We start from the raw sequence: 57,671 nt of genomic DNA on the forward strand, positions 1-57,671 counted from the left end.
CTTGGTTTTCTCGCTACAGAGAGTTCCGTGCAGATAAAGGCGGAGCTGATTTAGCTGGGCGTGAAAAAATGATCGCTGCTCTTGAGTCACTTCAAAGAGCGTACCCTCAGCTAGCTGCTGAAGGAAATAACGGCGATGGAAAAGCTGACCCGAACTTCAGGTCAATGCAGATTTCAAGCAAAGCAGGGGTCATGGCACTGTTTTCAACTCACCCGCCATTAGAAGTGAGAATCGAAGCTTTAAGAAGAGGATCTGTTTAATCTAATTTTAATGGGAGTCGTGAGAGAGTTTTTTGGTAATCGCTAATTAACTCTTTCATGACTTCTTCCACACTAGGAATGTCTTTAATCAAACTGACAATCTGGCCTATCTCTAATTCTCCGGACGAAAGATCACCATCGAGCATTCCCATTTTTGCGCGGTACTTCCCCAGGTGTTCGTTGAGTTTATTTTTTAACTCATCTCCGGTGAATGTTTCTTCAATGGTTTTAATTTCATTAGAAAATTGATTCTGCAAAAGCCTGACAGGAACAGTTTTTCTCATCATGATTTGAGTCGAATGGGGAAGAGCTTCGAGTGCGAGTTTTTTAAAATTTTCATGTGCGCTTGATTCACGGGTCATGAGAAAACGCGTGCCCAGCTGAACCCCCTCGGCCCCTAAGGCCATGGCGGCGGCGATAGAGCTCCCAGAAGCGATTCCTCCTGCGGCGATTAATGGCAGGGAGATCTTTTCCCTGACTTGCGGGATAAGAGTCATCGTGGTTATTTCCTCGCGACCGTTATGCCCTCCGGCCTCAAATCCTTCGGCCACAATGGCATCCACTCCGGCCTCGGCACACTTAAGAGCAAGTTCAGGTGAGCTGGTCACATGAGTGACGATCGCGCCTTTTTGTTTTAAATAAGCAGTGAATTTTTTCGGCGACCCGGCCGATGTAAAAAATATTTTTACTCCCAGATCAAGAGCGCAGTCGATTTGTTCCTGAGCTTTTTCGTACAAGAGTGGAACGTTCACGCCAAAAGGTTTATTCGTGAGCCCCTGGGCCTTTAAAATGTGTTGTTTAAGTAGATCAGGCTTCATAGAGCCTGCACCGATTAAGCCTAGTCCTCCGGCGTTTGAGACGCTTGCTGCGAGCTTTCCGCCCGAAACCCAGACCATTCCGCCCTGGATGATAGGATATTGGATACCAAAGAGGTCAGTGATTCTATTTTTCATAAGAAAATAGTAACTGATTAAACTTTTTTAGGAAAATACAATCTGACGATCATTCCAGTCTGGTCCATACGGCGGGCCCATTCAACTTTTCCATGAAGGTTCTTCATGTTTCGAATCATGATTTCTTTACCAATGCCGTGGGGGATAATAGAAACATCATTAACTGTTGTGTACTCGTCCTGCTGCTGTTTGCCAGTTCCATTGTCAACGATCTCATAAATACAGTGAGTGCCATTATCCAGAAGCCTAATGATGATTTTTGTTGATTGGGCCTTAACAGAGTTATCAAGAGCGTTTTCGATGACCTGAAATACTTGCTGGATATTGAGTTCGATGTGGAAGAAGTCTTGAGGTTTGTAGTCGCGGGTTTCGTTTTTAATTTGCACTGGAAAAAGAAGCTGAGCCGTTTCTGTCAGGAGGTCCATCTGTCGGACGAGCTCCTGTGGAGTGTACATGATGGGAGGATACTCATTTGTGCGCTGGAGTTCTCTGTAGGCATCGTTAATTAGCTCTGAAATCCTCACGAGATTGGTTCTGATAGGGAAAAATTCTTCTTCACCATACTTCTTAGATAAAAGCGCTGTATGAACTGAAATCAATGTCAGTTTATTTCTTATATCGTGCAGATAAGTCAGCATGTACTTTGTATTCTCCGTGGGTGTTTATACTATAAACGTAGTATTCCTCTAGGAATGTGTCAAGAGAGGGAGAGTCCTTGCCTAGCTTGAAAACTATTTAGCCCTTTTTTCGGGCCTTAATGAGGTATTTTGTTGCCGCCATAACGTTGCAATCGTCTTGCATTTCGTTCAAGTAAGTCTGGCTAAAGTTTAAGTATTTATTTTCGTCAGGAAAATATTTAGATAAATGGCCCTTACCTTGCTCAAGCCGCATGCGGTTATTTTCTCTTTCTAGTTCCAATCGTTCACCCTTGAAAAAAAAAGTTTCCGCATTCCAATCTACATCCTGAAAGCCATTTTGCTTTAAAAACTGTGGTAGCTTGCGGGCTATTTCAAAATCCTGAGGAAGTTTAGATTTTAGATTTTTGAGCTCCTGATTAAAGGAATCATTTTTAGTATAGAAATTGAAAAAGATATCATCGAAGTTAATGATATAGATTAATCCATTCGGTTTAAGAATACGATTTAGCTCTTTAATAATGTTAATAGGGTTAGGTATATGCTCGTAAATGTAACGGCATATGATGATATCGTATGTATTACTTGCAAAGTCTGTTTTCTCCAGGGAGTAATTATAAAAAAGAACTTCATTTATAGAGGAGAATCTCTCCTGTGCCTGTTTAATTCTATCTTCTGAAAAATCGACTCCGTGAATTGATTTCATTCCCATTGAAAGAAGTTTTTCAACAACATTTCCATTTCCACAACCAGCATCGAGAATAAGTTTGTCAGAGTTCCACTGAAAATGGGCAAGTTCTTTGTCTAAATCATAGACATCAATTTTATTTTGAAAGTCTAACCTCATGTTTTCGTCAGCATGATCAATAAGATAATTTTTCATTATTGTTTCCCATTATAATAGTCGGACGCATTAGTTATGCATTATATGCCAGTCGGAATTTATTGTCAGGAGGTATTATTGTTCCATAATAAAAAAAAGTTCAGGGTTGTAGTGATAGATTACCCGATTTTTGCCTTGGATGATTCTTTTTGTTCAAATCTTTTAGGTAAGGCCTTAAAGATGAAATTTGATGGTTATGAAGCGGCCTATGGAAATAATATTCTGCCAATGGATAAGGCCGATTTTTTTGGAACACATATTCTTTTTTGTGAAGAGACAGTTAATGAATTAATCCCAATTTTTGCTTATAAGGCGACACCTTTGGATAGGTGCATAGATAATTGTTTTGAATTTCCAGGACTCACCTTAATGAAAGCGGATGGAGATCCAGGATGTGTTGATGAAATTAATCGAATCATTGCAGAAGTCAATGCACCTGAGCTTATTTCTTTTGATTCATCATGGGCGCAAAACCTGGATTACAGGCAGGATCCTGAACTCAAAGAATGGCTCAAAGAAATTATGATGATGGTGATTGTAAAGCATCATGAAGAATTCAATATTCCCCATATGATTACGTGTGGAGTGGTGAAAGTTAAAACAGACCAGTTCTTTTTAAAAATTGGTCTTAATAAATTGACAGAGAAAGCGCATTTTTATCAAAAAAATTTAAAAGGAGCTGAAGCCGTCATTTTTTATAATAATAAATTCTCATTGATTGCCAACCAAATGGCCTTCAAGCATGCTGGATTGTGGAAAAACAAATTACTGATAGATGGTCTTGGAATCAGAGAGCTTAGAGCGAGACGCGCGGCCTAAAGATTTAAACGGAGTCATGTCCATTAGGTAGCGATTTGTTGAGTCTCCATTTTGAAGAGAAGCAATTTGAGTGATAGGAGAGTTAAGGCCGTACTTATAGTAAGTCATGCTGGAAATAACACCCATTCTGGTCAGACATACTTCACGGCTGCCGAATTCAGTTAAGTTAATCTTCATTTCTTCAAGAACATGTTTTCTTGGAATTGCATCAATAATGACGTGATTGCCAACAATGTTATCAATTTTATAATGATAATTTTTGTCAAATAAGTGAGTGCATTCTTCAAAAAATGTACTCACGACATCTTCGATTGTTTTTGGTGCAGTCAGTTTATTTTTTAAGAAATCGCCCTTAACGACAAAAGGAGTCTGTTGGCCCATGGCCTTGTATTCTTTCTCTGAAAATTTGTAAGTGTTATTTAAATAACTAACAATGTCTGAGATTAAGTTCACGTTCACTTTCTGTTCAGACCCGTTAAAGATGTCATCAGTAAGGTTGAACTTTCGAATTAAGTTAACTTTGGCGCGAAATCCTCTAACCAATTCAAGGTAACTAATAATATTTTTGATTGGTTGAAGTTCACTATAAGTAGCATAGGTGTATCGCTCAGGCAGAAGAGTCTGCCCTGTGGCCGATTCGATTTTAATTCTAAATTCTTGTTTTAGCAGGTCTTCGAAGTGAAAATTCATCTTCTCTGCAAATTCAAAAACACAGTCTAAGGGAAGAAAAAAAGCACCTTGTCTATGTTTTACATAGTCCTCATATGAAAGCCCTAAAGTTTCAGCAAACTTCTGGTCACTCAGAAGAAGGCTATCTTTGATCTTTTCTAGATTGCTCCAGAAAATTTGGTTTTCATTAAGCATAGAGTACTTGCCATCTCTGGTCTTTTTTCACCTCCGTGATTTGCGGAGCTGAAACTTTCATATTCTTTGTCGCTTTCATGATGTGGTACGGGTACAGGAAGTTGTAGTTCATGACCAGTTCCGACTTCTCAAGCGATTTTACGTGTGGAAGGTTTTTCTTTTTTAGGTTGATGAAGTACTCACCCTTGTTTCCGAATTCGTATTCAAGGATGTTGTCGTTGTCATCGTTAATGATAGAGAAAATGCCATCAGATGAGTCAACGGCCATAAGATCTTTCATTTGTCTTCCAAGCGCGTGCTCAAAGTTCAGGTCTAGAAGAGCTACTGACTTAGCGTTGATTTTATTTTCTTCAAGGAAAGAGAAGAAGGTATCAGCAAACTCAGTTGTCAGCGGGTGGTTTAAAATGAAGAAGATCTCTTTTGAGATTTTGTTGTCTTTTAAAAACGACTCAAATGATTTGCTGTGTTTTATCATCAGGAAGTCATAAAGAGGGCGAATCTTTCTCACATTGAAGATGTAGTTATTTTTTGAGAAGTCAAAACCAGGGGCCAGTGATGAACCTTCAGTTTTTAGCTTTTGGAAAGCGGCCTCATCGAATTCCACTCCACTGTATGTGAAGCAGTATGGGTCCTGGATGTTGAATGCTCTTAGGAATCTAAACCAAAGGCCAAGTTCCGGGCTCATAGCTGCGGCTTCAATTTTAGAAATCGTTCCTTGAGTAACGCCTAGGATAGCTGAAAATTCTGTCTGCTGAAGACGGTGGAATTTTCTTGTTGATTTAAAAAGGGCTGCGATGCTGTAGTTTGATTCTTTACTTACCATAACTGACTCTCGTGTTGTTTAGTGTGCACATTATTTAAAATATATTTCTTTTCAAAAACGTTTTTAGCAAAATCCGAAAGCATTTTATTAAACACTACACCTCTTTCAATCTGAGGTGAATGGCCCGCATCGATTACTTTTATCTGAGTGTTTGTTAACTCACTAGAAAACTCGCGTCGGATATAATCATTATTAATCAGGCTTTCTTTACTTGCCACTAAAAACATGACATCGCCATAAAAAGAATTGATCAGGTTTATTTCGTCTTCGTGGATGTTAGATATGACGTCAGCCAAAATACCAGTGCGAAAACGTGGATCACTCTTTAAAAAATCTTCTGTCGCCAAAGTTTTTTGAGCGCCGGTATAGTTCAATTCCGTCATTAAAAGTTCGATTTCCGCTGCAGTTGGATTCTCAAGATTAAGAGCTACACCCTTAGTATTGCCTGTAAAAGCACTAACATCAAAAGGTTTTTTCAGTGGAGGTGTACCAAAAAGAAAAAGTCCGTCAGGGTTAAAATTTTTTAATACGTTAATTGCTACGTGGCCGCCTAAGGAGTGCCCTATAAGTATAATATTGCTTAGTCTTAGGGCCTGGATAAATTCTGAGATGATTATTCCAAACTGTCTTAAACTGTAGGTTCCTTCTTTTGACGACTCTCCATGACCTGGAAGGTCTACAAAGATAAGACGAAAATTCTTCAGTTCGTCCGAATCCATTTGATTAGAAAAGGATCTGAGACTGTGCGAGTTCCCGTGAATAAAAAGAAGAGTTCGCTCCTGCGATTCATTTTTTTCAACGTAATGAATAGACTGTCCATAGGCCGTAAATTTCTTCATAAGGAATCGTCCCGTATTGGGCGTGATTGCCCTAGGTTATTATTCCTTTGTGAATCAGTTTAGGGAAGTCTTTTGTAATTATTTCTTCTTTTTTAAGGTGCGCTCAAGGGCCTTAATGATAATGGCCACATCGGGGCTTGGGTAACGCCTGAATAACTCTTCCGTGATTGGTTTAGGTTCCCCGCCGTTTTCCTTAAAGCGCATCAGCTCCAAAACGAAATGGTGGGCAACAATAAATACTTTTGAGAGGTCAGGGAGCTTCTCAATGGCGTTAGAGAAGCCTTTTCCATTGAAGGCCCCATGGTGGTGACGGATGATCTCATCGGCCCCAACGGGGGCTTCAGGGTGATTTTTAATCAATTGGGCCGCTTCGTTGGCGTGGTTAAAGACCAGGTCCCAGTCAGATTCATTCAAATGGGCCTTTTCCAGTTCCTCAAATGAATTAATATTGGCCAGGTTATCGCGGTCGGTCAGCATAATGTCATGGAAGAAAGAGGCAAAAGCGATCTTCTCGTTTGAGTTGTTGTCGTTGAGTTTTAGGTTCTTAATCACTTCACAGGCCACAACTGAAGTCATGTGGCTTCGTTGGTAAAGGAGTCCTGTTTTAGAGTTGATAACTTTATGAAGCAGGTTAGACATCTCTGGCGACTTTTCAAAGTTCTTCACCATGTTTTCAATGATGGTGTCAGTCAGCTGAATTGTCTCGCTGTTAAAGCCCAGTTTCATAATCTCTTTAGTGGCAATATCGTAAGACTCTCCCATGATCTGGATCTTTTGAGTTTCATCCAGATGAGGGGAATCTATCTTGTCTACCAGGCGGTTAGAGAGAAAAATGGCGAAGTTTTTATGGTGGTCCTTAGGAACGTGGAAGAATTCCAGTCCTTGCTCCAGATAGCGTTGAATAGAGTCTTTTGAAAACGTGTCGCCATTATGGATTCTTTTGACGTACTGGAATTCCGTCGGCGATTTTTTAATGCGGATAAAAACGTCACAGTTGACTGTGTCCAGGTTTAAAAAGTAACGAACCGGAATAGCAACGTAATCAGGAACAACTTTTTTGGCCAGGACTTCTTCACTGATTCCCAAAATCTTGGCCGAAGTCTGGATGACTTTTTCCCAGTCTTTATCGCTGGCAATGGCAATAGTGTGGTCGGTGCTTTTTTTCACTGCTCCACCTAAAGTCATAAGTCCGATTTCTAAATTGTTTTCGATAAGGTAGTCGTTGATGATATTGGCCGTGTCTTCACCTTCAATTTGTGAGTTGGTGATGATCAGGTCAATACTTGGCAGGATGGCCAGAAGGCTTAAAGTCTCCTGAGCATTCTTTCGGTGAATGAGATCCACTCCCAGATACGTTGTCAGGTTGACTGAAAGAAGATCGTTCATCGTTTTGTTGCTTTCGATTAAAATAACCTGGGCCATAAACATCCTTAAAAAATAACTGAGTTCTCTCTTTTATTTTAACTTAGATGTCTCTTAATTCAAGTGCTTTGGACCGGGAGAGTTCTGCCGAGAGGAGCGGGTCAGTCGTGCCAATGAGGCGCGCCTTGGTCATGGTCTTTTTTTGACCGAAGCCCTTTGCATTCTCAATTTGCCAGCCAGTGGCCAGGAGGGTCTTTCTGATACTGACGGAAGAGCTATAAGTGGAAAGGTAGACTTCCGGGTGTGACATTTTCTTTAGGTCCTTAAACCATTCTACGGTCCAGAGAGTTGGGTTTTTCTTAGGGGAAAAAGCATCCTGAAAGATCGCCGTCATCATAGGGAGTTTGCCCATTTTATAGGCATGGGGAAGAGTTTTTCGGCCATCACCAATATAGACGGTTACTGATAAATAGAGCTCAGGCGCAATGGAGACGCGGGTCTGGTAAGTGTTTTCATACTTAGTAAAGTTGAGTTCTGGAAAGTTTGTTTGGGCCGACCAGAGAAAAAGGTCTTCATCAAGTTCCATCGACGTGTAAGAAAAGTCCTTAAGATTTATTGAGGGGATTTCTTTGGCCGTGGCAATCAGCGCTTTTAAACCCAGCCCAATTCCGAAACCGACATCGAGGACGTGAACGTTTTTGTTTTGAGTTATTTGCTCGGGTATAAAACATCCAGAAATATAATTGTAGAGAGTTTCGTTGTAGGCACCTGAAAGATTGTGGCAAGCCTCATCGAAATATTCAGAGTAAACTGTCAGAGTATTATCCTCAGTCTCAATGATTTTGTAGTTTCCTAATTTTCCCTTAAAGTCCATGAGCATCCATTAATTAATTGTCAAAAATGTCGATAGATATCTTATGAGGAAGTCTATGATCAATCGACAGCTTTACTTATTTTCTACGCTCGCACTTATCCTGTCTGGATGTGGTGGCGGGCAAGCGGGAAGAACCCCGGCTTCGACGTTTTCATCGTCGGCAGAAATGGTTAGTGTCGCCGATTTGACCACAGATCAGAGGGCAATCGCAACAAGAATCTGTTATGCCTATCAATCAAAAAGTGCTAATTTCCGCTCGTCTCTTTATTCAGGTGGGACTTTTAATTTTAGTGTGGACTATAAAGACTGTTCACAGACCAGAAAGACTTATGCCGTCAATGGCATTTTGCAAGATAGTGGTTCAGGGTTAATTTATAAGTCATCAACGACTCAGGTCTTTGAACCAAATATCCAAACCAATAATTCAGGATTCCTGGCCCGTCTTTGCACTAAAATTCAAAACAATCAATCTATCAGCAATACCGCGACAGAAGGAACCGATCAGGTTCAGATCAACTTCTTTAAAGACACGATGGATGGGTACACGATCAAGTATTTTTCTCTGGATAAAGGTAAGATGGCACAAGTGGGTGCAGAGACTTTTAAAGTCAGGACCCAGTTTAACATTCAGCCAGGGCAAATCCTGGGAATGGATGAAGTCTACGCCGGCTACGAGGCCTGTTCAGGCACCGATAAAGCGGCCGAGCTCTTTCAGTATTTCACTGGTTTTAAGAAGTAATTAATTCTTTTTTTGCTGCTGCTCTTGCAACTTGTTGTTGTATTTGATGAAGCTGTTGTTGATCTCATTAACGTTCAGGTCAATGGTACTGTTGCCTTTATTTTCTTTTAAATCAGCTTTTTTGATTTGCTCTTGTAAAGCCTTGCCTTCGGCGCCATCCATTGTTTTTGCTTCGGCAAATAGGGAAGCCGTGTTTCTTTCGTTTGTGCCGCTCTTTTTGTCGTTTGTTTCCAGATAAGAAGACACGATGTTGTTAAACTGCATTAAATTTGAAAGATCAGATGTTCGCGAAGCCAGGTCATTTCTAATCTTTTCCAGTTTACTGATATCCTGATTGTCGATTTTCCCATCACTACTTGATGTTTTCGTTTCGATTTTCCTTCTCATTTCTTCAATGATGGCCTCTTTTTCATTCTTAAAGCGCGCTAAAATCTTAGACCTGATCTCTTCAATGGACTCCGCACTGGCCGTCAGCTTCTGGATTTCTTCGTCTTTAAATCCTTCTTCCTTCAGGTACTCGCGGACCTTTTCATCGTCTTTTAGTTCTTCGGTGAGCATTTCTTCCTGGGCAAGCTGGCGCATCCCCAATTCGGCAAAGGCCACTTCATTAGCTGATTTGTTGGTGCTTAAAAACTTCTTACAAACTTCGACGTTTTTAATGGTCTTAGTATCCACGTCCATACACTGATCAATTTCAGCGAGGTTGGCCTCATCCGGTTTTTTTAAAGAGTCTTCAACTTCTTTTTTAGTGATCTTTAAAATAGAGTCAGACGATGCTTTTTCACCATCTGTGACGATTTTCATATTGCCGGCAATCTGAGTGGTTCCTTCTTTTTCCAAAGAAGTGTAGAACTCTTTTTGTTTGTCGGCGATCTGGATGTTTTTTCTAGCTGTCTTTACATAGTCAGTGATTAAACAAGCACGCTGTTTAGAGCGTGAATTGATTGTCTGGCCAGAGTCACCCGCATTTCCTTCACAGACTTGGGCCACATTAAAAATACAGCTCGTCCATTTTCTCGAACTGGCCGTACCGGAAGCAAGGTCAAAGGTTGTGCTCTTAATAGATTTAAGATTGGTGTCTCGGTCTTCTTTGACTTCGTCCATTTTCTCTCTTAGAAGACATAAACCTTTGTCACAGCTTTTTGGGTCTGTATCCAGGCAGTAAGAGGTAAAAGCATTGATGATGGTTTTACCGAGCTCAGATTTATAAAGGTCGATGAATTTTCTGTGATCGACAGTTACAATAACGTTTTTATCTTTTTCGGCCGCACTAAGCGCCTTGTCAGGGTCGAGGATTTCATCGAGTTTTTTCCCGTAAAATTCACTCAAGGCCTGAACACTTGGGTCGCTGCTATAGTCAATTGAAGCGACTTGCGCGCTCGTCACCATATTCGTTTTACTGCTGGCCGGAGAACGTCCTTCAGTTGGTGCGCTTTTGTTGGTGTCGGCATAGGTCTGCATGACCATCTTTTTTAACTCAGGTTTATTTTTGACGTTATCCCAAATACACGTAGGGATATTTTCTGAATAGGCCTGGTTGTTTTTTTTGCATTCTTCGTAGATTGGTTTTACACCCGGGACATCAAGGAGCTTTTGAAGAGAGTCATTCACCACAATATCGCCTTGAACGCCGGATTTTTGCACAATCTTTTCTTTATCTGCAGCGAAGGCAAATGAGCTCAGGAGAGTGAATGCCAGAAGAATTGATACTTTCATAGTCCCCATGGGGTTATTGTACCAAACCTATCGGCTATTCTTGTAAAAACTGTATTTTTAGGGGGAAATTCACTTAGAGCTGCCCACTAATGATGGCACTTTCTAAGATTCTTTTTTACCTTTCATAAATCCCAGCCCAAAGACTGGACTCTCAGAGAGTTTTTGGCGTCTTTTATTATATTCTTCAGTCGTTCTGACAGAGGCATGGCCCACGTCTTTTGAAACTTTATACAGGTCAACTCCTGCATCCAGCGCCGATCCAATGTAGCTTGCTCTGGCCGAGTGAGGGGAAATGCGGTGGTTAATTCCGGCCTTTTTACACCATGTTTTAATGATGTAATCCACAGATTTTGGATTGAGTGGTTTGATGATATGTTCTGGCTCTAATGGGTTTTTAGAAGGCCTGAAAATCCAGTCTTCCGGATGAACAGCTTCGCCAGAACTCTCCAGGAAAGAGATGTATTCAATAATAATCTCAGCGCATTTAGGGTGTACAACCTTAGTGAGTTGTTTTCCGCCTTTGGCGCGGACTTCAATAATGTAATGGGAGTCTTTAGTGTAAAAATTCTTGCGCCTTAAATTGATTAATTCCGCTTTACGAATCCCAGTCGTAAAAAGTGTGTAGATTACGGCCTTGTGTAAAAGTCCTGGCCCTTTTAAGTCATCAAGTAGTGATAGGAGAGTTCCGATCTCGTCATCACTCAGGTCATTTGTTGGTTGAATGACTTCCTGGCGTGGGCGCTTAATTGATGAGCACGGGTTGAACTGAATCATATTCTTTTCGATCAGGAAATCAAAAAAACTTGAGTTCGCCGCTATCTTACGATTAATTGTTTTGGGAGCCAAATTATTGTCAGTCAGCCAGTTTCTGAAGGCCACGACATGTACGCGTTTGATGTCGTTGTAGCCGTTAACATCCTTAAAATTGTCTCTTAAAAATTCGCAAAATTGAGTGATGTCCAGACGGTAAGACTTACGTGTGTGAGGCGATTCAAAATTGTTGAAGAATTCGTACTCCAATTCAAAATTGAATGAAGACTCACTTTGGTAAAGCTTAAGAGAACCATTATTTTTTTTCGCTGGAACGTTCATAGTTAATTTAATTATATTCCAGTCGATATGTTTATAAAGAAATTTTAAAATAGGCAAAATTGTCAGTAGGAGAGTGCTATGCCACATACTCAGGAAATTAATATCGCTCTTTGCTTCAGCAATCCCTTGGAAGCGAAGAATTTTAGCCAAAGGCTAGGGGAGATCTCCCCTAAAGTTAACTTTGTTATTGGCAAAAATTTCGATGATTTTTTGAAGTCTATCGCTCGCCTGCCTAAAATTGATTGTTTTGTTATTGAAGAAACTTTTAAAGAATGTTCAGCTGAAGATTTAGTGGATAAATTGAAAAAAAGTCAGCGCTATAAAAAAGCCGTCATGTCTGTGTACACATCAAACCTTAAAACAGTTAATCATAAATTCCTTGAACTTGGTGTCGATTATATTTTTGACCTAATGAGCAGCTTTGATGAAGTCATTTGTCATTTAAAAAAAGCAATCTATAAAAAACTAACGCCAGTTATTCCCAAAGATTTTAATGTCATGGTCCTGGATAACAACCCTGAGATTTTAGAGCTGATTTCCATTCATTTGGGCGAACTAGGTCATGCTAAATTTGACCTTTGTAAAGGAATTCAAGAGGCCAAAATTAACTTGGTCGATAAAGACTACGACATGCTTTTATTGGATTGGAACTTAGATGATGGAACTTGTATCGATTTGATTGAATTCATCAAAACCAGCACCATTAGGCCGCGCACGAAATCTGCTTTAACCGTGGTTATCACCGGCCGCGATGATGTGGACGATATTATGACGTTGCTTCGCTATGGTATAAAAGACCATATTATCAAACCGTTTGATTTTAACGAATTTGAAGATAAGATTACCTATGCCTTAGATAAGCATTTAAAGCGAGGCTAAGGGATATGCCAGGACCAGGCATTTGTGCTTCTGGTCAATTGGAATAAGGGGCTCTACCCGATAACTTCCATTATCGGGTAGAGGGTTTCCGGCAGATTTTACCCCCTTTGGGACCTTTAAAACCCTTCAAGAACCCACTATAAACAAAAAAAGCTAACATTTCTGAGAAAATAAGTTCAAAATATCGGGATGAAATCAGGCCCTAATATTCGCGACATTTCTTCATACACTGTCATCTCGTTTCTTTTGACGACGATTTATTTTTACGTGGCCCAGTTTTCATTAATTATCACTAAAACTCCCGGACAATCATCGGCGTTTTTTATCCCGTCTGGACTGGCCGTGGGAATTCTGGTGGTTTTTGGCGCCCGTTATTTACCGGTCATTTTTATCGCAAAATTTATCCTGGGCCTGGTTAATGACCGAGGCCTTTACCTAAACCTGATTAGTTGTTTGGCCAGCGTTTCTGAAGCCTATATCGGGCTGTATCTTTATCAGGCGTTTAAAGACATTGTTGAAGAATACTTCGAATATCAGTCGACCTTGATAAGCGTTTCCATCGTTGCCTTATTTGCGCCGATTTTTTCGGCCTTAATTGGTGTGACGAATTTGTATTATCTGGGTGTCATCGCCGAAGATATGTATTTTTCTCATTTTGCCACTTGGTATATAGGCGATGTTTTAAGCATTTTGATTATTCTTCCAGCATTTTTAAGTTTTAAAGACACCAAACATCGTTTTTTTGATTTTATAGCACCTTTTGCGGCCTTCGCAATTACGTATATTTTTAAGTTCCAAGCCCTTGGCCCTTATCTATTTTTTGTTTTTTTATCGATTTTATTGCCGTGTTTATTAGGGACAATTCAGGGAATTTATTATGCGCTTATCACCGTATCCTTGGTGCTGAATTGGTTTTTAATTGGTCATGATGGGCCATTTTCAGTAGGCGACTACCAGGAAAACATGACCTCGATTCAGTTTTTCTTATTTGCTCTGGGGATTAGTGCCTTAGCATTGGAAGGATTTAAGAAAACCAGGCTGATTAAGAGTGCGATTGCTCCCCTTTTGGCCTTTTGGGTTTTAACCGGTTCGGTTTATTACTACTATTACTCGCAAAGAGAATTAGATAATGCGCGAATTATAACCAGTGTTATTGATGATTTTGAAAACCGTTTGATTGAAAAAATGGTTTTTTACGAAAATGCCATCAAAGGTGCATCGGGTTTTGTGTCGGGTTCAGAAAAAGTAGAACCTGATGAATGGGACGCATACGCTAAGTCGATTTCCATTGTTGATCAAATTAACGGTATAAAAGGAATAGGAGTTATTTATCCTAAATCGTTGAGCAATCGTCCGGCCTTGATTTATCCGGATCGTTTAAATGCCACCGGAAATTTTGAAAAAATAATTTATCACCCGGAATTGCGCGAGCTTTTTGAGCAATCTATTTACCGCAGTAATCCAATTCTGACTCCGGCCATTCATATTGATCTGTTTGGTGAAAAAAAGTCTTTCACTTCATTTCTAATTACGACCATAAAAAAACGCGACCGTTTTATCGGTTGGATCGTGGCAGCCGTTGAAATGGAGTCTTTTTTCAAATCACTGGCCGAATCTCGTTATCAATTGGTTGATATTGATATTTATGATGGGGATAACAGTTTTCTTGAACGCAAAGTCTACACTAAGATTGTCGATAAGCGTTTGAGAAATTCGGATAATAGCCATCCTAAGTTTTCGACTTTAAATCTGGCCGACCGCACGTTCACCATTGATTGGAATGAAACCCTCCGTTATATCACCAGCCATGGATCGCAAAACTCGATGCTGATTTTAGTTGGTTCTCTTTTTAGTCTTTTGATTACCGGCTTTATTTTGAATTTAAAACTCATCAGTGAAAAGGCCAATAAAATTGCCGGCAGTAAAACGATGGAGCTCAGAGAATCCGAAGAACGTTTTAAATCGCTCTTTGAAAACTCAAGTGACGCCGTTATTTTATTCAACAATAATGAAATTATTGACTGTAACCCGGAGAGTTTAGTTCTTTTTGGAAAGCGCTCGAAAAAAGACCTGATTAATTCTCCCCTTTATGATTTTTTCGCTATCCGCGACCTGGATTCGACAGAGGATAAAGAGCTCTTTAGGAATAAGGTCCGCGAAGTAAAGTATAAAAAAATGGTGAAATTTGAGTGTTTTTGCCTGCGTGGAGCACTCCCCTTCTTTGCGGAAATGCACCTTCACTATATTGAAGTTAATGATAAATTCATCTATCAAGCGGTTGTGCGCGATATTTCCGAGAGAAAGAAAATCGAACAGAATTTAACCAAGTCAAAAGAACTTGCTGAAGATGCGGCCAGAGCGAAATCCAATTTCCTTTCGACTATGTCCCATGAAATCAGGACACCATTAAACGGGGTTATCGGGATGATTAACATTATCCTGGAAGAAAATCCGAAATCAGAGATTCGTGAAGACCTGGAGACGATTAAATATTCGGCAGATAACTTACTTCACATTGTTAATGAAGTTCTCGATTACACAAAAATTGAATCGGGAAAAATCGTTTTAGAGAAAAAAGTTTTTAGTCTTAGGTCACTTTGTGAGAATGTTTTAAAGATTCATCGTCCGAAGGCCATGGAAAAAAACCTGAAGCTTTCGATGGAGATTGATCAAAAGGTGCCAGACCTGGTGATTGGTGATGAATACCGCAATACCCAGATTCTTAATAATCTTCTAAGTAACTCGCTAAAATTCACCAACGAAGGCGAAGTTAATCTCTATGTTCGTTTAAAACAGAAAAAAGAAGATTCGTGCATCATTGAATTTAAAGTATCAGATACCGGAATTGGAATCGATAAAGACAAACAGCGCGAGATTTTTAAAGATTTTACCCAGGCAGAGAGCGATCATACTAGAAAATATGGCGGAACAGGTCTAGGATTAGCGATTACAAAACGCCTGGTGGAAATCCAAAACGGTAAAATCGATGTCACTAGCGGACCTAAGTCCGGAACGACTTTTGTTTTTACGATCCATTTCGCGATTAAATCGGAACAGCCTATGAGTGTTACTTCAAATTCTCCTCAAAAAATCCAGGAAAGCTTCCAAGGCCAGCGCGTGCTTTTAGTTGAAGATAACCAGGTTAACATTATTGTGACGAAAAAATTCTTAGAGAAATGGGGCCTTAAGGTCGATGTTGCCATCAATGGTCTTGAAGCTGTTAACCACGTCCGTGCTATTAAATACGACCTGATTTTGATGGATCTTCATATGCCATTAATGGATGGATTTGAGGCCACTAAAAAGATCCGCGAGTTCAATAAAGAAACCCCTATCATTGGCCTTTCGGCCGATGTTATGACTGAAAGTGTCTCGAGTCTTCAGTCTATTGGGATGAATGATTTTGTGACTAAGCCATTTCGCCCTAATGATTTTTTTATTAAGCTGAAGTCTTATTTTTAGTTTTAAAAAAAAGCTCAGGAATCTACGATCTATTTGAGTATGATTATTCATTGACTTTAGTCAGCTATTCCCTTTGAATAGGACTTACACAATCTTTATAAATTCTAACTGTTAACTTGGGGGTAACCTTTGACATTCTCACTATTCACAGCACCGGGAGCTGAACTATTCTTGCGCTACATTCACTACTTTGCTGGCGTCATCTGGATTGGCGTTCTTTACTATTTTAACTTTATCCAAGGTGAATGGTTCAAAGAACTAGACGCTGACGAAAAAATTAAATCATCTCGTGGTGTAGCTGTTAGAACACTAGTTCCACGCGCACTTGCATGGTTCCGTTACGGAGCTCTTTTCACATTCCTTTCAGGGGTAACTCTATTAGGACTTAAAGGACACGGATTTGGATCAGCAATGTTCCAGACTTCTTGGTGGGCATTCATCGCAACCGGGGCCCTATTAGGGACAATCATGTTCTTAAACGTATGGCTTGTTATCTGGCCTAACCAAAAGATCGTTATCGCTTCAGCAAAACAAGTAGCAGCTGGTGGACAAGCTCTTCCAGAAGCGGCGGCAGCTGGAGCAAAAGCAGGTCTAGCTTCAAGACACAACACTCTATTTTCTCTTCCAATGCTATTTTTCATGGGAGCTGCTTCTCACCTTCCAGCAAACGTTAACCCAGACTATAACGGGAAAATTCTTGCTCTAGTGATCATCCTTATCGTTGGTCTACTTGAATTAAACGCACTAAAAGGAAAAACAGATACAATCAAGATCACATCGGTAAAAGGTGTTGTTCACATGGGGATCTTCCTAACAGCGATCCTTTACGTGGCGATTGAACTTCTAACAAAGTAATATTGAAATCAATGCAGAGATCAATGAAAAGAACATTTTCTATTATGGTGGGAGGGGCAATGCTCCTCTCACTTCTTTCATGCCAAAAAGGCGAACCACAAAAACCTCTCTCAGGCCTTGAAGCGCGCGGAAAAGGCGTCTTCATGTCTAACTGTATCGCTTGCCATAACCCCAATCCAACGATTGATGGGAGTATCGGCCCTGCGATTGCTGGCTCAAGCCTGGAATTAGTCACGGCAAGAGTGCTTACTCGCAGTTATCCACCTGGATACAAACCAAAAAGAGACACAGAAGTTATGCCGGACTTTCCTCAGCTAAAGGATGATATCCCGGCCCTTCATGCCTATTTAAACAGCTTTAATAAACCTTAATTAGTTTTGTTTTTTGTAAGCGATCAAATCTTCTATCGTAATGATGGGGATGTTGAACTTTGCTGCAAATTCTCTTAAAAGCGCACCTTTTAAAGCGACACCGTTTTCATCCAGTGTTTCACATAAAACGGCAACCGGTAAAAGGCCTGCGAGTTTCATTAAATCCACGGAAGCTTCTGTGTGTCCTGGGCGTACTAATACGCCTTCTTCCCAGGCGATTAAAGGAAAGATATGTCCTGGACGAGCAAAGTCTTGAGGAGCTGCTTTTGGATCACTTAAAGCGCGGATAGTAAGCGCACGATCGTGAGATGAAATCCCGGTGTGCGTTCCTTTTTTTACATCAACTGAAACAGTGAAGGCCGTCTCAAATGTTCCGGTGTGTTCGCGAACCATTAATGGAAGATCGAGTTTTTTAGCAATAGAGGCCGCCATCGGCACACAAATAAGGCCTCGGCAGTTGTTGATCATAAAATTAACGTGGGAAGTTTCCGCAAACTGTGCGGCCATAATCAGGTCCGCCTCATCTTCTCTGGACTCAGAATCACACACCAAAATAAAGCGTCCGCTTTTTAATTCATGGAGAGCACGAGCGAGAGAATCATTCACTGGAGGTCCTTTTTACGGATGAAAATACGTGTGAAACACCGGTTTCACCACATCCTGACCCTTCTTATAACGCTTATAAAGCTCAAAGTCTTCTTTAAAAAAACCATCTAACACCGCATAAATTTCTTTCGGAGTCATTGGGCGATCAAACTCTAGCGAAGCCTTTTCGACTTCTTTATAAATCGCCTCACCGACTTTATCTAAGGCCATAAATAATTCCAATTGCCCCGGATTCATATTCAGCGGGAACTTGTTTTGAAGAAATTTGCGGACAACCGGAAGCCTTCTTAAAAGCCAGAACGTGCGGGCCTCAGCATCCATCTTAAAGCTAGGATCAAACTTGTAACCTGCTTGGTCCATACGCTCGAAAATCTTTGTCAAAATAAAGTCCTTTAAACGCGACTCTTCCATTTTTCTTGGGTTTCTCCACTCAGCAACCAGATCAAAGCGCGGGTCAAACTGGATATCTCCTGGAGCGAAGACTTCCATATTGGCCACATTGTCTTTGTTGGCCGGAACACCAATCGTATTTAAAAATGGAATAATCCCTGGAGAGAATTTCGATTTAAACTTCGGGATAAAATCTTCATTGGGCATGGCCGCCTTAAAACCAGAACTGATGATCTCAGAACAAAAGAGTCTTTCGTTGTCTCTGAAGTCCATTGAGAAATCATACTCCACGTTTTTTTTGGCCAGCTGATTTTTTAAAACGCGCTCGTGGATACTTTTTGATGCCTGCTCAGAAATCTGCGCATCATTATACCTAAAAACAACTGAACGGGCATTCTTAGCACTGACGTGCTCAATTAAAGGCTCAACTACACTTCCAATTTCAATGTGAGCTTCAGTCGTAGAAAGCTCTTTTGTCTCCGGGTCTTTATAGACAAAACTTAAGTGCGAAAATTGGTAATCATTCACCCCAATGCGGGCAATAGCAGCAGAAGAAAAAGCATTCCCGCGCGATAAAATCACATCTCCCGACTGCAAATCTTCATAGGATTTAAACTCGGCTGCAAATTTTGGGTTGATTAAAAAGTAAGGAAACTCTCCTTTCATACTGACGTATTCTGAAGGTGCATTGGCCGCTTTTTCCATGCGCATTTCAATCAGGTAGTCTTCCACATAACGAAGCCCGCGGAAAACATCTGTGGCACTTCTTAAGCATTCTGTATCACTTTCAAAACCTTTCAGCGCCTCTTTAAGTGCCAGCCTTGCGGTAAATGAAGCATTGATTTGTTCATCAATTTCTTTGATATCGACTAACTCTGCCAGTGCTGGATCGCCGGCCAGGTTAAACAGTCTTTTGTAAGCGTTTTCATAACGGTCTTTACAAGCTACGGGGTCTTGTTTGATTCTTCCTGAGGCATCGGAAATGTCATCAATGATTTGAGCAAGGGTTGGATTTTCATCAGAGGAAGGAGATCGATCAGACATCGATGAACAGCTTGTCGCTGCCACAGACAATAAAAGACACCCTAAAAAATTCTTATGATTTTTAAACATAAAATAAATCTTCCTGATCGCTTGGTATTGCCGTCCGATGGCAACAATTATGTTACTAGTCTAACTTATGGTGCTGTAAAACTCTAGGGATGAAATCCCTTAGGTATTATTTTCCAAAATAATGTGCAGCATTCGTCTTAACGGCTCGGCAGCTCCCCAAAGAAGCTGATCTCCCACTGTAAAAGCATTAAGATAGTCGTTGCCCATATACATTTTGCGAAGTCGCCCCACCGGAACTTCCAGCTTTCCACTGGCGTATTGTGGAGTTAAATACTTGATTGAATCTGTTTTATTGTTGGCCACAACTTTAACCCACGGGTTGTGTTCGGCCAGGATCATTTCGATTTCATCCATTGGAATGTCTTTTTTAAGTTTAATTGTCAGCGCCTGAGCGTGGCATCTCATGCTTCCGACACGCACACATGTCCCATCGATAGGAATCATATTTGTCGTCTCAAGGATTTTATTTCCTTCAGCACTCGCCTTCCATTCCTCGCGGCTTTGGCCGTTTTCCAGGTCAGAATCAATCCATGGAATCAGGTTCGCAGCTAGCGCCACTCCGAAGTTTTCTTTAGGAAAAGCAGCATCGCTCATAAGGCCCGTCACATTTTTTTCAACTTCTAAAATGCGCTCAGAAAGATTTGTGCCCTTATCCATCACACGGTCAGTGTAATATTTCATTTGCGAGAGAAGCTCATTCATGTGACGGGCACCACCACCAGAAGCCGCTTGGTACGTCATCGACGTCATCCATTCGATTTGATTGGCCTTAAAAAGTCCACCCAGGGCCAAAAGCATCAGCGAAACCGTACAGTTTCCACCGATAAAATCTTTTTTCCCTTCCTTGAGTGCCTTCTTAATCACATGAAGATTCACCGGATCAAGGATGATTGTGCTGTCTTTATCCATGCGAATGGCCGAAGCAGCATCAACCCAATAGCCTTTCCAGCCAGCATTTCTTAGGTCTTTAAATACTTTTTTTGTGTAATCTCCGCCCTGACAAGTCACGATGATATCCATTTTCTTTAATTCATCGATACTGTGAGCGTCTTTAAGCGTCGGATCTGCCTTTTTAAGCTGTTTAAATGGGTGTTCCCCACCTGCGTTTGAGGTTGAGAAAAAAGTCGTGTCAAAATGATTAAGATCACCCTCTTCCAGCATTCTCGCCATCAGAACCTGACCAACCATTCCTCGCCATCCAACAATACCTAACTTCATGCATTTTTCCTGTATTTGATATTTTCAGTCAATTTTTTATCTTTTACTATAATTTGTAAAACATTTTCCAATTCTAAAAAACTATCAGGGAAAATTCTATGAAACTCGTGGTCTCAAAATTTGGTGGAACTTCAATGGGCGATGCTGGCTGTATGCTTAGAAGCGCCGAAGTTTCTTTAAAACAGGGTTCAAAAATGGTGGTCGTGTCTGCGACCTCAGGAACGACAAATGATTTAATTGAACTGGCCCGCACTGCTGAAAAAAGCAGCTGGGATAAAGCTTCATTGATCATCACTAAAATTAAAAACAAACACGAGAAGATTGCCCGCGATCTAGAACTTCCGGAATCAGAATTTAAAATCATGAATGAAATGCTGGGCGAACTTGAGTCAATGTCGCGCGGGATTCATTTGCTAAAAGACTGCTCGCTAAAAGCGATGGATTCAATGCAGAGTTTTGGAGAGAGACTTTCTTCAATTCTTTTTACTCACGCGATGAACTTAGTCTTAAAAAAGGCCAACTCTGATCACAGAGCAAAATGGCTTGACGTCAGAGATGTCTTAGTGACTGACAATCAATTTGGAAAGGCCCGCCCGCAAACCAATGAAATCATCAAAGCATGCGATAAAAAACTAGGGGCCATCAGACACGAAAACACGGTCTATGTCACACAAGGCTTTATCGGAGAAACTCTTGATGGCATGACGACCACTCTTGGCCGCGGTGGAAGCGATTACTCGGCAGCGATTTTAGCTGAAGGAATTAAAGCTGATATTTTAGAAATCTGGACCGACGTTGCTGGTATTGCCACAACGGACCCGCGTATTTGTCCAGAGGCGCGCGCGATTTCAGAAATCTCTTTTAAAGAAGCCTCTGAGCTTGCCACGTTTGGAGCAAAGATTCTTCACCCGGCGACACTTATGCCGGCCATCCGCTCACAAATCCCGGTCTTTGTCGGATCGAGTTTTGAAATGGGAGCTGGTGGAACATGGATTAAAAAAGAAGTCGAGGATGCTCCTTTAATCCGTGCTATGGCCTTAAGAAGAAAACAAGTGCTGGTGACTTTATCGACACCAGAAATGTTATACACTCACGGATTCTTGTATCAGATCTTTAAAGTTTTTAACGATCATAAAGTCAGTATCGATGCCATCACGACCTCTGAAATTTCCGTTTCAATGACTCTTGATGACTCTGCTCTTCTAAATAAAGACTTAATCCGCGACCTGGAAGAACTTGCCGTCGTTCAAGTTGAAGAAGACTTATCGTTAGTTTCTTTAATCGGCAACAACATCAACCACACACCAGGGTTAGCGAAAAAAATCTTCAATGCCATTGATGGCATTAACGTACGCATGATTTGTCTTGGGGCAAGTAAGCACAACTTCTGTTTCATCGTAGATGGAAGTGCGGGCGAAGAAGCGATCAAAAAACTGCACAAGACTTTTATTGAAGGTTAAGAAAAAATGAAAATCGCTCTTCTTGGAAAAGGTAAAACAGGTAGTAAAGTTCTCGAGTTATTAATCGAGAAAAAAATCCCACACACTGTTTTTGATTCTAAAAACCACCCGACAATTGAGTCGCTAAAAGGCCATGACGTGGTGATTTCCTTTTTAACTGGCGATGTTTTTGGCGAGTATATGCCACTTTTAATCGACGCTAAAATCCCAGTGGTCACTGGAAGCACAGGCATTTCTTTTGGGAGTGAACTCTCCGCAACTCTCCAAAAAAACAACATCAAGTGGATTTATGCAACAAATTTTTCATTGGGAATGAACCTGGTTCACCAGATGATTCTCATTATGAAAAACGCCGGCAGCATTCTTTCTGATTACTCATTTTCAATGAATGAAATCCACCACACTAAAAAACTAGACGCCCCAAGTGGAACAGCACTGTCGTGGAAAAACTGGGCCGGTCATGAGATGAATATCACTTCTGAGCGAATTGGAGATGTGATAGGAATCCACGAACTCACACTAAAAACGGCCACAGAAGAAATCACCCTAAAACACACAGCACTTGATCGCAAAATCTTTGCTGAAGGCGCACTTTACGGGGCCAACATTATTTCAACACTCACTCCGGGACTTCACTTATTTCAAGATGTCGTCCAGAAGGAACTTTTAAAAGGAATTAAGTAATATGAAAAATCTTAACGACTATCCTTTATGGACAGCGATCGTCACTCCAATGAATGCCGACTCAACTGTCGATTACCCAACGTTTGAAAAAATCCTAAGACAACAAGAAGCGGCCAACGTTGCTGTCGTTATTTTAGGTTCAACAGGTGAAGCGCTAAACTTAAACAAAGATGAATGTAAAAAAATCCTGGAATTCGGTCTAGGACTTAACCTAAAAGTTCCCGTGATGACCGGTATTGGTGGATTCAACCAAAAAGACACACTTGAATACGTAACATACTTAAATACACTAAGTGGTCTTGATGCTTATTTAGTGGTGACTCCCCTTTACGCAAAACCAGGTGAACACGGACAAACACAGTGGTTTAAAGCGATTTTAGATTTAGCGAACAGGCCTTGTATGCTTTACAACGTTCCAGGAAGAACGGGTGTAAAAATGAATTTCAATGCGATTAAAAACTTAAAAGACCACAAAAACTTCTGGGCGATTAAAGAAGCGTCTGGATCAGTTGAGGACTTCAAAAAATACGGTGAATCTGCACCAAACGCTCGCCTTTATAGTGGCGATGATGGAATGGTTCCTGATTTTTATCCACACAAATGTGTGGGTCTAGTGTCTGTCGCTTCTAACGCTTGGCCGGTTGAAACTCGCGCTTACGTAGAAAAAACCCTGGCGGGAAAACTTTCAAACACAGAAGCTGATCTTTGGAAAAAGGCCTGCGACACTCTTTTTATTGCCGCTAACCCGGTCCCTGTAAAAAACTTAATGCACGCAAAAGGACAGATCAAAACAAATGTTCTGCGCGCACCTCTTCACCATTTAGACCTGGCAGACAACTCTCCAGTTCTCAATGCTGATAAAAATATTACTACGTGGTTTAAGGAGCACAACTAATGGTTACAACAACAATTTGGGAAAAAAATCTTAACGACCTGGAAAGCGGAAGAGTTCGCGCAGCGAATTTTATCGATGGTAAGTGGGTTGCCAACACTGAAGTTAAAGCTCAAATCCTTGAAGCTTTTAAAGCTGGCGTTCTAAAAGAAGAAAATGGATTTGTTGATAAACATAATTTAATGCCACAGTCTTTTCGACTAGAGCAAGGAATCCGCGTTGTTCCTGGTGGAACGTCTGTTCGCCGTGGAGCCTACATCGCTAAAGGTGTCATCATCATGCCACCAAGCTACATCAACGTTGGTGCTTTCGTAGACGAAGGAACAATGGTTGATTCACACGTGCTTGTTGGTTCATGCGCTCAAATTGGAAAGAAAGTTCACCTTTCTACGGCCGTTCAAATCGGTGGTGTCTTAGAGCCAATCGGGGCCAATCCCGTAGTTATTGAAGATGAAGCTTTCATTGGTGCTGGGGCGGTGATTGTTGAAGGTATTATCGTTAAAAGAAGAGCGGTTATCGCTCCGGGAGTTATTCTTTCAAAAGGAATTCCTGTTTATGATATCGTTAACAACCGCATGCTGGAAAAAGGTGAACCTATTCCTGAAAACGCGATTGTTGTCCCTGGAAACCGACCTGTTAAGTCTGACAATGAATATGCCACAAAACTGGGGCTAACTCTTCAATGTGCAATCATTGTTAAATACCGTGACGAAAAAAGTGAAGCTTCTCTAGTACTTGAAGACTTCCTAAGATAGTTCCATCCCCTTAATTGTCACCACATTGTGACAATTGTTTTACAGTTCATGAGCGTTTTCCTCGCTATTCTATTACCAGATATGAATAATTGGGGGACACGCTCATGAAACCACAACACTTAGAAACTAACCTAGACATTAGTTCTGAAAACACACAACCAATCCAAAAGAAAAAGCAAATTGATTGGGTCAATACAATCTTTTTAACAACAACACCTATTGTTGCCATTGCCTTAAGCGCACTATACTTTATGCAAAATGGTCTTCAGTGGTCGCAAATCGCTCTAGCGGTTATCTTCTACTTCGCCACAGGACTTTCAATCACTGGTGGATACCACAGACTTTTTTCTCACCGCGCTTACAAAGCAAACAACCTGGTAAAATTCCTTTACCTTATTTTTGGTGCAGCGACTTTCCAAAACTCGGCCCTTAAATGGTCTGCCGATCACCGCATTCACCACACTCACGTCGATGACGAAAAAGACCCGTATAACATCAATAAAGGTTTCTGGTGGGCACACATCGGATGGATCTTCTTCCAGGAAAAAGAAGTTGAACCAAAATACCCAAAAGATCTTTTAAACGACAAACTGGTTATGTGGCAGCATAGAAACTATCTTTGGTTAGCAGTGACAATGGGAGTAATCCTTCCAACTGTGATCGGATACTTTTTAGGTTCTGCTCTTGGTGGACTTGCACTAGCTGGTTTTGGCCGCATCGTCTTCGTTCACCACTGTACGTTCTTCATCAACTCACTTTGCCACATTGTAGGGACTCGTCCATACACTGATACAAACACAGCAAGAGACAGCGCTATCATGGCGGTTTTCTCTTACGGTGAAGGTTACCACAATTACCACCACTACTTCCCAGTGGATTACAGAAACGGGATTAAGTGGTACCACTTCGATCCGACAAAATGGATGATTAAGACGCTTTCATTTGTAGGTTGGACGAGTGATTTGAAGAAAGTTCAAGAGAAGTTGATTACACAAGCAAAACTTGAAATGAAATTAAAAAAGTATCAGCCTGCTGCTTAATTTTCCCTCCTTTTTAAAAAAAAGAAAGGCCCTCGAAAGAGGGCTTTTTTATTTCTAAATATAATACCGAATCGCCGTCACAAACTCCGGCACAACCACCGAAATCATCTCTTGCCCGCTCTCAATATGGGTTTTATCGATATATGAAAGAAGTGGCCCTAGAACCGAACGATAAGATTATTCATGACATTTAAAGGCAGTCCATCCGACCATTTTTCCCAAGGCCTCACCATCTTTGCCGTCGCTTCCTTATCCACATCGACATAACAGTCTCTTTTCCGTGGGCCGGGACAATCCCATCCATGTGAGCAAGGCGAGAATGGAAAAAATAAAAAAGTACGTGGGATAAGAAAAAAAAATGAGAAGACTCTTTGAGCCCTCTTAAATTTAAAATCATGATGCCGAAACTGTTTGCTGATAAGAAAGAGTGATAATTAAAAGTAAGAGAGCAACCCCTGCAGAGGCCCTCAACTTACGCAAAATTGGCCATTTTGCCGTGATGCAACTACAATATATATGAAGATTCCAATGGTTTCTGCACTATATATAGTGGTGGTTAGGCCTATTTTTCTATTATTTTTATTTAATCGGCCCTCAAATTATTAGCAGTAAGTTTTAATTAGATGGTAAAAAATAGATTCATAGGACCATTTTTGCCTACTCCAACTTACTGATAATTAAATGTTTTTATGAATCTTCGAAGAGTGATAGAATAAAATAGTCAAATATTTCTGCGCCTCATCTGGCCAATAAAATATTTGTAAACTTACGCGATCTTGTTATCTTTTAAAGTATAGAGCGTTTTGATCAAATCATTTCAAGGTTCAAAAAGGTCCAAATACCGGCCTTTAAAACTAAAGAAAAGTTGCCTCAAAAAACTCTATCACACACACACAACGAGCTTTTAGACATTCAGGAGACACACCATGGTAAAGGATGCCAAGTCAGCAATCTTAGCACCAAACGACGATCGTTTCGTGCTTTTTCCAATTAAATATCACCAAGTATGGGACATGTACAAAAAACACATGGCCGTATTCTGGACAGCAGAAGAACTAGACCTTGTTCCAGATCTAATCGACTGGGAAACAAAACTGAACAAAGATGAAAAACACTTCATCTCTCACGTTCTGGCATTCTTCGCTGCAAGCGATGGAATCGTTAACGAAAACCTTGCCATCAGATTTATGAAAGATGTTCAGATCCCTGAAGCACGTTGCTTCTACGGATTCCAGATTGCGATGGAAAACATCCACTCTGAAACATACTCTCTTCTTATTGATACATACATCAAAGACGCTAGAGAAAAAGACAGACTATTCCACGCTGTAGACAACATGGCGTGTGTTGCAAAAAAAGCGAAGTGGGCCCTTAACTGGATCTCTTCTAAAAAATCATTCGCTCACCGCCTGGTTGCATTTGCTGCGATCGAAGGGATTTTCTTCTCTGGGTCTTTCTGTTCTATTTACTGGCTGAAAAAAAGAGGCCTTATGGCCGGTCTATGTACATCGAATGAATTCATCTCAAGAGATGAAGGTCTTCATTGCCAGTTCGCTGTACTAATGCACTCTCTTCTAGATAAAGAAGACCAGATTTCAGCAGAAGAAATCACAGCGATCATTACTGAAGCAGTAGAAATTGAAAAAGAATTCATCCTTGAATCACTTCCAGTCTCTCTTATCGGTATGAACTCTCAGTCAATGTCTGAGTACATTGAATTCGTGGCCGACCACTGGTTGACTCAATTAGGAGCACCAAAAGCGTTCAACACGAAAAACCCATTTGAGTGGATGGAACTTATTTCACTTGAAGGGAAAACTAACTTTTTTGAAAAACGCGTTTCAGAATACCAAAGACCTGGGATTCTGGGCGAGAAACAATCACACACATTCACACTAGACGCGGAGTTTTAAGATGTACGTAATCACAAGAAGTGGCGAGAAAGAACCTATCAAGTTCGACAAAATCACGGAAAGAATTGAACAACTTTGTTTTGACCTGGACAGAAGTTTCATCGACCCGATGAAGATTGCTAAAAAAGTAATCGAAGGGATCTATGATGGAATTACAACTAAGGAGCTTGACCAACTAGCAGCTGAAACAGCGGCTTACCTGTCAACTCAACACCCGCAATACTCTACCCTTGCTGGAAGAATTGCTGTCTCTAACCTGCACAAAGAGACTCGCGGTTGTTTTTCTGAAAACATCAAAGCTATGTACCACTACCACAACCCGGTAACTGGTGAAGCATCTCCATTAGTTTCGACAGAATTGTACGAAGTTGTAATGAAGAATGCTGAGGCCCTTGATAAGGCCCTTATCGATAAGCGCGACTATAACTACGACTACTTCGGATACAAGACTCTTGAAAAATCTTACCTACTTAAGATGAACAACAAGATCGTTGAGCGTCCGGGACAAATGTTAATGAGAGTTTCTCTAGGAATTCACTCAAACGATATTGAAGCTGCAATTAAGACATATAACCTTATGTCTGAAAAATACTTCACTCACGCATCTCCTACTCTATTTAACTCGGGAACAAATAAAGCTCAGCTTTCTTCTTGTTTCCTTTTAACTATGAAGGATGATTCCATTGAAGGTATTTACGATACTCTTAGACAAACAGCTCTAATCTCTCAATCTGCTGGTGGTATCGGCTTAGCTATCCACAACATCAGAGCAAAAGGGACGTTCATTAAAGGAACAAACGGAACATCAAACGGTATCGTTCCAATGCTAAAAGTATTCAACGATACAGCAAGATACGTTGACCAGGGTGGTGGAAAGAGAAAAGGTGCATTCGCGGTTTATTTAGAGCCATGGCATGCTGATATCTTCGACTTCCTTGAAATGAAGAAAAACACAGGTAAAGAAGAGCAAAGAGCAAGAGATCTATTCTACGCTCTTTGGATTCCGGACCTATTCATGAAGCGTGTTGAAGAAGATGGAATGTGGTCACTATTTTGTCCACATGAAGCTCCAGGACTATCTGACTGTTCAGGTGAGAAATTCGAAGCACTTTATAAGTCTTACGAAGAAAAAGGTCTTGCGAAGAAAACTGTTCGCGCTCAAGATGTTTGGTTTGCGGTTCTTGAATCACAAATCGAAACTGGTTCTCCTTATATGCTTTATAAAGATGCAGCTAACGAGAAATCAAACCAGAAGAACCTTGGGACAATCAAGTCTTCTAACCTTTGTACAGAAATCCTTGAGTACACAGCTCCAGATGAAGTAGCTGTTTGTAACCTTGCATCTGTTGCTTTAAACAGATTCATTGATCACTCAACTGGAACTCCTAAGTACGACCACAAGAAGCTATACGACGTTGTTTATCAAATGACGGTTAACCTAAACCGCATTATCGATATCAACTACTACCCTGTTCCAGAAGCGCGTAACTCGAACATGAGACACCGTCCAATTGGTCTAGGGGTTCAGGGACTAGCTGATGCATTCTTCGAAATGAGACTTCCTTTCGAATCTGCTGCTGCCCTAAAACTAAACAACGATATCTTCGAGACGATCTACTTTGCATCTGTCACAGCTTCAAAAGACCTGGCGATGAAACACGGGCCATACGAAACTTACCAAGGCTCTCCTGTTTCTCAGGGAATCCTTCAGTTCGATATGTGGGGAGTAAAACCAAACTCAGGAAACTGGGACTGGGCAGCTCTAAAAGCTGATATCGCTCAATACGGTGTAAGAAACTCTCTTTTAGTTGCTCCAATGCCAACGGCTTCAACGTCGCAAATCCTTGGTAACAACGAGTGTTTCGAGCCAATCACTTCAAACATCTACGTAAGACGCGTACTGAGTGGAGAGTTTGCAGTTGTTAACCGTTACCTGGTAAACGATCTGATCTCTATGGGTCTATGGAATGATAAGATGAGAAACGAAATCATTGCTAACAATGGTTCAGTTCAAAACATCCAATCAATCCCTGATGAAGTTAAGGCCCTATACAAGACGATTTGGGAAATTAAGCAAAAAGCTGTTATCGATATGTCAGCTGGTCGCGGTCCATACATCGACCAAGGTCAATCGCTTAACGTATTTATGGAAGATCCAAACTTTGGTAAACTTTCATCAATGCACTTCTACGCTTGGAAAGCAGGTCTTAAAACTGGTATGTACTACCTGAGAACAAGAGCAGCGGTAAACGCAGTTCAGTTCACAGTTAAAAACGATGCACCTGTTGTAAAAACAGCTGAAGAGAACATGGCAGCGATGGTTTGTTCAATCGACAATCCAGAAGACTGTGTAATGTGTGGGTCTTAATTCGATTTTAATTAGTAACTAAAATCCTACAAATAAGAAGGCCAGCTGTAAGCTGGCCTTTTTTATTAATGGTCTACTCTCAATAATTTTGGATGATCATCGCCCGAGTCCATTACCCAGACCGGTGTTGAAGTAGGTAAGGCCATATTATATGTTTTGGCCATATGGTACCCGATAACTCCTGGAGAATCCCCTAACGCAATTGAAAAGTTTTGTGCTGAAAATGCAGCAATTGAACTAAAATCACTTATAGGTACAGTTGTACCGAACTCAGCGTAATTGTGATAGCTCTCATACAGATCCACAGAATCACCAGAGGAAGGACATTGTCCATTTAGAGAAAGACCAGTTAAGGTAATCACATTACCTGCAGTTGTAAATGGCACAAGAAATGGAAAACGATGATACGAAAGCGCATTACTTGACCCACCAGGTGTAGTCGAAAGCGTAATTGTATTACTTCCACTATCACATGAGGAAACAGTATTATTAGACTGTCCCCAAAGTAAATAGTCACTAATCGCTAAGGCCCATAGAGTGCTCCCGCCATTATTCTTCCCAATAATTGGCCCGATCTCTCTTTCATCTGTACTTGAATCTGTATCAACATTACTAGTTAAATCGGATGAACTTTGAGTTCCAATAATTTTTCCTAAAAAGAATGAACGACTTAAATTTGCACCAGATTCATTGGAACCAACAATACCACCAATAGCTTCAGAGCTCGCAGTTATCGCTAAGCTCATTTTCATATCGCTTCCGACATAAGTATTATTTACGGTTCCATAATTAACACCGGCAATTCCTCCGACATTACGAGGGTATCCATTTGTTAAATTAAACTCGCCACGAACGGTTGCTTGTTCAATAACACCTAATGGGTTATTTTGACCAACAATTCCTCCAAATGCAAATGATGCGACAGAAGATCCAAAATTAACAGTAGAGGACACTCCGTCGATAAGACCAGTATTTTGATATGCAACACTACCTACATAACTATCACCGACAATATGTGCACCGTTAATTCTAACATCTTTAATAAGACCTGAATTTGTATTTTGAACAGTAACGATCCCTAACTGCTGAGTTCCGATCACAGATGATGCAAAGACATGAACATTGGAAATAGTTCCATTATTGACGTTAGATAATATTCCAACCCCAGAAACTGAATCTGAGGAAGTATAAACTCTATTCGCGTACAAATCCAAATTAGAGACAACAGCATTCGCTGAAATTGTTTTAAAGATACCGACATTGTTATCTGATACGTTATCGATGTTTATATCCATACCATACAGAGCGTTTCCACCACCGTTGAACTTACCATTAAAAGTAGTTATTCCTGTTGTGGACCCGGCAGAGGCAACCCATGGGGAAATATTAATTGAATCGGCCAGGCGATAATTTTCGGCCGAACTTCTGCCATTAATAGATAGTAGTTGAGCATTTGTACAAATTACAATTGGATTTGTGCCAGTTCCTCTCCCTAAATTTGTAACTTGGTTTTGAACAGATAAAAGATTATCGGCAAGCAAGCACTCTCTAGACTCCCACGATAATCGCGGAATCCCACCATCACTTTGCCCTAAGATCCAGTTTCCACCGCCGAAAGAAACAAATGTCGGGCCAAGAACTGAATTAGTTCTTAGGTTACTGTATGTATCGGTATTATTACTCGAAGAGTTTGTAAGATCTGTGAGGCAGTTTGTAAATGTTCCTGATCCACTCAGGATTGTCCCTGAGTAATTAACAGTGGCCCCACCGACATACATCTTTCTGGTATCAGAAAAACAGTTTGAAATATTTCCATCACTAAAAGCAGCAATTCCTCCAATAGACACAGTAGAAGGATCATTTCTTAAACTCGTCATTGCCATCGTAGAGTAAACATCAGAAATGTTACCATAGTTTTTTGAAGTGACACCGCCAACATATTGAGTAAAAGAAGATATAAACCCTTCTGAAAAACTAGAATTAATGACACCAGAGGCGGCATTAAAACCTGCGACTCCTCCTGAAAAGTAAGAAGTGCTATTATTTTCAGTGGTCACTAATCCAGAAAACATCGATTTCGAGATTGAAGCTTCATTATTACCAACAAGGCCACCAACATAATCAACACCACGAACTCGCGCATTTCTTAACTGAACGTTTTCAATGATAAAGCCAGGTTTCACTAAACTGACCAGTCCACCAACATTTTGATCACCTTCAACTTCAACTTTTTCAATTTTTACATTCTGAATTTTCCCAATCCCATTGGACTCTCCGGCCACCGAACCAACATAATTAGTTCCTCTTACCGATAGATTCTTAAAATTTAAATTTCTAATAACACCTGACTGCCCGGAGATTTCGCGTGTTCCAAGTAAGCGCACAAACCCCATCTGTGCTAGATTATCTGCCGAAATTCTTCCATTTGAAATGGAGTGGCCTGCACCATCAAATACACCGATAAATCCAGCATTAGACGTCGTAACACCAGCGCCACATAAGTGGCCATCGAGCGGGTTTAGATTATGAAAATAATCAATTTCAGTCCCACTAGCTCCTGCACAAACAGGGGCCGGATAGATACTAAATCCAGAAACATTTGAGGCCTTATTCATATCAAGGTCATTCATGAGCTTGTAGTTAAAGGTATCGTAAGAAGAACTTTGTGTATTCATCTCCCCAATTTGATTTAACTGCCATTCGTTACAAATTTTAAATGGCCTGATTGGTGAACCATCCCCTCCTGGAAAAGAGCTGACTCCCGTATTTAAAGAGTCATTAAAACGACAGAGAAAACTTTTTGGAATGCTCACCATTTGCTTAATATACCGAGCAGTCGAATCTGTTGGTGTAACAGTTGTTCCCGCTTTACATTCGCTTTCTGGTGCAAAATTGTTAACATGATAAGATTCGGAAGAGTAATTGCATGTTCCAGCACTCCATGTTCCAAAGTATTCTAAGCAGAGATCTTCAGTTGTAGCATTTGCTTGGCATGAATACCCATGACGGTTGAGTGCTTTCGTCGTTAGTGTGTTTGTTCCAATTCCGTTCATAAAATTGTGAGTATAGACACCTTTCGTTTCTGGAACTGAATTGCCGCAGTCTGGGCTTCCCAGGTATGTCTCAACCGAAGCAATAAATGGCATAGCAGAATTCCCTGAAGGAAAATTCACACGAAGCCCATTCATAGTCGTATCCGTCGGGCCAAGACAAGCACCTTTAATGGATTCATTTGAAAATACAACCTCTCCATTTGGTGCTCTTTTATAACTTTTAAAAACAAAACGATATGTAACAGCACTCCCCTGATTTTTCTTCAAGCAAGTAAAACCTGTTCCATTTAAATCATCACACTCTTCAACTGTAAACTTAGCAAATGTTCGCTTCATCCCAACACCGCTTTTATAAAGCAGGAATGAATCATTCCCTGAATAGATTTCTTCTGCGCAATTGGTATTATTTAAATTTAATGCAATCGTCGCTGCGGTACCATTAAGTTTTTGCGCTGACTTTCCACAATACACAACATCTTCCATCATGGTGTCAGATGATTTCTCCCACATGAAAGAATAAAAACTCCAGTCGCCATTTGGCAGCTCTAGATTCTCTTCTAATCCTGAAATCACTTTTCCAAACTGCTCTCCACTGGCAGATTTACCAAATAAAATGGCACCACCGGCGCCAATACCAGAATTCATATTAACAATTTTTGAGAGATTGATTTTTAATTTGGCAGAAGTTGTCTCAGTCTTTTGAGAACAAGCGAATCCAAAAAACATTGTTAAGATCAGAAGTGGCAGCGTTTTTTTCAACATAATTCTAACCGGTTTATTTAATACTTATCAGTAGTTAGTATTCTAATAAACTATCGGTAATCGAATGTTATTTATTGAGTTTTAATGAGTTAAAAGCGCACTCCGAAGAGTGCCTTTTTAAAAGTGCCAAAATTATGAGTCAACATTTTAATCCGTAATAACCAAACGTGGGGACTCACCTTCTTCAACTGACCAAATTGGTCTGTTTGTCGGCAACGGTTGATCATTAACAATCGCATTGTAAAGTGACTTAAGACGCATAAAACCGATTCCATCTGGACGATCTTCAATCATGTCAAATTCACCACTATTGCATTTATAAGATAAATTTCCTGCCTGAGAAGCAGCAGAGGGACAAAAGGTTGTTAATTGAGTAAAAGCGTGCGGATTCGTGTTGGTTACCCCGGCCATTGCAAAATCAGCTGCACTCTTAACTGAATAGAACGTTACTCCATTACTCACATCACTCGGCCCACATGGAATTGTAAAATGAGATCCAATTGTACTTTCAAGAATGTCAGTACCATCAGTGTGACTACCTGAGATACGCCTAGATATTCGATCTCCCGTATTTAGTGAAGAAAGGAAATATCCATCAGGAAAAGTAGCATCAGTATTGAAAATACCATTCATGGTATAAGTTAAAACACCGCCCGATTCTGAACAAGTTAGAAGTGTATTTGGAACTGTATTATCGTAAGAAAAAACCGCGCCCTGTAGAGCAAAAGAGTTCACGTAAGAGGCCCCTCCTGCATTCTGGGCAACAAAATGTGATCCATAAGGAGTAACCCCACTCATTCGTCCAAACTCGTTAACGGCAATGACTCTCGTGACTTGAGAAGAGGCACTAGTCTGTCCAATAACATGCCCGTACTGAGGGCCAATCAATGCAGCAGAAAAGGTTGCATGCGATTTAACAAGTGCATCTTTTATGATGGCCTCATTCAGGCCTACGAACGACCCAATAAAAGAATTGGCCGAATTATTTATATTGTTAGAAATATTCATACCTGATTCAACTTCTTGAATAACGCCCAGGTTTTTCCCAACTGCACCGCCAATTATTACATCAGCAGTACTTTGAATATCTAACATTCCATCAACTCTTACTGCAAAAACTGACCCTGTAGATGTGTTTACTCCCACAGCTCCGCCTGCAATTGTTGAATTAGAAACAATCGATGATTCAATTTTTGAAAAATTAATTACTCCTCTATTTTCACCTGCAATAATTCCTGCACCAGCAGCTTGTCCCTTCAAAAGAATTCCCATATACGAGTTGCGTGACATCACACCGGTGCCCATATTCTGGCCGACTATTCCAGCTTTTTGCGCAGTCCCTGTTGCAGCAATGACTCCACTTAAAAATTTTATCTTGGATAGTTTTCCAAAATTTTGTTTAAAAAGACCGCCAGAAGAAGTTGGTAAACTTGCCAGAAATCCGCTGACTAAAAAATCATTCCCATCAATTGATCCATTAAATGTCGATGGCATATCTGCGTAGGCAATATCCCCTAGTGCAAGATTTTTTTGAATTGAATAATTCAATGATAAATTTCCAGCAATTTGCTTCCATTGCTCTTTGTTACAAATCACCACAGGATTAAGCACACTTCCTCCACGGGATGCACTCAATTGAGAAGAAACTGAAGCATTATTATTGGCCTGTGCACATGGAGATGACTCCCATGCAAGTTTAGGTAGCGGTGTACCTACATCAACAAATTTTCCCGCAGAGGCGGAAATTAAATTGGCTTTAAATGAACCACTTTCAATTGTTGCTAAGCTGGTATTGCTAGACGGCAGAGAATTATACCATGTTGGGTTAAGTAGTGAACCATAATAATTTGTCCCGGTTGCCCCAGCTGCCAATGTATTAATCGAACAATAAGTCGCTGTCCCATCATTACAAGGAAGCATAATAGAGCCGTAATAGAAAGCATTAGTCAAATTAACAGAGCCTGAAGAATAACCAATTAAGCCACCAATCACTCCAGAACCAGTAGAGTTAAAATTCATTGTTCTACCAATACTCATTTCTGAATAACTATTTTCAATTGTCGCAGGCCCCGTCATATAACCAACCATTCCACCATTATAGGAACCTGAACTTGCACTTATATCTATAACTCCATTACTAAAAGATTCTTTGATGTAAAGATTCATTCCTGAATTACCTTTACCCAAAAACCCACCAACATACTCTCCAGTTGCATGATGGGTAATATGACCTTCAAATGAAGATTTTTGAATAGTCATTGAGGCCGCATCACTAAACCCAATTAAACCACCAATATATGGTGTGTTGGATTGTTCCGATCTAATAGACATTTTTTTTGCACGTACATTTGAAATAGGATCAAAGCCTGCATACCTTCCGGCCACTCCTCCAATATTAGAATTGCCACGAAGCTCAGCTTCATCAACCATTACGTTGGATATCTCTAAAGCATTATCTCCAGAAACGGCCCCCACATAATCACTGCCTTCAATTTCAATGTTTTTTAAAACTAAATTTTTAATCCTACCACCAGTTCTGACAAACCCCAGCGTATCAACATCATTTTGATGTATTCTAATATTTGAAATAGTATGTCCATTTCCATTAAATGTTCCATTATATGAAACTGGTGCAGTAAGAGTACACGCTGGATAAACAAACAAACCACCAATAGGAATAAAATTAGATCCGGGTCTTTCTTCCAAACAATCTGGAACTGGCTGACTTCCATCACCAATAATCGATGTTTTATTCATATCAAGATCTGCTTGAAGAGAAAAATAATTAGAGGCGTAACTAGTAGCACTTTCTCCAATCGCATTTAATTGAGTTTCTTTACAAATAGTATACGGAGCAGAAATTGACCCATCCCCTGAAGCGAAGGGATGTGGAGTGGTATTGTTAACATCTACTCTCGGCCCAGAACAGATTTCACTATCAGGAATGGCCGTAATAAGTTGGAATTTTTTTGATGTAGTAACTGCTGTATAAACTCCTCCATTGGCCACACAGGCCGATTGAGAAATTTCAAACTGGTTACTACTTAAATTACACGAAGATGAATACATCCCGTTATATTTAGCACAGGCCTCTGGTGAAAAGGCAGTCGCATCACAAGAGCCTTCGTTAACAAATTTGATTGTGTCGAGTTTTGCCGTCCCCATTAAACCATATTCATAGGCCGATCTTCTAAAACCTTTAGGGTCGGATTCGTCACATGACTGACTTGAATAAAACGACTCTAAAAATGTTAAAGCGGGAAGAACTCCATTGCCTACAGGGATTTGTTCATTGATAAAATAAACACCAGTCATTTTACAATCTGAAACTAACCTGCCTGGAAGAACCGTCAAAACTCCACTACTTGGTTTAACAAAACTTGAAAGCACAAATCTTCGGCTTGCTGTTTTAGCAGCACCAACACCTTCACCGCATCCAATCCCATTGTGATCAGTGATTTTTTGGCATTCATGAGTTGAAATATCCGGAAACTTTTTTAAACCAGATTGAATTGCTACAGATGGTGTAAAATCAGGTAAGTCACATTTTGAATTTGCTAAACTCAAACTAACCTGAACATCAGTCCCATTTAAGACAGCTTGAGATTTTGCACATCTAATCGTTCCGGTAAAGGCAGCCCCTGATCCATTGCCTTCCCAGGCCACACTCCAAAACGTCCATGAACCATTTACCAATGAAAGCTCAAATCCACTTCCTGGTGTGATCACCGATCCGAACATATCTCCTTTATCTGATCGTCCCCACAACATCGCTCCACCAGCACCAACAGCATTTATATCTGTCAAAGCAGCAAGACCAATTTTGAATTTCGCTTCACTCTTTCCTTCCTGCTTACTACAACCAAAAGAAAGTAAAAGTGTCACTAAAAGCAGAGACAAACATGGATTTTTCATATCGATACACACCTATTTATTTCCGAAGAATCCTTCAGAATATTCTAATGTCATATCGGTCAGTTAATTTCATTTATAAGTTTTTAATAGATTAGGTAAGCGAAGTACTACTTAGGGGAATTGAGTTTGAGAATAAAATTTGCCACTCATTAGTTTGAGTGGCAAATCTTCATTTTTTATTTGTAGATAATCAGGTCGTTAGCACTAAAGCGAACTTTTTTAGCTGTGGCATACTTATCATCTCCAGCTCTGTAACCTGTTGGACATGCACACACTGTTTTCCATCCAGAACCAACAAGACCCAGGATTTCATCGTATTTAGCAGGGTTAATTCCTTCAAATGGACAAGCATCAACACCTAAGACTGCAGCTGCAGTCATAAAGTTCCCAAGAGCAATATAGGCCTGGTTTGAGGCCCATTTAAAACTTTGTTCTGGAGTCATACGGTCAACTAAATTAGTCACCATCATTTTCTCAAACCCTTGCAGGTCTTCTACTTTAAGACCTCTGGTTGTCGCTGTTTGCTCAATGTATTTTCTTAAGTGGTCAGCATCCATTTTTTCTTTAGCTAAGAACACCACATGGTGAGAGCAGTCTGAAACCTGCGTTTGCCCATAAGAAGCCGCTGTCAGTTGGTCTTTAATATCTTGAGACTTAACAACCACAAATTTGTAAGGCATTGCCCCGTATGATGACGGAGTTAAAATTAATGTCTTTTCTAGTGCCGACCAAGTCGCTTCATCAATTTTTTTAGTATTGTCGAATTTCTTAGTAGCGTAACGCCATTCCATTGCCTCTAATAATTGGGCCCCTGATAGTCTTTGCATAATGTTCCTTTAAAAAAGTCTACGGTTGATATTGATAGATTCTGATGTCATACATCTGAACTTTTTCCATTTCAATGAATTTAATATGAGAACCGGTGATGTCAAGGTATCCCTCGAGATTACAATCAGACTTACGGAGATAGTACCTGGTTACAACTATGGCACCAGGTGCCAGTCCCGGCTTAATTTTCTGCATAAAGTTTCTTTCAATGTCCCCCTGAAAATATGAAGGGACATCACTCAGTGAAAGAAAATCATATTGCTTATCTCCGCGGGCAAGGTAACTAACGAAGTCTTCCTGTACATACTGAACTTCAGTCTTTGAGCCCTGAACTCTTTCGTGTGACTCTGAATTGGCCTCGACAGGCACGCCTAAAAGCGATTTAATGCGTCCGTAAAAGCACAATTGAAGAAAGAAGCTCTTCTGGGCAAGGTCGCGGGTAAAAAGCCTGTCAAAGGCCTGGAAGTAATAATCAAAATGCGAGAGCGGTGAATTTTTAGTGATAAAATCCCCTTTGTATAAAAGGGCATTAAACATCGCCTTGTTTCCTAGTATATGGATAAGCACTTTCCATCTCTTCATCGGAAACTCTGTCTGATAATACTTGACCTGTTCTTCTAAATTATCAAAACGCAGGATGCGGTCGTAATCAAGGCCCAGAAGAACCTGCAAAACTTTGGCAAAAACGGCAAAAGTTCTTTCCCACTTTCCTAGATAGAGCAGTGACTCAAAGTGAATCTCTTCAAAAACCTTGGAAAAAAACTCGCGGCACTCAGGAGTTAAATGGATTTTATGAAAGAGCTCTTTTCTTTCATGAGCATTATTTTTTTCAGAGTATGGATAATATCCCCAGAAAAGAAGAAACTTATCATGATCGAGATCGCGGTACGTGCTCAGGCGAAGCTCCGCTAAAAAAAGCTGCTCTTTAGAGAGATCCGAAAGGGCCAGCGTTTTAGCTTCTTTATGCATCAAAGGAAGTGAGCGCCCTCCTGAACCACAAATAGAAAAAATATTTTTAGGTTTGATTTTTTTAATCAACTCTACTTCAACAGTCGTGTCTTCATTTCCTAAAGTGTAATTTAAACCCTTAAAGTATTCCTGGCCCATCTCTTTTCTCGCTTATTTAGTTTTTTTCATTGCAGTCAGGGCGTGCTCGCGACACAAATCAAATTCTGCATCGGTAATAAACCCATTGTGTCCCATAATCTGAGAAAGCCTCACGCCATGTTCATTGGCCATGCGGTCGATCTCGATAACTTTTTCGTAGTTGATATTTCGGGAAAGAGTGAAAGATTCAAACTTTCCATCCATCGCTAAAAGCGCTGTCTCGGCCAGGCAGGCATAAACAATGTTTCCTTCCAGACCGATGTCGATATTCATGTCGACTTTACCTGGAAGAGTCACTTCACCGCTGGCGATGACCAGTACATCCGGTCTTCTTATGGCCTCTTCTTCTTTGATATCAAAAGGTCTGGAAACATCACAAATCACGCATCCAGGTTTTACTTTCATAATATCTAAAACTGTTTTTCCTTGCCCTGAAGTCGTTGTGATAATCAAATCACATAGAGCGGAAAAGTTATCAGCATCAGTTGAAACTTCAATTTTAGCTTTCGAGTTAATTTTAAAAATATCTTCACGAAGCTCCATTAGTTTATAAGCTCTCGGGGCCACGATAATAATTTTTTCCCACGTCAGCGCCAGAATCTTGGCCGACACGGCCCCGATACTTCCCGTTGCACCAACAACCATGACCGTTCCTTTAAAGATCGATCCTTTTTTTTGAACGAAACCTAATTTTTCCACGGCAAGTTTTGCGGCCCATAGAGTTGAAGCGGCCGAGAGCGAGTTCCCAGTGGTAACTGGTATCGGGCTTAAGCGGTCAATGGTCACGCCGGCATCCCCGACAATTTTTGTATAGGCACCAAGTCCCATAATTTTCGATCCGGCATCCTGGGCCTTATCGCAAAGTTTTAAAATTTTGCGGTAAATACTATCTGGCTCAGCTTCCATCAACTTTTTAGGAGTTTCAGTAACGGTGTAAATAAGTCCTTCAACTTTCTTTCCGTTTTTTTCACTGACAATTCCATCAATTTTCCCATAATAAAACCCCGGAGGAAAACTCATGATTTCTTCAGTGATCTTCTCTAGTGGCTTTGAGTATTTTTTAATAAATTTCAAATAAGGATGTTTAAAAAGATGGTTGGTCGATAGCGGATGAATGACAAAAGAGAACTTCGTCACTTCTTCTTTGTCTTCATGAAATGTCCTAATCTCAGGTGAGAGCTTAAACTCCTCTACCAGCTTTATGACATCATCTTGCTTAACAAAGTTCCCTTCCCCTTTTTTTATCTGGATGATCCCTTCCAGGATCGAGTAGTTCATCTTGGGATAAATCGAAAGCTGCGGCAGACAGATGAGTGCCTCTCTAAGTCCCGCTTCTTTAAGTTTTTCCTCTAACTGATTAGAGACAATATCAATAATCAGCGAGCGCCCTTTTAAATGCGAAAGGTTCAGGAAATTGATATTGGCCTCATTTCCTACCAGGATGTCACAGCTTAAAAATTCAATCAGTGCGCGGTTTTTAAAAACAGAGTCATCATCAAAGTCCGGAACAAATTTTTTTTGCACCTTCATCGCTTTTAAAACCGGACTTAAGACTTTCAAAAACTTCTCCAGTGACTTGGCACTGTGAAGATTAAAAGGAAGTTTTAGGAGGAAAAAAGGATCGGCCATGACGATGTCACTGGTGATTTCTGCAATTGGCTCCACAAAACCAATCTGCAGGGCCGCAGAATAAAAACCAATTTTCTTTTTATTAAAAAACTGTGGGTTCTTTAAGTAAAAGAGCCTTAAGGCATAAGGGATGTAAACGTCTTTAACAATCTGCCCGTCAACAATCGGTGTGTATTTTGCTGCAGTCTTCAAGCGGTATGTATCCGGGTGAAGAAAGTAGCCTTTTTTAAATTTAATTTTCTGTGGGATACCTGTGATGCAAATCACATCGCACTGACCGTCGTATTTTTTAATCAACTTTTCAGTCAGCTCAACATCAAAATTAGTCGAGTACTGAATCACGCGGTAGATTTCACCAAAGAACTCCACTTCTTCATCAAAGTTGTATTGATCCTGGGCAAAGGCAAGTGAGAGAATGGTTTTCAAACGAACCTCAAAAACTAATGTTTTTAAGATCTGCCGAAAAGAATGTGTTTAAAAGCACCGTAGGTACTTTTGTTGATCTCAGGCAAATCCTCTAAAGTACTTGTCTTATCGTATGAAAGACGCGAAAACATGAATGGAAGTACTTCTTCTGGAATACCTAAGATTTTTAATAAGGAATTATGAATGGGGTTCTCTTTGACCGGGAGATAATAAGTCTTAAGCCCGAATTTTTCATTGAGGTCATTTAAAAATTCCTGCAATGTTGGAAGCTCTGAACTCACCAAGTGATAAGTCTTTACTTCGGGAGCGAATTTTTCACGCTCGATTAAATGAGCAATCAACTGAGCACAATGGTCAACTGGAATGATCGGAAGCTTGGCCCTTGGGTTATAACTCAAGGGAGCAATCGGCACATACTTTAAGGCCTTCGAGTATTTCTCAAAAGCACGAAGGAAAAAATAAGGTCCGTCTATTTTTGGCATCTCACCTGTTTGTGAGTCACCGATAATAATCGCTGGACGAATAATTCTTGTGACGAATTTAGCGTTCACGTTCTCTCTGACAATCTGTTCTGCCAGGTACTTGGTTTCCGAGTAACTGTCTTTAAAAGATGTTCTCTTTGGTAGGACATTTTCATCTAAAAAGAAAGTGTCCGTATCACCTACCGCAATGGTTGAAACGTAGTAAAATGACTTAAGGTTTTTCATTCCACTGATCAAGTGAAGAATATTTTGAGTGCCGACAACATTTTGTAAAAAGCAGGCCGTATAAGTCGCGCTCAGGTCATAAAGAGCGGCAGCATGAACCACCACATCGATATCATCCAGGAGTCTTTTTCTCTCTTCACCTTCAAGAGCGATCACTTCAAGATTAGTGATGTCCCCTTTGAGGTAAATGATGTTTTTTAAATCGCTGAACTTTGCCAGCTCTCCCTGACGGGAAAGAAGATAGACAACTTCAAATTGAGAAGCTAATAAACGGACTAAGTATCCGCCTAAAAAACCTGTTCCACCTGTGATTAATACATTCATGATTATTTAAGTTAAACTTACAATTTGGCCGCTGAAATTTTCTAAATCCACCTGGTCTTTTGGTGAAAACACATTCAGAAAATTAGGGTAACACTTAATGTGCCAGCTCTTTGTTGTAGGAAAAATCTCACCATCGCCAAAGAATGACAACTCTGACGCTCCATCAAGCAGCTCAATTTTTGCTTCAGTTGTTTCCAAGACCACGATGTTCGGGTCTTCTGTTGGGAATTTCCCGTTTAAAATTTTAAGGACGCAGGCAATGAGTTCCAGTCTGTTTTGGTGCTTAAAGATTGTCAGGTTAAATTTTCCATCCTGATGGTTGGTCTGAGGGGCCACTTCAAAACTACCACCTAAAACCGGTTGATTGTTAATTAAAATAAGTGGAGAGTAAAAAACATCGTTAAGCTCCGCTGATTCCAACTTAAACTTATAACTCATTACTTCGTGGGCCATAAGTCTCTTGGCCGCAAACAATGAATAGACATTTTTACCCGAGAGCTTCATGAATTTTTTAAACTGAGGAAACTCAGAGCGAATGGCATTGATGTCACCTGCAATATCTGCGGCAAACCCCAGGCCTCCATTAGTGGCCATAAAACGCCCATTGATATTGATCAAATCAATCTTCTTTCTGGTGTTAAGCCTGATGGTCTGAGCAATTTTTTTAATATTTGAACTCGACCCCATGGTTCTTGCAAAATCATTGGCCGTGCCTCCTGGAACAACCAGCAGACCAATATCAGTTCCAGCCAGCATTTGAATAATTGAATGAACAGTCCCATCTCCACCAACGGACAAAATAGCATCTACGTTGTTTTGGATATCGCGGTTCAAATTAGCATGAAGCTCTTCCATATTCGAAGACACAGGGTATTCGATGTTGCTTCTAAAAAGGGCGTTATTGATCTTTCCTTGCCAATCATGGCCGCCGTTTGAAGCTCGCTGGTTAAGATAAACAGAGATGTTCTGCATAATTCCTCATTTGTGCTAATGCCTAATGATACTCTCTGAAAAATTCCTGGGGAGTTTTTGTGGTTCCCTTTGAAAAAAATACATTCCTTGTCTAAACTATAAATAACGCTTGATTGGAGATCTGATGAAAATCCTAGTAGTTACTAGCGAAGTCACTTTCGTGCCCGGAAATTACAACCACTTCTTAGAGGGTTTGTTTAGGGAATTACAGGGGGAAAAGGACCTCTCTATCGACCTGGTCATCCTGAAGAACAACTCCCCTGTCCTGACCCTGAGAGGCTTCGCTTTAGGACTTATGGGTGCCCGAAGAATCGGACTTTCTCTGATGAAAAATACCCTCAAGGCCGCTTTTAAAGACCGCAGGGCCCTGGCCAAAAAGCATGACATTCCTCTGCATTTTTTCGACAATCCAAACTCGCCCGACTTTCTCGAGTTTGTGAAAAATCACCACACAGATCTTTTAATCAACGCCCGCACCAGATTCATTTACAAAAGTAAAATCTTAAAACTCCCGCGCCTCGGGGCCATCAATATTCACCACGGCCTTCTGCCAGAGTTCCGCGGAACCATGTGTGACCTATGGGCCCTCTACAATGACCGCCCCACAGGTTTTTCCATCCATGTGATGGAAAAAAAAATCGACAACGGCGCCATTATCCGACGAATCGAAACAAGTACTCCAAAAGATTCCAAACTTCGCAAGAGTTTTGCAAGGCTGATTGAAGAGAGTTCGAAAATTGAGGGCATTGAGATGGCAAAAGTCGTAAAAATGATCAAAGAGACCCAGAAAATTCCGATAGAACAAGACAATATTTCAACTAAAACTGAGTACACAAAGAACCCCGATTTCTTTGCGATCAGAAAGATGCTGCAAAAAGGTATTGAACTATGAAAATGATCTTTCACCACGGCTCACCAGGGGCCCCACAAGATTTCTCTCACATAAAAAAATATTTCCCGGACATGGAGATTCATCTCTACGACCGCGTAAAAAAAGAACGCAAAGGTGATCTCGAAGCAGAGATTCAACTGGGGTTTTCTTTTGGCTGTGTGAAGGCCTTGAAATACGCCGCCAAAAACGACAGGACAAAAATGGTGATCTTAGTGGCACCTTATTTGTTTCCGACAAAAAGGCCCGGCGCTTTAATGAAAGGACTTTTAATGTTTGATCTTTTTAGAAACACCGCTCTTCCAGCGCTGGCGAAAAAAAGCATTGAGAAAATGTTAAAAGAAAGCTCTCACCCTCATCCTATCCCTGAGATCTATGAAAAAGATGCTAAAGAGTATTTCAACACCGAAAGACTGGCACACTCGATTTTAGAAAAAGATATTTCAGAAGAAAAAGTGATTAAACGCCTGGAGCAGTTAAAATCAAAAAATATCCCGGTGATTGTCATCATGGGCGAAGGCGACCAGACGTCGTACAAAGGGGCCAACAAAGAAAGACAGTTTGATCCTCTACTGGTTTATAAGAATATTCACATTAAAACGATTCCAGAAGCAGGACACGCTCTGCTTTGGACTCACACCAAAGAGCTTTCAACTCTGATTAATGAATCCATTGGAAAATACATGACAACTGATAATAAAGAAAAACGCCTGGGGTATTACCCAGGAAAAGATGAAAACAATAACGTGGCAAGCTTTCTTAGAGAGCACGCCAAAAATTTCCCAACTAGAAATATCTTAACCTGGGTTAACCCGGAAGATTTAAAAAGCTGGAATGGAGATATCAACACGCCACTTCCACACCGCTCAGTCAAAGTGGTTGAACTCGATCACCTGGTTGGAGTCTTAGCGAAAGAATTCCAAGGCCAAGGCATCGCTTTTGGCGATAGAGTTATTCTCTTTTTACCAATGTCGCTTTATATGTATGCCGCGATGTTTGCCCTTCAAAAGATGGGGGCGATTCCAACTTTCCTTGATTCTTGGGCAAGACGCGACCAAATGGGAGTGAGTGCAAAAGTTGCTAACCCACGCGCAATGATCAGTGCCGATAGGGCCTTCGCCTATCTGGCCGACGTTCCGGAAATTGCTTCTATTCCTATTAAGATTGTCGCTGGAGAAGTTAAAAGCGAAATTAAATACAACGCTCGTTTAGAAGTTCTGCTTCAAGGAAAAGAGTCTCTGCCAATTGTTCCAGTAGAAAAAGAGCACACGGCCTTGATCACGTTTACAACCGGGTCATCGGGAACTCCAAAAGGAGCAGACAGAAGCCACCGCTTCTTAGCGGCCCAGCACTACGCCCTTAACCGCCACCTTCCTTATGAAAATGGCGATAAAGACCTTCCAGTCTTTCCTATCTTCTCACTCAATAACTTGGCCGCGGGAGTTGAAACGATTATCCCGGCCATTGATGTGGGCTCTCCTGCTCCAACAGACGCACTGGTTTTATACGTGCAGATGAAATCAAGTGGTGTAACGTGCACAACTTTATCTCCTTCACTTTTTAATGCTCTTTCGGCGTATTGTATTGAAAAGAAATTAAATCTCGATTTCCTAAAACGCATCGTCACTGGTGGTGCTCCCATTTCAAGAGACGATGTCGCTCGCATGAAGAGCGTGGCCAAAAATGCTGAGATCCTGGTGCTCTATGGATCAACAGAAGTTGAGCCAATGGCCCACATTGAAGCCGTTGAAATGCTCGCGGAAAAACCACACGATGACCATGAAATCGTTGAGGCCGGAGTCAACGTAGGAGGTCTTGATAGTGGTCTTGAATACAAATTCATTCACATCAACAAAGACCCGGTTTACGTTAAAGATGCTTCCGACTGGAAAAAACTGGAAGTTCCTCCAGGAGAAGTTGGAGAGTTAATCGTTGCCGGCGAGCACGTTTGTGAAAAATACTTTAACAACGAAGAGGCCTTCTTCCGCGCTAAAATCCGCGATGAAAGAAAAGTTGTTTGGCACAGAACGGGAGATCTAGGGAAATTAGATAAGCACAACAACCTATGGATCGTAGGCCGCGTTCACAATGCGATTAACCGCAAAGGGCAGTACTTCTTCCCGGTTCGTGCTGAAATCATTCTTAAAAAGTTTCCATTCGTGCATAAAGCGGCCTTCCTGGGAATCGCTCACCCTGATTTAATCGAAAAGACCTATGCTGTCTTCTCAACTCAGGATACGAACCTGAACGTAGAGGAGGCCAAAGCTGAAATCAGACGTGTGCTGGAAAAGAACGATTTTGTAGTGGATGAAATCATTCACATTGACGATATCCCGATGGACCCTCGTCACCACAGTAAAGTTGAATATGAAATTCTAAAAAAGAAGATCCAAGGATAAATTTCATGGCAAAGGCAAGGGCCTGGTGGCAGTTTACAAAAGAGCGTTTTGAACCCGCATCTCACTTGAGCATGATTGTGGTTTTTATCTTTGCCCACATCCTGGTGGTCAATGCGACAGAGTCCATCTTTGCGACGTCTCTAAATGATCTGGTGATGCTCATTGGTGTGGTGGCCTTTTATTTTAAGCTGCGCCTATATGATGAAGTTAAAGACTACGAGCTAGATGTGGTGATTAATAAAACACGCCCGCTTCCACGAGGACTTTTAAACCACAAAGACATGTACACTGGTATGGTCGTTTGCATTCTTATTGAGCTTATTACTTTTGCTTCAATGGGGCTTAACTCGCTCATGAGCATGATCGTGGCCATTCTTTATTCACTTTTAATGTATAAAGAATTTTTTATCCGCGAAAAAATCAGACCATACCTGACAACCTATGCTCTCACTCATACAGTTGTAACAGTGCTTTTGAGTTTTGCCATTTTCAGTTTCCTAAGCACAGAAAATTTGCTTAAACTGGTGGCTAACACGACTCTCGTTTCATTTGCCATGGCCAACTGGCTTCTTTTTAACATCTTCGAATTTGGAAGAAAAACTTTTGCCAGTTCTGAAGAGCGCCCAAGTGTAGACACTTACTCCAGCCTCTTTGGCAGAACTGGAGCGGTCGTTCTGGTGCTTTCACAGGCCGTTATCGCCCATTTTCTCACTCTTTCTTTAAGAGGCACCAACCATACTTTTTCTCTCTGGAGCTCAGGAGTCCTGCTTTTTATTTTAGGAATTCTCTCTTTGAGATATATCATGACAGACCATCCGGCAGCAGCAAAACACTACCGCCTCTTTAGCTCTGTCTATATTATTTTGTTTTACGTTTTATTAATTTTTTCTCACATTATTCCATAGGGACTTATGAAACCACACAACCTCTACATCGTCTCTAAAGACAGCACCCACCACTTCGCCAAAAAAGAATCTGGCGGAAAAGGGCACAATCTTTACTTACTAAGTAAAAACGACATCAAGGTTCCAAAATTTATCACTCTTCCTCCGGCCTTTTTTGAAGAGTTCAAAAAACAAAGCGGAATTGAAGATTACCTTAACACTATCTTAGAAGATAAACACCTCTCAATGCAGGAAGTGTCGGAAAAAATCAAACACAAGATTGTTGAAACCAATATGCCACTGGTGATTTTTGAAGAAATCGCCAAAGCCTATGAAGAGCTTGAAAGAGACTTAATCTCTGTGCGCTCGAGTGCTCACGATGAAGACAGCGCTCTTCACTCATTTGCCGGTCAGCTCTCAAGTTTTCTTTACATCTCTGATCTCGATACGACCATTCATTCAATTAAAGAATGCTGGGCCTCTGCTTACTCTGAGAGGTCACTGGCCTATCGAACAATTAATAAGCTGGATATTTTAAACATTAAAGTTTCGGTTATCTTACAAGAGATGATTGACCCGGATATCAGCGGGGTTCTTTTTACTTGTAACCCTATCAATGGGAAAAATGACCAGATTGTTATCAACTCGGTTTATGGAGTTGGAGAAGGACTTGTCTCAGGACTTTTAGACGCTGACACATATACCATCATGAAAAAAGATGGATCGATAAGCGAAAAAAACATCGTCGAAAAAACTAAAAAACTGATCCGCGACGAAAAAGAACAAAAGTGCCTGGAAGTCGCTGTTTCATTAAATGAGCAAAATGCAGAATCAATAAGTGTTTCTGACCTAAAGTCCCTTTATCAAATCGCTCTTAAAATTGAAGACTTCTACGGAAGGCCTCAAGACGTGGAATGGGCCATTAAAGACGGCGAACTTTTTATTCTCCAGTCTCGCCCAGTTACGACAGGAATTGAAAACGGCCGCGGGATTTTATACATGTGGGATAACTCCAACATCGTAGAAAGTTACGGGGGACTAACGATGCCTCTCACTTTTGGATTCGCTCATTACGTCTACCACCAAGTATACGTCCAATTCTGCGAGATCTTACTTGTCCCTCAGTCTCGTATTAAAGAAATGGATTACTTCCTTAAAAACATGCTGGGACTTTTCTACGGACGTGTTTATTACAACCTTTTAAATTGGTACAAGCTCACAAGTATTCTTCCAGGATACAAATATAACCGCGCCTTCATGGAAACCATGATGGGAACTAACGAGGCCCTGCAAGACGAAATCGCAGAGCGTGTTAAACCACCTGAATTTCACCACGGGCCACTGGCAAAAGCGAGATCTGCCCTGACCGGCCTGAAGTTTTTCTATTTCCACTTAAATATTCAAAATGTTGTCGATGACTTCCTGACAGAGTTTCACATCGTTTATAACAAGTTTAGAGTGATTGATTACTCTCGCCTGGAGGCCTCAAAAATCTATGAGCACTACCAGGCCTTAGAGCGCGAAATGCTTTGGAAATGGCATGCTCCGATCATTAACGATTTCTTATGTATGGTTCACTATGGACTCTTTAAAAAATTTACCAATAAATGGCTGGGGCATTTAGGTGACTCTTTCCATAATGACCTCCTTGCTGGAAACGGAAATCTTGAATCAGCAGAGCCTACAAAACGCTTAATCGTGATGTCTGGTTATGTTTCAAAAAAACCAAAACTAAGAGAATTGATTCTCTCAACTCCAAACGACATGTGCCTTGAGGCCATTAATCAATCGGAGTTCCAGGAATTTTATTTTATGGTCTTAGAATACATTGATAAATACGGTTTCCGTTGTATGAGTGAAATGAAGCTCGAACAAAAGGACATGCACCAGGAGCCGGGACTTTTCTTTGTTTTCTTAAAAAACTTAATCAACTGCGGACAGACCGATCTGCACGAATATGAAAAACGCGAAAAAGAAATCAGAGAAAATGCTGAAGCTCTTTTAGAGAAAAATATCTCTGGTGTAAAAAAAGTGATCTACAAATGGTCACTAAAACACGCCCGTAAGGCCGTAATGAACAGAGAAAACACACGTTTTTGCCGCACAAGAATTTATGGAGTTGTTCGCGCCATGTTCTACGCCATCGGTGAAGATTTCACAAAGAGCAACATCATCGATAAAAAAGATGACATCTTCTATTTATCTCTTGATGAACTCAAAGGTGCACTGGAAGGAACAAATAGCATTCAGAACCTAAGAAAAGTTATTGATGTGAGAAAAGCGGAATATGAGCTTTATAAAAACATGGAGCCTGCTCCACGCTTTGCCACTCGCGGTCCTGTGTACTGGAACAACCAGCACATGCCAAAAGAAGAGGAAGTGGTCTTTGATGAATCAGCACTGGCGCCAAATCAAATGCGCGGGATTCCTTGCTCACCAGGAATTATCGAAGGTGTGGTCAAAGTTATTATTGATTCAAATGACGACATGACATTAAACGGAGAAATACTGGTGACAGAAAGAACTGACCCGGGATGGATTCCACTATATCCTTCTCTATCGGCCCTACTTGTTGAGCGCGGAGGGCTTCTGTCTCACTCGGCAATCGTGGCCCGTGAAATGGGTCTTCCAACCATTGTTGGGATTAAAGGGTTGACGAAAAAATTAAAATCTGGAATGAAAATCAGGATTAATGGAGAAACCGGGATTATTGATATACTATAGGAATAAAGAAGGCCGCAATGGCCTTCTTTATTTCCATAACTGCTTTTTTTCGCCTACTGGTCTAACACTTGATACGCAAATACCGGCCTGGATGCTTCCGTTTCTTACAAGTCCCGAGAGGTATTTGTTGTGAACTAGAAACCTGAGTTTTTTCTCAGTGTTCTTCTCATCAAGATAGTGCTCACCGATGGGGATTGTCTGAGTTTTAGGATCATTGCCTCTTAGACCCATAAAGATAAATTTCATAAACTTCAAAGTGATAATAAAATCTCTTTTACAAAGCTGATACCATCTTAAACAAAGGGCCTCATCGAGAGTAAATGTGAAATCCCGATAAAATTCAAAACTCCTGAACATAGGTGTGTGGTCTGTAAAATAAACTTCCACCAAGTCTCCATCAGAAATTTTATCAAAGCTCTCGTCATCGGGAACAAGCCGCGTTTTTTGTAAAAGACGCCACAGAAGTGTTTTATTACTTGGTGTTTCTCCGGCACGAATACACTCTTTAATTAAAGTAATATTCAAATCCAGATAAGCAATGACTTCGCGTTTTTTTCTCAGTGAACATTTATTAAAATGCAGTGAAGCTTGATTAGAAAATGGGATAACTTTTATTCCATAAAAACTCAAGGCCTCCGCAAAATCCAGGGCCAGCCTTCTAAACTCCACTTCCGCACAGCGATCAGGAGATATTTCCGAAATAAATTCTTTTGCATTCATTGAGCGCTAAATTAAAGGCCAAATAAATTTTAGACAAGCTAGTATTGCACTAGACAAGGTTCTTGAAGGAATATTGAACAAAAAAAAGGGCCCTTATTGGGCCCATTTTATAGGAATGTAAACTTAATTACTTTAAAATAATCGACGACGGAAGCGGCTGTACCCAGTTCTTTGGAACTTGGTAGTAAGTGTTCACAGACTTCTCACCTTCAGACTTTGGAAGAACATCTAGCTTTGACTGAGCAATAGCTTTTGCTAAATCCATTGATCTTGATAGAGCAGCAGCTCTCAGAGCTCTGTCCGCGTTTACAAGTCCTGAAGTTGAAACCTTTCCTTTTAACCATGATTTTACATCAACAGTCTCAAGAATGATTTTCTTGATTCCTCTGAAATCAAGAGAGGGGTTTGCATCTTTTACTGCTCCAGCGATACCAGCAACGTAAGGAGCTGCTTGGCTTGTTCCAGAAACGTGGATGTATTTGTTCATTGGAGAAGTTGAAAGGATTCCTACACCTGGAGCAGCGACTTCTACGTTTTTCACTCCGTAGTTAGAAAAGCTTGCAAGTGCTTGGTCACCTAATGTAGCAGCAACAGAGATCTTGTTTTCCCCTACAACGTTTGTTGGAGTTGTTGGCTTAAGATCGTTGTCTGATCCATCGTTACCAGCAGCAAAGATGAATAGAGTTTTTGGAGCTGAAGTTAAGAAGATTTTTGATTCTTTAACTGCCACTTCAAAGAAGTAGTCTGTGTATGTTTTTAGTTCAGCTTCAGTTGGAGCTTTTTTGAAGATTGATTGGTAAAGTTGAGCAATCACTCCACCGATTTGGTCGTAACCAGTTCCGAATGATCCGTTCATAACGTCAGCTTTAACGTTATTTAGGTATCCACCGATTTCTCCATAAACAGCTGACTGTTGTTTTGCCAGAGCACCAAGGGCCTGTTTAACAAGGAAATCTTTCACTCCGCCTTTATCAGCAAGTGAGATTTCTTCTTTTTTATCCCCTGTCGCAATTGTCACGCTGTTAGACTTTTGTCCCGGAAGTTTTACTTCTGTCGGGATAAGTTTACCACCAATCATTTTAGCTTCTTGAGAAAACTTCGCTGCAATTCCTGTTACGTGAGTTCCGTGCATCCAGTTTCCGAAAACTGTAATGTCCTTAATGAACTTTTCTTCTTTAAGTTTTGCGTTTGCCCAGTCTCTGTCTTCCTTCGTAAGTGTTCCAAGGAAAGACTTTAACTGAACATCGAAAAATCTTCTGACGTCAGCAGTGTCTGACCACTCGTAAGAGTAATCGATCAGTTGGTTGTTGCTTTCAGCAAAGTTCCATCCATTGATGTCGTCCGGGTATCCATTTTTATCTTCATCGCGGTCGTTGCCCGGGATTTCGATTGGGTTAACCCATGCTTTTGCTTCAAGGTCTTTGTGTTTAAAGTCGTTTCCTGAATCAACAATTGCGATATTAGCTGCATTTGCAGATCCAATAGTCATAGCCAGTCCAAGGCCTAATAAAAGAGATTTCTTCATCTCACTCTCCTATGAAAGGGTGTGTTTTAGTTACAGAGAAATATTATGATCCCTAAAAACACGAGTGCGCTAGTCTTTTATTCTTACAGGCGAAAAATAAAAAAGCGCCTCTTACGAGGCGCTTCATTATCAAAAAATGTTTTATGCTAAGAAATTATAGAGCTGGCATTTTTACAAGTAGGCTTGGACGAAGCGGCCTGTACTTAATGTTCATCCCTGGAAGACGTTTAGCAAAAGATTTTGGTGTCGCAACATCAGCAATCTGCGCGCGAGCTTTTGTGATCGCTACTTCAACGTTCATCGTCTTAGAAAGTTCCGCAGCTCTTTGAACGCGGGCCTTGTTAACGATACCAGAAGTTGCAACTTTATCTTTTAACCATGACTTCACGTCTACAGTCTTAAGGATGATGTTTTTGATATCTGCCGCTTTTAGAGCTGGGTTGATATCTTTAGCAAGAGAGATTGCACTTGTAACAAACGGGGCTGCTTGAGACGTACCACTCATGTGAAGGTATGACTGCGCTGGACCTGCAGATTGGATCGCAACACCTGGAGCTGCTACTTCAACTGTCTTTTGTCCGTAGTTAGAGAAATCTGCGATTTCAGAGTATCCAGAAGTTGCTGCAACAGAGATTTTGTTAGCTGCAGGGATGCTTGCTGGGTAATCTGGAAGAGCGTCGTTGTTAGAGTTATCGTTACCAGCTGCAACTACGAATAGTGTATCTGGAGCAGCTTTAAACATTTCCGGCCCAACAGTTAGAAGAGTTCCGTAGTAAATCTGAAGAACTTCAAGAAGTTCGTCTTGAGTTGGCTCTCTCTTAATAGCTTCAACGAATCCTGAGTGTAGGAATCCTACAGCTTGCTCGAATCCGATACCGAATGATTGGTTAACGACGTCTACTTTATGGAATTTTAGGTATCCATTTAGAGGAATCATTTCTTCAACTTGAGAAACTGCAGTTTTTTGCACTTCTTCTTTAAACTGATCGAAAGTGATTGCTGGAGCAAAATCGAACTCTAGTTGAACTGGTTCTCTTTTTTCTGGAGCAACGTATTCTTGGTATACAGTTGGAAGAATTTTAAGCGACATAACTTGTGCATTTGGGTTGTTTAGAGCGGCGATCCCTCCAACGTGTGTCCCGTGAGCATAGCTTCCTACGAAGTTAGCTTGGTTCATGAAAGCTTTGTTGTCTACGGCCTTTTTTAACCAGTCAAACTCAGTCGCGTTGATCGTCTTTGTTTCATACTTAGCGTATAGCGTGTAGAATTTTTTAACGTCATCGTTGATCAGGTAGTCGTACTTGTCATTGAAAACCTTTGCAGAATTTTCAGTGAAGTCCCACCCGTGGATGTCACCAGGAAGTCCTGAACCGTCTAGGTCAGTTGTGCTTCCTTCTTTTTCATTTTTGTTTGTCCATGCTTTTGGGGCAAGATCTTTATGAGAAATATCTGTCCCTGTGTCCATTACGGCAACGACAGATGCACTTGCTGTACCTAACTGCAGAAGTGTTGCTAGAGTTACTAATTTTTTCATCAAGTGCTCCTCAAATGTAAGAGTCATGCGACCCCAATATCACAATCGGCGCAGAAAATAGCACCAAACCCAAGGATTTCCTAGAAAATAGTTGACCATGCTACTTTTTATAGGCTTTAATTTTAAATGTAAGATTCTGTAAGAAATTCATTTTGTTTGGCCAAAGGATAAACCCATGAAAAAAGTCTTCGTTACTCGAAAAATACTAACTGAAGGTCTAGACCTCTTGGTCAAAAATGGCTTCGAAGTAGAAGTGACAACCAAGGACGAACCCCTTACTCCGGCCGAACTAATGGAGAAATCAAAGTCAGCAGACGCTCTTATTTGCACCATGGCCGACTCTATTAACAAGGATTTCCTGGAAAAAAACACTCATCTCAAAATCATCACCAACTACGCTGTCGGTGTAAATAACATCGACCTGGAAGCCGCTAAAGAGCTCGGGATCACCATTGGAAACACGCCGGATGTGCTTACGGAAGCGACGGCCGAAATCGCAATTGGGCTCATGATTTGTGCCGCCAGAAATTTCCGTTCGGCCATCAGAAACGCTGAAGAAGGACACTGGAAACACTTCGAGCCGCAGGGGCATCTAGGGCATGCGCTTAAAGGAAAAGTTTTAGGAATTGTGGGATACGGACGCATTGGAAAACGCCTGGGAGAAATGGCCCACGGAGCGTTTGGAATGGAAGTGAGAGGTTATAAAAGAGGTGAAGACCTAATCGCCTTCTTAAAAGATATCGACGTCCTTTCTCTGCATATCCCTCTGACTCCTGAGAGCCGTCACATCATTGGAAAAAAAGAAATTGCCGCCCTTAAAAAGACAGCGATTATCATCAACACTGCTAGAGGTGACGTCATCGATCAGGACGCTCTTTATGAGGCCCTAAAAAATAAAGAGATTTTCTCAGCTGGCCTAGACGTCACAACACCAGAGCCACTGGTTCCAACTCACCCACTTTACTCACTACCAAATGTCATGATTCTTCCCCATATCGGCTCGGCGACTTTTGAAGCAAGAAGAGCGATGTCGGTTCTTTGTGCGGAAAATATTATGAAGGCGTTTGCTTAGATTTTTTTCTGGAAGAAAAAGACAACCATCCTTGGAGTCCGTTTCATAGAGACAAAAAACAAAAGGGCCCGTAATGGGCCCTTATGTTTTTGATTTTTTAATTAGTGCTTAAGATTGTTAATAATTGTGATTCTTGTTACGTCTTCACCACGTCCACCAGATTGTGGGCGGTATACTGATCCAAGACATCCATCTTCTGTGCGAGAGTAGTCTTGGTCTCCTCTAACAAGGATTCCTTCTACGATACCAGTTCTTGAGTCAACAACTGCTGAACCAGAGTTCCCACCGTATGTATCTGCGTTTGTTACGAAGAACGTTGGGTTTGTGTTGTTTCTCATATCAGCTGCAGCTGTGATTTTTGTTGGAAGACCTGTTGGGTGACCGATTACAGTGAAAACTGCATCGTCAGCTGGCTTTCCTTCTGTTCTGTACTTAAGTGGAGTGCGTCCTGTAACAACTCTTTCAAGTTTTACAACAGCGTAATCCGCTTGAGTCATAGAATCTTTCTTTCTTTCGATAATTTTTGAACAACGGTAAACTTGATCTTTGTTGAAAGTGAAAGTTTTTTCTTCTTTCTCTTTATTAGCAAAGTCGAATACCCAGTAGTGTCCCTGACAGTCGAAGTCAGAGTTAATACAGTGACCAGCAGTCACTAGCTTATCTCCTGCAACAAGGAACCCTGAACAGTTACCGGCCGTTGGTTGGTTAGCGAAACGCTCTGATTTACACATTCCAGACTCAGCAAGCGTTTCAGCTTTAACTGTGTATTGACCTGGAGTTGTTTCAACTAGGTTTCTGTTAAGAATTTGAACAGCTGTTGAAAGAGAAAGTTCTTTCATCAGATTGTCGTTAGATTCGAAAATGTCCAGACGATCGTCCTGTCCGTAGATAACTTTATCGACTGGAGTTGTTTTAGCGAAAGCTGAAACAGAAAGAGTAAGAGCAAGTAGAGCAATGAATTTCATATAACGTCCTTGTGTAGGATTTTTTTCGTTCGACGACTATACTGCTATTATCTGAAATTTTTACACTTACAAAAACTTACTTCTTGACAGTTTTAATCAACATCATCTTACATTTTCTTACCGCAAAGGTAGACGGATTTCACAGATCCCGGGAATGTTTCACCTAAGAAGGGCGACCACTGGGCCTTGGTTTTGAGGTCTTTTTTCTCCACTTTCATTGGGGATTTTAAATCTAAAACAGTAAAAGATGCACTGAATCCAACTTCGAGAAATCCGAAGCCCTTTCCCCATTTTTTGAAAATATCTGAACGATCGTTTAGCGATGAAAGAAATTGGTTAAAAAAGATTCCAGGTCCTTCGCTGGCGATTTGAGCGATGGTTTTTGGATCTATTTTTTGATCGAGAATCAACCATGTGACAAAGGGGCCAAAGGTATCAAGTCCTGGAAGCCCACTAGTTCCTTTTATCTTTTCTTCTTCGCTATGAGGAGCGTGATCTGTGGCCAGATAATCAATATGCCCTTCTTTGACGGCATTGATTAAGGCCTCTCTATCCGACTCTCCACGAATGGGTGGATTCATTTGAAAGAATGTTTGCTCAAGTGAAGATTTTTTTGAAAGCTTCTCCATTGAGTAATAAAGATGTTGAGGAGTCACTTCACACGTGACGTACACGCCTCTTTTTTTAGCGGCGATAATCGCTTTTAATCCTTCTCCAGCACTGTAGTGACAGAGCTTTCCTTTAAGGTTGTACTTCTCAATGAGTTTAAGTGCAATATCGGTGGCCATAAGTTCAGCACTCACCGGTCTTCTCGTCGCGTGTGTAGACTCACCTTTGTGGGCCTCTAGGATTTCCGGGTCTTCACAGTGAAAACTCACGTACTGATTTTTGTAATGAACGAGCACATCATCCAGGCTTTGGTTGTCTTTAAAAAAAAGCTCACCAATAGAAGGCCCCATATAAGCTTTATATGGAACGGTGAAAGTTAGAGGTCTCGTCGATGGGCCAATTCCAGCATAAAGCAGAATGGGAACATCCACTTTTTTTGTGAGTTTGAATTTATTTAAATAGGACTCATCATCAATAGGTGGAATCGGGTTATTGGGCATATCGGCCACATGAACCACGCCTCCATTTAAGGCCGCACAACAAGTCGAATGAAAATCCTCTTTATAAGTGTTTTTTCCTGAAACATCTTCGCGGGCATGAATGTGGATATCGCCCATTCCGGCAAATAACAAACACTCATCACCGTAATAATAATCCACTTCAGTGCGGGCCTTTTTTGCTTCAGAGACACCGGTAATAAGCCCGGTGGCTTCATCAAAAGTAATATCGAGTCTTGCGATTTTTTTTGAAGTGGCACAATTG

44 protein-coding genes (2 of these 44 running past the window's edge) are annotated in these 57,671 nt (G+C 40.8%); 19 read left to right on the plus strand and 25 right to left on the minus strand.

Annotated features, from left to right (window positions below; translation table 11 throughout):
• On the plus strand, positions 1-260 hold the end of the coding sequence (htpX, locus tag ACN20O_RS17345; RefSeq protein WP_102243596.1) for a protease HtpX. It extends 658 nt beyond the left edge of the window; the window shows 260 of its 918 coding nt (coding positions 659-918); its start codon lies beyond the left edge, outside the window; its stop codon occupies positions 258-260.
• Here htpX and ACN20O_RS17350 read toward each other — a convergent pair.
• The 3 genes from ACN20O_RS17350 to ACN20O_RS17360 form a co-directional block, all read right to left on the minus strand.
• Positions 257-1,213, minus strand: a complete 957-nt coding sequence (locus tag ACN20O_RS17350; RefSeq protein ID WP_491635527.1) for an NAD(P)H-dependent flavin oxidoreductase — start codon at positions 1,211-1,213, stop codon at positions 257-259. The genes htpX and ACN20O_RS17350 overlap by 4 nt on opposite strands.
• 17 nt (positions 1,214-1,230) lie before the next feature.
• Positions 1,231-1,851 carry a sensor histidine kinase gene (locus ACN20O_RS17355; RefSeq protein ID WP_491635529.1) on the minus strand — a complete coding sequence of 207 codons (621 nt, stop codon included), beginning with the start codon at positions 1,849-1,851 and terminating at the stop codon, positions 1,231-1,233.
• Positions 1,852-1,948: 97 nt separating this feature from the next.
• On the minus strand, positions 1,949-2,731 hold the full coding sequence (locus ACN20O_RS17360) for a class I SAM-dependent methyltransferase (protein WP_491635531.1): 783 nt from the start codon (positions 2,729-2,731) through the stop codon (positions 1,949-1,951).
• Between the two features lie 78 nt (positions 2,732-2,809).
• Between ACN20O_RS17360 and ACN20O_RS17365 the strand changes: the two genes are divergently transcribed.
• A complete protein-coding gene (locus tag ACN20O_RS17365; RefSeq protein ID WP_491635533.1) occupies positions 2,810-3,550 on the plus strand; it encodes a hypothetical protein in 741 nt (246 codons plus the stop codon).
• Here the strand turns inward: ACN20O_RS17365 and ACN20O_RS17370 are convergent.
• The 5 genes from ACN20O_RS17370 to ACN20O_RS17390 form a co-directional block, all read right to left on the minus strand.
• A complete protein-coding gene (locus ACN20O_RS17370) occupies positions 3,497-4,414 on the minus strand; it encodes a hypothetical protein (protein ID WP_491635535.1) in 918 nt (305 codons plus the stop codon). The two genes, ACN20O_RS17365 and ACN20O_RS17370, sit on opposite strands and share 54 nt — an antisense overlap.
• On the minus strand, positions 4,407-5,237 hold the full coding sequence (locus tag ACN20O_RS17375; protein WP_491635537.1) for a helix-turn-helix transcriptional regulator: 831 nt from the start codon (positions 5,235-5,237) through the stop codon (positions 4,407-4,409). Before ACN20O_RS17375 ends, ACN20O_RS17370 begins: the two co-directional genes overlap by 8 nt.
• A complete protein-coding gene (locus ACN20O_RS17380) occupies positions 5,231-6,076 on the minus strand; it encodes an alpha/beta fold hydrolase (protein WP_491635540.1) in 846 nt (281 codons plus the stop codon). Before ACN20O_RS17380 ends, ACN20O_RS17375 begins: the two co-directional genes overlap by 7 nt.
• A 78-nt stretch (positions 6,077-6,154) precedes the next feature.
• On the minus strand, positions 6,155-7,498 hold the full coding sequence (locus ACN20O_RS17385; RefSeq protein ID WP_491635542.1) for an HD-GYP domain-containing protein: 1,344 nt from the start codon (positions 7,496-7,498) through the stop codon (positions 6,155-6,157).
• 43 nt (positions 7,499-7,541) lie between these two features.
• A complete protein-coding gene (locus ACN20O_RS17390) occupies positions 7,542-8,312 on the minus strand; it encodes a tRNA (5-methylaminomethyl-2-thiouridine)(34)-methyltransferase MnmD (protein ID WP_491635545.1) in 771 nt (256 codons plus the stop codon).
• Between the two features lie 55 nt (positions 8,313-8,367).
• Here ACN20O_RS17390 and ACN20O_RS17395 point away from each other — a divergent pair, with 55 nt between their 5' ends.
• Positions 8,368-9,051 carry a hypothetical protein gene (locus ACN20O_RS17395; RefSeq protein WP_491635547.1) on the plus strand — a complete coding sequence of 228 codons (684 nt, stop codon included), beginning with the start codon at positions 8,368-8,370 and terminating at the stop codon, positions 9,049-9,051.
• Here ACN20O_RS17395 and ACN20O_RS17400 read toward each other — a convergent pair whose 3' ends face one another.
• Complete coding sequence (locus ACN20O_RS17400) at positions 9,052-10,767, minus strand: hypothetical protein (RefSeq protein WP_491635549.1); 1,716 nt, start codon at positions 10,765-10,767, stop codon at positions 9,052-9,054.
• A gap of 102 nt (positions 10,768-10,869) precedes the next feature.
• Positions 10,870-11,859 carry a tyrosine-type recombinase/integrase gene (locus ACN20O_RS17405; protein ID WP_491635551.1) on the minus strand — a complete coding sequence of 330 codons (990 nt, stop codon included), beginning with the start codon at positions 11,857-11,859 and terminating at the stop codon, positions 10,870-10,872.
• A gap of 78 nt (positions 11,860-11,937) precedes the next feature.
• Between ACN20O_RS17405 and ACN20O_RS17410 the strand changes: the two genes are divergently transcribed.
• From ACN20O_RS17410 to ACN20O_RS17425, 4 genes are all read left to right on the plus strand, one after another.
• Positions 11,938-12,738: a response regulator gene (locus ACN20O_RS17410; RefSeq protein ID WP_491635553.1), complete on the plus strand. Its 801-nt coding sequence runs from the start codon at positions 11,938-11,940 to the stop codon at positions 12,736-12,738.
• A 189-nt stretch (positions 12,739-12,927) separates the two neighbouring features.
• The gene (locus ACN20O_RS17415) at positions 12,928-16,200 is read left to right on the plus strand and encodes a response regulator (protein ID WP_491635555.1); all 3,273 of its coding nucleotides are present in this window, start codon (positions 12,928-12,930) and stop codon (positions 16,198-16,200) included.
• A gap of 129 nt (positions 16,201-16,329) precedes the next feature.
• Positions 16,330-17,055, plus strand: a complete 726-nt coding sequence (locus ACN20O_RS17420; protein ID WP_491635557.1) for a urate hydroxylase PuuD — start codon at positions 16,330-16,332, stop codon at positions 17,053-17,055.
• Between the two features lie 23 nt (positions 17,056-17,078).
• Positions 17,079-17,426 (plus strand): c-type cytochrome, encoded by a 348-nt coding sequence (locus tag ACN20O_RS17425; protein WP_491635559.1) that lies wholly within the window; start codon positions 17,079-17,081, stop codon positions 17,424-17,426.
• On the opposite strand, the gene ribB is transcribed toward ACN20O_RS17425, so the two are convergent.
• The 3 genes from ribB to asd all read right to left on the minus strand — a co-directional run bounded on the left by ribB (position 17,427) and on the right by asd (position 20,753).
• A complete protein-coding gene (ribB, locus tag ACN20O_RS17430) occupies positions 17,427-18,032 on the minus strand; it encodes a 3,4-dihydroxy-2-butanone-4-phosphate synthase (RefSeq protein ID WP_491635561.1) in 606 nt (201 codons plus the stop codon). It abuts the gene before it with no gap.
• 12 nt (positions 18,033-18,044) lie between these two features.
• Complete coding sequence (locus tag ACN20O_RS17435) at positions 18,045-19,535, minus strand: YiiX/YebB-like N1pC/P60 family cysteine hydrolase (protein WP_491635563.1); 1,491 nt, start codon at positions 19,533-19,535, stop codon at positions 18,045-18,047.
• A 99-nt stretch (positions 19,536-19,634) separates the two neighbouring features.
• A complete protein-coding gene (gene asd, locus ACN20O_RS17440; protein WP_491635564.1) occupies positions 19,635-20,753 on the minus strand; it encodes an aspartate-semialdehyde dehydrogenase in 1,119 nt (372 codons plus the stop codon).
• Positions 20,754-20,851: 98 nt separating this feature from the next.
• Between asd and lysC the strand changes: the two genes are divergently transcribed.
• The 7 genes from lysC (at position 20,852) to ACN20O_RS17475 (ending at position 29,865) form a co-directional block, all read left to right on the plus strand.
• Positions 20,852-22,213, plus strand: coding sequence for a lysine-sensitive aspartokinase 3 (gene lysC, locus ACN20O_RS17445; RefSeq protein WP_491635565.1), 1,362 nt, complete (start codon positions 20,852-20,854; stop codon positions 22,211-22,213).
• A gap of 6 nt (positions 22,214-22,219) precedes the next feature.
• Entirely contained in the window at positions 22,220-22,897 is a 678-nt protein-coding gene (locus ACN20O_RS17450; protein WP_491635567.1) for a 4-hydroxy-tetrahydrodipicolinate reductase, read from the plus strand.
• Between the two features lies 1 nt (position 22,898).
• Positions 22,899-23,792, plus strand: coding sequence for a 4-hydroxy-tetrahydrodipicolinate synthase (gene dapA / locus ACN20O_RS17455; protein WP_491635569.1), 894 nt, complete (start codon positions 22,899-22,901; stop codon positions 23,790-23,792).
• Positions 23,792-24,544: a 2,3,4,5-tetrahydropyridine-2,6-dicarboxylate N-succinyltransferase gene (locus ACN20O_RS17460; RefSeq protein ID WP_102243619.1), complete on the plus strand. Its 753-nt coding sequence runs from the start codon at positions 23,792-23,794 to the stop codon at positions 24,542-24,544. The genes dapA and ACN20O_RS17460 overlap by 1 nt, the downstream gene beginning before the upstream one ends.
• A gap of 104 nt (positions 24,545-24,648) precedes the next feature.
• Positions 24,649-25,584, plus strand: a complete 936-nt coding sequence (locus ACN20O_RS17465) for an acyl-CoA desaturase (RefSeq protein WP_491635571.1) — start codon at positions 24,649-24,651, stop codon at positions 25,582-25,584.
• A 926-nt stretch (positions 25,585-26,510) separates the two neighbouring features.
• Complete coding sequence (locus tag ACN20O_RS17470; RefSeq protein WP_491635573.1) at positions 26,511-27,497, plus strand: ribonucleotide-diphosphate reductase subunit beta; 987 nt, start codon at positions 26,511-26,513, stop codon at positions 27,495-27,497.
• Between the two features lies 1 nt (position 27,498).
• Entirely contained in the window at positions 27,499-29,865 is a 2,367-nt protein-coding gene (locus ACN20O_RS17475) for a ribonucleoside-diphosphate reductase subunit alpha (protein ID WP_491635575.1), read from the plus strand.
• Positions 29,866-29,930: 65 nt separating this feature from the next.
• Here the strand turns inward: ACN20O_RS17475 and ACN20O_RS17480 are convergent, their stop codons facing one another.
• The 7 genes from ACN20O_RS17480 to ACN20O_RS17510 form a co-directional block, all read right to left on the minus strand.
• Positions 29,931-33,680, minus strand: a complete 3,750-nt coding sequence (locus ACN20O_RS17480; RefSeq protein ID WP_491635578.1) for a hypothetical protein — start codon at positions 33,678-33,680, stop codon at positions 29,931-29,933.
• Between the two features lie 147 nt (positions 33,681-33,827).
• A complete protein-coding gene (locus ACN20O_RS17485; protein WP_491635580.1) occupies positions 33,828-37,595 on the minus strand; it encodes a hypothetical protein in 3,768 nt (1,255 codons plus the stop codon).
• 176 nt (positions 37,596-37,771) lie between these two features.
• Positions 37,772-38,422: an NAD(P)H-dependent oxidoreductase gene (locus ACN20O_RS17490; protein WP_491635582.1), complete on the minus strand. Its 651-nt coding sequence runs from the start codon at positions 38,420-38,422 to the stop codon at positions 37,772-37,774.
• A gap of 19 nt (positions 38,423-38,441) precedes the next feature.
• The gene (locus ACN20O_RS17495; RefSeq protein ID WP_491635584.1) at positions 38,442-39,530 is read right to left on the minus strand and encodes a DUF3419 family protein; all 1,089 of its coding nucleotides are present in this window, start codon (positions 39,528-39,530) and stop codon (positions 38,442-38,444) included.
• A 12-nt stretch (positions 39,531-39,542) separates the two neighbouring features.
• Positions 39,543-41,585: a DUF8754 domain-containing protein gene (locus tag ACN20O_RS17500; RefSeq protein ID WP_491635587.1), complete on the minus strand. Its 2,043-nt coding sequence runs from the start codon at positions 41,583-41,585 to the stop codon at positions 39,543-39,545.
• 23 nt (positions 41,586-41,608) lie between these two features.
• Entirely contained in the window at positions 41,609-42,616 is a 1,008-nt protein-coding gene (locus tag ACN20O_RS17505; RefSeq protein ID WP_491635589.1) for an SDR family oxidoreductase, read from the minus strand.
• A gap of 6 nt (positions 42,617-42,622) precedes the next feature.
• Positions 42,623-43,588: a diacylglycerol/lipid kinase family protein gene (locus tag ACN20O_RS17510; protein WP_491635591.1), complete on the minus strand. Its 966-nt coding sequence runs from the start codon at positions 43,586-43,588 to the stop codon at positions 42,623-42,625.
• Between the two features lie 124 nt (positions 43,589-43,712).
• Between ACN20O_RS17510 and ACN20O_RS17515 the strand changes: the two genes are divergently transcribed.
• The 4 genes from ACN20O_RS17515 to ACN20O_RS17530 are packed head-to-tail and all read left to right on the plus strand — an operon-like array spanning position 43,713 to position 50,484.
• A complete protein-coding gene (locus ACN20O_RS17515; RefSeq protein ID WP_491635593.1) occupies positions 43,713-44,480 on the plus strand; it encodes a formyltransferase family protein in 768 nt (255 codons plus the stop codon).
• Entirely contained in the window at positions 44,477-46,876 is a 2,400-nt protein-coding gene (locus ACN20O_RS17520) for an AMP-binding protein (RefSeq protein WP_491635596.1), read from the plus strand. Before ACN20O_RS17515 ends, ACN20O_RS17520 begins: the two co-directional genes overlap by 4 nt.
• Before the next feature lie 5 nt (positions 46,877-46,881).
• Positions 46,882-47,781 (plus strand): UbiA prenyltransferase family protein, encoded by a 900-nt coding sequence (locus ACN20O_RS17525; protein ID WP_491635598.1) that lies wholly within the window; start codon positions 46,882-46,884, stop codon positions 47,779-47,781.
• Positions 47,782-47,787: 6 nt separating this feature from the next.
• Positions 47,788-50,484 (plus strand): phosphoenolpyruvate synthase, encoded by a 2,697-nt coding sequence (locus ACN20O_RS17530; protein ID WP_491635600.1) that lies wholly within the window; start codon positions 47,788-47,790, stop codon positions 50,482-50,484.
• 27 nt (positions 50,485-50,511) lie between these two features.
• Here ACN20O_RS17530 and ACN20O_RS17535 read toward each other — a convergent pair whose 3' ends face one another.
• From ACN20O_RS17535 to ACN20O_RS17545, 3 genes are all read right to left on the minus strand, one after another.
• Entirely contained in the window at positions 50,512-51,204 is a 693-nt protein-coding gene (locus ACN20O_RS17535) for a hypothetical protein (RefSeq protein ID WP_491635602.1), read from the minus strand.
• Positions 51,205-51,331: 127 nt separating this feature from the next.
• Complete coding sequence (locus ACN20O_RS17540) at positions 51,332-52,729, minus strand: S8 family serine peptidase (protein ID WP_491635604.1); 1,398 nt, start codon at positions 52,727-52,729, stop codon at positions 51,332-51,334.
• 154 nt (positions 52,730-52,883) lie between these two features.
• Entirely contained in the window at positions 52,884-54,263 is a 1,380-nt protein-coding gene (locus tag ACN20O_RS17545; RefSeq protein ID WP_491635606.1) for a S8 family serine peptidase, read from the minus strand.
• 175 nt (positions 54,264-54,438) lie between these two features.
• On the opposite strand from ACN20O_RS17545, the gene ACN20O_RS17550 reads away from it, so the two are divergent.
• Positions 54,439-55,335 (plus strand): 2-hydroxyacid dehydrogenase, encoded by an 897-nt coding sequence (locus ACN20O_RS17550; RefSeq protein WP_491635608.1) that lies wholly within the window; start codon positions 54,439-54,441, stop codon positions 55,333-55,335.
• A 101-nt stretch (positions 55,336-55,436) separates the two neighbouring features.
• Here ACN20O_RS17550 and ACN20O_RS17555 read toward each other — a convergent pair whose 3' ends face one another.
• The gene (locus ACN20O_RS17555; RefSeq protein WP_491635610.1) at positions 55,437-56,300 is read right to left on the minus strand and encodes a trypsin-like serine peptidase; all 864 of its coding nucleotides are present in this window, start codon (positions 56,298-56,300) and stop codon (positions 55,437-55,439) included.
• 107 nt (positions 56,301-56,407) lie between these two features.
• Positions 56,408-57,671, minus strand: the 3' portion of a protein-coding gene (locus ACN20O_RS17560; protein ID WP_491635612.1) for an amidohydrolase family protein. 17 nt of this gene lie beyond the right edge of the window; 1,264 of the gene's 1,281 nt are visible here — the last part of the coding sequence; its start codon lies off the right edge, out of view; its stop codon occupies positions 56,408-56,410.

It is taken from the genome of Bacteriovorax sp. As-1 (genome assembly GCF_058446905.1).

Excerpts from the sequence above, each read along its gene's own strand:
- ACN20O_RS17350 (WP_491635527.1), bottom strand. The coding sequence starts at position 1,213 with ATGAAAAATAGAATCACTGACCTCTTTGGTATCCAATATCCTATCATC.
- ACN20O_RS17355 (WP_491635529.1), bottom strand. The coding sequence starts at position 1,851 with ATGCTGACTTATCTGCACGATATAAGAAATAAACTGACATTGATTTCA.
- ACN20O_RS17360 (WP_491635531.1), bottom strand. The coding sequence starts at position 2,731 with ATGAAAAATTATCTTATTGATCATGCTGACGAAAACATGAGGTTAGAC.
- ACN20O_RS17370 (WP_491635535.1), bottom strand. The coding sequence starts at position 4,414 with ATGCTTAATGAAAACCAAATTTTCTGGAGCAATCTAGAAAAGATCAAA.
- ACN20O_RS17375 (WP_491635537.1), bottom strand. The coding sequence starts at position 5,237 with ATGGTAAGTAAAGAATCAAACTACAGCATCGCAGCCCTTTTTAAATCA.
- ACN20O_RS17380 (WP_491635540.1), bottom strand. The coding sequence starts at position 6,076 with ATGAAGAAATTTACGGCCTATGGACAGTCTATTCATTACGTTGAAAAA.
- ACN20O_RS17385 (WP_491635542.1), bottom strand. The coding sequence starts at position 7,498 with ATGGCCCAGGTTATTTTAATCGAAAGCAACAAAACGATGAACGATCTT.
- ACN20O_RS17390 (WP_491635545.1), bottom strand. The coding sequence starts at position 8,312 with ATGGACTTTAAGGGAAAATTAGGAAACTACAAAATCATTGAGACTGAG.
- ACN20O_RS17395 (WP_491635547.1), top strand. The coding sequence starts at position 8,368 with ATGATCAATCGACAGCTTTACTTATTTTCTACGCTCGCACTTATCCTG.
- ACN20O_RS17400 (WP_491635549.1), bottom strand. The coding sequence starts at position 10,767 with ATGAAAGTATCAATTCTTCTGGCATTCACTCTCCTGAGCTCATTTGCC.
- ACN20O_RS17405 (WP_491635551.1), bottom strand. The coding sequence starts at position 11,859 with ATGAACGTTCCAGCGAAAAAAAATAATGGTTCTCTTAAGCTTTACCAA.
- ACN20O_RS17410 (WP_491635553.1), top strand. The coding sequence starts at position 11,938 with ATGCCACATACTCAGGAAATTAATATCGCTCTTTGCTTCAGCAATCCC.
- ACN20O_RS17415 (WP_491635555.1), top strand. The coding sequence starts at position 12,928 with ATGAAATCAGGCCCTAATATTCGCGACATTTCTTCATACACTGTCATC.
- ACN20O_RS17425 (WP_491635559.1), top strand. The coding sequence starts at position 17,079 with ATGAAAAGAACATTTTCTATTATGGTGGGAGGGGCAATGCTCCTCTCA.
- ACN20O_RS17435 (WP_491635563.1), bottom strand. The coding sequence starts at position 19,535 with ATGTTTAAAAATCATAAGAATTTTTTAGGGTGTCTTTTATTGTCTGTG.
- asd (WP_491635564.1), bottom strand. The coding sequence starts at position 20,753 with ATGAAGTTAGGTATTGTTGGATGGCGAGGAATGGTTGGTCAGGTTCTG.
- lysC (WP_491635565.1), top strand. The coding sequence starts at position 20,852 with ATGAAACTCGTGGTCTCAAAATTTGGTGGAACTTCAATGGGCGATGCT.
- ACN20O_RS17450 (WP_491635567.1), top strand. The coding sequence starts at position 22,220 with ATGAAAATCGCTCTTCTTGGAAAAGGTAAAACAGGTAGTAAAGTTCTC.
- dapA (WP_491635569.1), top strand. The coding sequence starts at position 22,899 with ATGAAAAATCTTAACGACTATCCTTTATGGACAGCGATCGTCACTCCA.
- ACN20O_RS17460 (WP_102243619.1), top strand. The coding sequence starts at position 23,792 with ATGGTTACAACAACAATTTGGGAAAAAAATCTTAACGACCTGGAAAGC.
- ACN20O_RS17465 (WP_491635571.1), top strand. The coding sequence starts at position 24,649 with ATGAAACCACAACACTTAGAAACTAACCTAGACATTAGTTCTGAAAAC.
- ACN20O_RS17470 (WP_491635573.1), top strand. The coding sequence starts at position 26,511 with ATGGTAAAGGATGCCAAGTCAGCAATCTTAGCACCAAACGACGATCGT.
- ACN20O_RS17475 (WP_491635575.1), top strand. The coding sequence starts at position 27,499 with ATGTACGTAATCACAAGAAGTGGCGAGAAAGAACCTATCAAGTTCGAC.
- ACN20O_RS17480 (WP_491635578.1), bottom strand. The coding sequence starts at position 33,680 with ATGTTGAAAAAAACGCTGCCACTTCTGATCTTAACAATGTTTTTTGGA.
- ACN20O_RS17485 (WP_491635580.1), bottom strand. The coding sequence starts at position 37,595 with ATGAAAAATCCATGTTTGTCTCTGCTTTTAGTGACACTTTTACTTTCT.
- ACN20O_RS17490 (WP_491635582.1), bottom strand. The coding sequence starts at position 38,422 with ATGCAAAGACTATCAGGGGCCCAATTATTAGAGGCAATGGAATGGCGT.
- ACN20O_RS17495 (WP_491635584.1), bottom strand. The coding sequence starts at position 39,530 with ATGGGCCAGGAATACTTTAAGGGTTTAAATTACACTTTAGGAAATGAA.
- ACN20O_RS17505 (WP_491635589.1), bottom strand. The coding sequence starts at position 42,616 with ATGAATGTATTAATCACAGGTGGAACAGGTTTTTTAGGCGGATACTTA.
- ACN20O_RS17510 (WP_491635591.1), bottom strand. The coding sequence starts at position 43,588 with ATGCAGAACATCTCTGTTTATCTTAACCAGCGAGCTTCAAACGGCGGC.
- ACN20O_RS17515 (WP_491635593.1), top strand. The coding sequence starts at position 43,713 with ATGAAAATCCTAGTAGTTACTAGCGAAGTCACTTTCGTGCCCGGAAAT.
- ACN20O_RS17520 (WP_491635596.1), top strand. The coding sequence starts at position 44,477 with ATGAAAATGATCTTTCACCACGGCTCACCAGGGGCCCCACAAGATTTC.
- ACN20O_RS17525 (WP_491635598.1), top strand. The coding sequence starts at position 46,882 with ATGGCAAAGGCAAGGGCCTGGTGGCAGTTTACAAAAGAGCGTTTTGAA.
- ACN20O_RS17530 (WP_491635600.1), top strand. The coding sequence starts at position 47,788 with ATGAAACCACACAACCTCTACATCGTCTCTAAAGACAGCACCCACCAC.
- ACN20O_RS17535 (WP_491635602.1), bottom strand. The coding sequence starts at position 51,204 with ATGAATGCAAAAGAATTTATTTCGGAAATATCTCCTGATCGCTGTGCG.
- ACN20O_RS17540 (WP_491635604.1), bottom strand. The coding sequence starts at position 52,729 with ATGAAGAAATCTCTTTTATTAGGCCTTGGACTGGCTATGACTATTGGA.
- ACN20O_RS17545 (WP_491635606.1), bottom strand. The coding sequence starts at position 54,263 with ATGAAAAAATTAGTAACTCTAGCAACACTTCTGCAGTTAGGTACAGCA.
- ACN20O_RS17550 (WP_491635608.1), top strand. The coding sequence starts at position 54,439 with ATGAAAAAAGTCTTCGTTACTCGAAAAATACTAACTGAAGGTCTAGAC.
- ACN20O_RS17555 (WP_491635610.1), bottom strand. The coding sequence starts at position 56,300 with ATGAAATTCATTGCTCTACTTGCTCTTACTCTTTCTGTTTCAGCTTTC.